General features: G+C 60.8%; 46 protein-coding genes and 1 pseudogene (1 of these 47 running past the window's edge). 30 read left to right on the plus strand and 17 right to left on the minus strand.

The window, feature by feature from the left end:
* Positions 1-275 (plus strand): annotated as a pseudogene (locus tag EOA19_RS01960) (capsular biosynthesis protein CpsI); the annotation flags it as partial.
* 400 nt (positions 276-675) lie between these two features.
* On the opposite strand, the gene EOA19_RS01965 reads toward EOA19_RS01960, so the two are convergent.
* Both EOA19_RS01965 and EOA19_RS01970 read right to left on the minus strand, forming a co-directional pair.
* The gene (locus tag EOA19_RS01965) at positions 676-2,052 is read right to left on the minus strand and encodes an HlyD family type I secretion periplasmic adaptor subunit (RefSeq protein WP_128302534.1); all 1,377 of its coding nucleotides are present in this window, start codon (positions 2,050-2,052) and stop codon (positions 676-678) included.
* Positions 2,045-3,796 carry a type I secretion system permease/ATPase gene (locus tag EOA19_RS01970; protein ID WP_164892821.1) on the minus strand — a complete coding sequence of 584 codons (1,752 nt, stop codon included), beginning with the start codon at positions 3,794-3,796 and terminating at the stop codon, positions 2,045-2,047. The genes EOA19_RS01965 and EOA19_RS01970 overlap by 8 nt, the downstream gene beginning before the upstream one ends.
* Before the next feature lie 562 nt (positions 3,797-4,358).
* Between EOA19_RS01970 and EOA19_RS01975 the strand changes: the two genes are divergently transcribed.
* The 7 genes from EOA19_RS01975 to EOA19_RS02005 all read left to right on the plus strand — a co-directional run bounded on the left by EOA19_RS01975 (position 4,359) and on the right by EOA19_RS02005 (position 15,769).
* Positions 4,359-5,978, plus strand: a complete 1,620-nt coding sequence (locus EOA19_RS01975; protein ID WP_245273057.1) for a calcium-binding protein — start codon at positions 4,359-4,361, stop codon at positions 5,976-5,978.
* A 508-nt stretch (positions 5,979-6,486) separates the two neighbouring features.
* A complete protein-coding gene (locus tag EOA19_RS01980; protein ID WP_128302536.1) occupies positions 6,487-7,695 on the plus strand; it encodes a glycosyltransferase family 4 protein in 1,209 nt (402 codons plus the stop codon).
* Positions 7,692-8,951, plus strand: coding sequence for an O-antigen ligase family protein (locus EOA19_RS01985; protein WP_023808942.1), 1,260 nt, complete (start codon positions 7,692-7,694; stop codon positions 8,949-8,951). Before EOA19_RS01980 ends, EOA19_RS01985 begins: the two co-directional genes overlap by 4 nt.
* Positions 8,951-10,948 (plus strand): asparagine synthase (glutamine-hydrolyzing), encoded by a 1,998-nt coding sequence (gene asnB, locus EOA19_RS01990; protein WP_023808943.1) that lies wholly within the window; start codon positions 8,951-8,953, stop codon positions 10,946-10,948. The genes EOA19_RS01985 and asnB (EOA19_RS01990) overlap by 1 nt, the downstream gene beginning before the upstream one ends.
* A gap of 1 nt (position 10,949) precedes the next feature.
* Positions 10,950-13,181 (plus strand): exopolysaccharide transport family protein, encoded by a 2,232-nt coding sequence (locus EOA19_RS01995; RefSeq protein ID WP_128302537.1) that lies wholly within the window; start codon positions 10,950-10,952, stop codon positions 13,179-13,181.
* A gap of 300 nt (positions 13,182-13,481) precedes the next feature.
* Positions 13,482-14,732 (plus strand): lipopolysaccharide biosynthesis protein, encoded by a 1,251-nt coding sequence (locus tag EOA19_RS02000; RefSeq protein WP_245486033.1) that lies wholly within the window; start codon positions 13,482-13,484, stop codon positions 14,730-14,732.
* Positions 14,729-15,769 carry a glycosyltransferase family 2 protein gene (locus EOA19_RS02005; protein WP_023808946.1) on the plus strand — a complete coding sequence of 347 codons (1,041 nt, stop codon included), beginning with the start codon at positions 14,729-14,731 and terminating at the stop codon, positions 15,767-15,769. The genes EOA19_RS02000 and EOA19_RS02005 overlap by 4 nt, the downstream gene beginning before the upstream one ends.
* A gap of 82 nt (positions 15,770-15,851) precedes the next feature.
* Here EOA19_RS02005 and EOA19_RS02010 read toward each other — a convergent pair whose 3' ends face one another.
* Positions 15,852-16,559, minus strand: a complete 708-nt coding sequence (locus tag EOA19_RS02010; RefSeq protein ID WP_031212340.1) for a helix-turn-helix transcriptional regulator — start codon at positions 16,557-16,559, stop codon at positions 15,852-15,854.
* A 213-nt stretch (positions 16,560-16,772) separates the two neighbouring features.
* Here EOA19_RS02010 and EOA19_RS02015 point away from each other — a divergent pair, with 213 nt between their 5' ends.
* Positions 16,773-18,515: a PAS domain-containing protein gene (locus EOA19_RS02015; RefSeq protein WP_128302538.1), complete on the plus strand. Its 1,743-nt coding sequence runs from the start codon at positions 16,773-16,775 to the stop codon at positions 18,513-18,515.
* On the opposite strand, the gene EOA19_RS02020 is transcribed toward EOA19_RS02015, so the two are convergent.
* The gene (locus tag EOA19_RS02020; RefSeq protein ID WP_127326937.1) at positions 18,508-19,182 is read right to left on the minus strand and encodes a response regulator transcription factor; all 675 of its coding nucleotides are present in this window, start codon (positions 19,180-19,182) and stop codon (positions 18,508-18,510) included. The genes EOA19_RS02015 and EOA19_RS02020 overlap by 8 nt on opposite strands.
* A gap of 510 nt (positions 19,183-19,692) precedes the next feature.
* Between EOA19_RS02020 and EOA19_RS02025 the strand changes: the two genes are divergently transcribed.
* The 7 genes from EOA19_RS02025 (at position 19,693) to EOA19_RS02055 (ending at position 26,666) form a co-directional block, all read left to right on the plus strand.
* Positions 19,693-20,415, plus strand: a complete 723-nt coding sequence (locus EOA19_RS02025) for a sugar phosphate nucleotidyltransferase (RefSeq protein ID WP_128302539.1) — start codon at positions 19,693-19,695, stop codon at positions 20,413-20,415.
* 39 nt (positions 20,416-20,454) lie between these two features.
* Positions 20,455-21,591 (plus strand): DegT/DnrJ/EryC1/StrS aminotransferase family protein, encoded by a 1,137-nt coding sequence (locus EOA19_RS02030; protein ID WP_128302540.1) that lies wholly within the window; start codon positions 20,455-20,457, stop codon positions 21,589-21,591.
* The gene (locus tag EOA19_RS02035; protein WP_023808952.1) at positions 21,588-22,262 is read left to right on the plus strand and encodes a sugar transferase; all 675 of its coding nucleotides are present in this window, start codon (positions 21,588-21,590) and stop codon (positions 22,260-22,262) included. Before EOA19_RS02030 ends, EOA19_RS02035 begins: the two co-directional genes overlap by 4 nt.
* A gap of 87 nt (positions 22,263-22,349) precedes the next feature.
* Positions 22,350-23,354 (plus strand): SDR family NAD(P)-dependent oxidoreductase, encoded by a 1,005-nt coding sequence (locus EOA19_RS02040; protein ID WP_023808953.1) that lies wholly within the window; start codon positions 22,350-22,352, stop codon positions 23,352-23,354.
* Positions 23,351-24,580 carry a hypothetical protein gene (locus EOA19_RS02045; RefSeq protein WP_031212341.1) on the plus strand — a complete coding sequence of 410 codons (1,230 nt, stop codon included), beginning with the start codon at positions 23,351-23,353 and terminating at the stop codon, positions 24,578-24,580. Before EOA19_RS02040 ends, EOA19_RS02045 begins: the two co-directional genes overlap by 4 nt.
* 16 nt (positions 24,581-24,596) lie before the next feature.
* Positions 24,597-25,859, plus strand: coding sequence for a polysaccharide biosynthesis/export family protein (locus EOA19_RS02050; RefSeq protein WP_023808954.1), 1,263 nt, complete (start codon positions 24,597-24,599; stop codon positions 25,857-25,859).
* Positions 25,860-25,973: 114 nt separating this feature from the next.
* On the plus strand, positions 25,974-26,666 hold the full coding sequence (locus EOA19_RS02055) for a class I SAM-dependent methyltransferase (protein ID WP_164892828.1): 693 nt from the start codon (positions 25,974-25,976) through the stop codon (positions 26,664-26,666).
* Between the two features lie 60 nt (positions 26,667-26,726).
* Here the strand turns inward: EOA19_RS02055 and EOA19_RS02060 are convergent, their stop codons facing one another.
* From EOA19_RS02060 to EOA19_RS02115, 10 genes are all read right to left on the minus strand, one after another.
* Positions 26,727-26,993 (minus strand): acyl carrier protein, encoded by a 267-nt coding sequence (locus EOA19_RS02060; protein WP_013533122.1) that lies wholly within the window; start codon positions 26,991-26,993, stop codon positions 26,727-26,729.
* A gap of 39 nt (positions 26,994-27,032) precedes the next feature.
* The gene (locus tag EOA19_RS02065; RefSeq protein ID WP_031212342.1) at positions 27,033-28,586 is read right to left on the minus strand and encodes an AMP-binding protein; all 1,554 of its coding nucleotides are present in this window, start codon (positions 28,584-28,586) and stop codon (positions 27,033-27,035) included.
* Complete coding sequence (gene asnB / locus EOA19_RS02070; RefSeq protein WP_023808957.1) at positions 28,583-30,604, minus strand: asparagine synthase (glutamine-hydrolyzing); 2,022 nt, start codon at positions 30,602-30,604, stop codon at positions 28,583-28,585. Before asnB (EOA19_RS02070) ends, EOA19_RS02065 begins: the two co-directional genes overlap by 4 nt.
* 3 nt (positions 30,605-30,607) lie before the next feature.
* Positions 30,608-31,591: an NAD(+) synthase gene (nadE, locus tag EOA19_RS02075; protein ID WP_032908690.1), complete on the minus strand. Its 984-nt coding sequence runs from the start codon at positions 31,589-31,591 to the stop codon at positions 30,608-30,610.
* On the minus strand, positions 31,588-34,323 hold the full coding sequence (locus EOA19_RS02080; protein ID WP_023808959.1) for an AMP-binding protein: 2,736 nt from the start codon (positions 34,321-34,323) through the stop codon (positions 31,588-31,590). Before EOA19_RS02080 ends, nadE begins: the two co-directional genes overlap by 4 nt.
* Positions 34,324-35,636: 1,313 nt before the next feature.
* Positions 35,637-36,230 carry a DJ-1/PfpI family protein gene (locus EOA19_RS02095; RefSeq protein ID WP_013533129.1) on the minus strand — a complete coding sequence of 198 codons (594 nt, stop codon included), beginning with the start codon at positions 36,228-36,230 and terminating at the stop codon, positions 35,637-35,639.
* A 72-nt stretch (positions 36,231-36,302) separates the two neighbouring features.
* Positions 36,303-37,253 (minus strand): substrate-binding domain-containing protein, encoded by a 951-nt coding sequence (locus EOA19_RS02100; RefSeq protein ID WP_127267871.1) that lies wholly within the window; start codon positions 37,251-37,253, stop codon positions 36,303-36,305.
* Between the two features lie 54 nt (positions 37,254-37,307).
* Positions 37,308-38,297, minus strand: a complete 990-nt coding sequence (locus tag EOA19_RS02105; RefSeq protein ID WP_245469691.1) for an ABC transporter permease — start codon at positions 38,295-38,297, stop codon at positions 37,308-37,310.
* On the minus strand, positions 38,294-39,886 hold the full coding sequence (locus tag EOA19_RS02110; protein WP_128302542.1) for a sugar ABC transporter ATP-binding protein: 1,593 nt from the start codon (positions 39,884-39,886) through the stop codon (positions 38,294-38,296). The genes EOA19_RS02105 and EOA19_RS02110 overlap by 4 nt, the downstream gene beginning before the upstream one ends.
* Positions 39,887-39,894: 8 nt before the next feature.
* The gene (locus tag EOA19_RS02115; RefSeq protein WP_128302543.1) at positions 39,895-40,596 is read right to left on the minus strand and encodes a GntR family transcriptional regulator; all 702 of its coding nucleotides are present in this window, start codon (positions 40,594-40,596) and stop codon (positions 39,895-39,897) included.
* Positions 40,597-40,772: 176 nt separating this feature from the next.
* On the opposite strand from EOA19_RS02115, the gene EOA19_RS02120 reads away from it, so the two are divergent.
* The 3 genes from EOA19_RS02120 to EOA19_RS02130 all read left to right on the plus strand — a co-directional run bounded on the left by EOA19_RS02120 (position 40,773) and on the right by EOA19_RS02130 (position 44,332).
* Positions 40,773-41,999: an iron-containing alcohol dehydrogenase gene (locus tag EOA19_RS02120; RefSeq protein WP_128302544.1), complete on the plus strand. Its 1,227-nt coding sequence runs from the start codon at positions 40,773-40,775 to the stop codon at positions 41,997-41,999.
* 16 nt (positions 42,000-42,015) lie between these two features.
* A complete protein-coding gene (locus EOA19_RS02125; RefSeq protein WP_128302545.1) occupies positions 42,016-43,497 on the plus strand; it encodes an NAD-dependent succinate-semialdehyde dehydrogenase in 1,482 nt (493 codons plus the stop codon).
* A gap of 112 nt (positions 43,498-43,609) precedes the next feature.
* Positions 43,610-44,332: an alpha/beta hydrolase gene (locus EOA19_RS02130; protein WP_348629814.1), complete on the plus strand. Its 723-nt coding sequence runs from the start codon at positions 43,610-43,612 to the stop codon at positions 44,330-44,332.
* 403 nt (positions 44,333-44,735) lie between these two features.
* Here EOA19_RS02130 and EOA19_RS02140 read toward each other — a convergent pair whose 3' ends face one another.
* Entirely contained in the window at positions 44,736-46,232 is a 1,497-nt protein-coding gene (locus EOA19_RS02140) for an aldehyde dehydrogenase family protein (protein ID WP_128302546.1), read from the minus strand.
* Positions 46,233-46,552: 320 nt separating this feature from the next.
* On the opposite strand from EOA19_RS02140, the gene EOA19_RS36345 reads away from it, so the two are divergent.
* Entirely contained in the window at positions 46,553-46,687 is a 135-nt protein-coding gene (locus tag EOA19_RS36345) for a hypothetical protein (protein ID WP_281040467.1), read from the plus strand.
* Here EOA19_RS36345 and EOA19_RS02150 read toward each other — a convergent pair.
* The gene (locus tag EOA19_RS02150; protein WP_127294331.1) at positions 46,684-47,589 is read right to left on the minus strand and encodes a LysR family transcriptional regulator; all 906 of its coding nucleotides are present in this window, start codon (positions 47,587-47,589) and stop codon (positions 46,684-46,686) included. The genes EOA19_RS36345 and EOA19_RS02150 overlap by 4 nt on opposite strands.
* Positions 47,590-47,724: 135 nt before the next feature.
* Between EOA19_RS02150 and EOA19_RS02155 the strand changes: the two genes are divergently transcribed.
* The 10 genes from EOA19_RS02155 to EOA19_RS02200 all read left to right on the plus strand — a co-directional run bounded on the left by EOA19_RS02155 (position 47,725) and on the right by EOA19_RS02200 (position 56,930).
* Positions 47,725-48,447, plus strand: coding sequence for a LamB/YcsF family protein (locus tag EOA19_RS02155; protein WP_127255327.1), 723 nt, complete (start codon positions 47,725-47,727; stop codon positions 48,445-48,447).
* 66 nt (positions 48,448-48,513) lie between these two features.
* Complete coding sequence (locus EOA19_RS02160) at positions 48,514-48,747, plus strand: acetyl-CoA carboxylase (protein WP_013533152.1); 234 nt, start codon at positions 48,514-48,516, stop codon at positions 48,745-48,747.
* A complete protein-coding gene (locus EOA19_RS02165; protein WP_128302547.1) occupies positions 48,747-50,111 on the plus strand; it encodes an acetyl-CoA carboxylase biotin carboxylase subunit in 1,365 nt (454 codons plus the stop codon). Before EOA19_RS02160 ends, EOA19_RS02165 begins: the two co-directional genes overlap by 1 nt.
* Positions 50,112-50,120: 9 nt before the next feature.
* Complete coding sequence (locus EOA19_RS02170) at positions 50,121-50,996, plus strand: carboxyltransferase domain-containing protein (protein ID WP_128302548.1); 876 nt, start codon at positions 50,121-50,123, stop codon at positions 50,994-50,996.
* Positions 50,986-51,957: a biotin-dependent carboxyltransferase family protein gene (locus EOA19_RS02175; protein ID WP_023808979.1), complete on the plus strand. Its 972-nt coding sequence runs from the start codon at positions 50,986-50,988 to the stop codon at positions 51,955-51,957. The genes EOA19_RS02170 and EOA19_RS02175 overlap by 11 nt, the downstream gene beginning before the upstream one ends.
* Positions 51,958-52,206: 249 nt before the next feature.
* The gene (locus tag EOA19_RS02180; protein ID WP_023808980.1) at positions 52,207-52,959 is read left to right on the plus strand and encodes an ABC transporter ATP-binding protein; all 753 of its coding nucleotides are present in this window, start codon (positions 52,207-52,209) and stop codon (positions 52,957-52,959) included.
* Entirely contained in the window at positions 52,956-53,690 is a 735-nt protein-coding gene (locus EOA19_RS02185; RefSeq protein WP_023808981.1) for an ABC transporter ATP-binding protein, read from the plus strand. The genes EOA19_RS02180 and EOA19_RS02185 overlap by 4 nt, the downstream gene beginning before the upstream one ends.
* Position 53,691: 1 nt before the next feature.
* Positions 53,692-54,597 (plus strand): branched-chain amino acid ABC transporter permease, encoded by a 906-nt coding sequence (locus EOA19_RS02190; RefSeq protein ID WP_128302549.1) that lies wholly within the window; start codon positions 53,692-53,694, stop codon positions 54,595-54,597.
* A gap of 4 nt (positions 54,598-54,601) precedes the next feature.
* Positions 54,602-55,693, plus strand: a complete 1,092-nt coding sequence (locus EOA19_RS02195) for a branched-chain amino acid ABC transporter permease (protein WP_023808983.1) — start codon at positions 54,602-54,604, stop codon at positions 55,691-55,693.
* 43 nt (positions 55,694-55,736) lie between these two features.
* Positions 55,737-56,930, plus strand: a complete 1,194-nt coding sequence (locus tag EOA19_RS02200; RefSeq protein ID WP_023808984.1) for an ABC transporter substrate-binding protein — start codon at positions 55,737-55,739, stop codon at positions 56,928-56,930.
* 157 nt (positions 56,931-57,087) lie between these two features.
* Here the strand turns inward: EOA19_RS02200 and EOA19_RS36350 are convergent, their stop codons facing one another.
* Positions 57,088-57,671: the 3' portion of a nuclear transport factor 2 family protein gene (locus EOA19_RS36350; RefSeq protein WP_023808985.1), read on the minus strand. It continues 85 nt past the right edge of the window; only the last 584 of its 669 coding nucleotides appear in the window; its start codon lies beyond the right edge, outside the window; it ends in the stop codon at positions 57,088-57,090.

Here is a 57,671-nt window from a genome sequence, read left to right on the forward strand (position 1 = left end):
GTCCCGATCCGGCCACAAGCAGCGCCCCCTGGCGCATCTTCAACATCGGCAACAACAACCCGGTGAAGCTGACCGCCTATGTCGAGGCGCTGGAAAACGCGCTGGGCCGCAAAGCCATCGTCGAACTGTTGCCGCTGCAGCCCGGCGACGTGCCCGATACCTTCGCCGACACCTCGGCGCTGGAGCAGGCGGTCGGCTACCGCCCGACGACGACAGTGACCGAAGGGGTGGGGCGGTTCGTCGAGTGGTACCAGGCGTATTTCGGGCGGGGATAGACAAAGTCTTTGCAAGATCACGGCTGGCAAACTCGCCTCAGGCCACCGTCCAGTGATGCTCGATGGCTGCGCCAGCTCCTGCCAGCACGACGCCCACGGGATTGGCCGCCCCCCCGCAATTCGCACCACAGCAACATTGATCTTTGATGGGTGATGTTGCGGTTCGCTCGCCCGCCATCCGCCATTCGCGTTCGTTTATTTCATTGGGCAAAAAACTACCGACAGCGGACAAACTGCCTCGCTATTCGAATGATGCGGTAGCGGCACATAACGCGCATGTTTCCTCCAGCCGGAGGCGCTTCATCCCCGCGCCGCCGGTTAGGCTCGACGGCCGCCCGCCCCCAAAAAGCCGTCGGGCCGCCAGAAATCCCGATATCCTACTCGCCTCCCCTCCTCGCCATCACTGCGTAAACGCCTTGGACATCTGATCCGCAAATGGTTTCAACAGATAAGACCAGACATTGCGTTCATCGGTGCGGATATGAACCTCGGCGGGCATACCTGGCCTCAGCACCTTCGCTTCGGTCAGGCAGTTCGATTTGCTTTCGACCTTGATACGCGCCGAGAAATAGGAAAGCTGACGTTGCGGATCTTTAATCAGATCCGCCGAGATGTGTTTCACTGACCCTTGGCAGACCGGAGTGGTTCCCACGTCGAACGCCGGAAAACGGATCGATACCGGCTGCCCTGGCCGGACGTCGTCGACCCGCGACGGAGGGATCAGCGCGTCCACCACAAGATCGTCGGCATCAGGTACGATGGTCATGAGCATCTCGCCAGGCGCGATAACACCGCCGACGGTATGGACAGCCGATTCCTGTATCGTTCCGGACTGCGGCGCGCGGATCGTTGTCTTGGTCAATTCATCCTGGGCCACAATCCTCCGTTCGTTGAGTTCGGTCTGTTTGGCTTCCGTCTCGCGGAGTTCGGTCGTCACGTCAGTGCGCCTTTGGTCATCCAGCTGCAGCATCTGCAACCCCGTTTCGCTGATGCGCGCCTGCGCTTCAGCTACTGCGGCAGCGAGGCGCCCCGATTCTCCCCTGGCCCGGGTGGCATCCAGCCTGATGTTGCTCACCCTCTCCTTGGAGACGAGTTTTTTGGCGTAGAGGGAATCAACGTCGGCGAAATCCTTATTCAGCAGAGCAACCGATTCATCCACCGCGCTCTGTTGCGCTTTAAGACCGTCGATCTGACGTTCAAGTTGCTGGGATTGGCTTCTCAACTGTGCCTTCTGCCCAGCCAAAGCCGAGGCGCGCGTTTCAAAGAGGGCGCGCTCGCCGTTGACGAGCGCAGCCAGCTCCGGTTGGTTCATTCGCGCCTTCAGGCCGACCGGCAGCTGCATTTCCGCCAGGCCCGTGCGCTCGGCCTCCAGCCGGGCGAGGCGGACGGTCGCGCGATCGAGATCCTCACTGATGATTTGCAGGTTCGCGCGAGTCAGCGTGTCATCCAGCCTGACCAGCACGTCGCCGGCTCGTACATGATCTCCGTCCTGCGCGAAGATCCCGCCCACTGTGCCTCCGGTTTGATGCTGGACCTTCTTGACGTTGCTTTCCACCACCACGGTGGCTGGTGCAACCACAGCGCCGGCGATCTTGGTCAATCCCAGCCATAGGCCGCCGCCAAGGACCAGCAGACCGGTAATCGCCAAGCCGAATATCAGGTTGGCCCGTATACCGTCCGGCAGATCTGGCGCGCTCACGGCAGGCCGTTTGCTGCCACGAAGGGTCCGAGCATACGATGAGAAGGTGACGAATGTTTCGAGCAGACCTTCATGCATGTCCGGCAACACCCGGTATCGGCGCCAAAGAAGATGGCCGAGGTGAAACAGGCGGTGAAGGTCGGAGCACGTTCGCCAAGACCTGCTCGCGCGAGCCAAAGGCATGAACCGTCCCATTCGACATAACCAATACCTGATCGATGTTGGCGAGAGCCGAAGGACGATGCGCAACGACAATGACGATGCCTCCGCGCTGGCGCACTGCCCGTATGGCGCCGGCCAGGGCAGCGTCCCCATCTACGTCGAGGTTCGAGTTCGGTTCGTCGAGCACGACAAGAAACGGCTCGCCATAAAGTGCTCGGGCGAGACCCACGAGTTGCCTCTGCCCTGCCGACAGGGCCGCTCCGCCCTCGCCGATGCGGGTCTGAAACCCCTGAGGGAGTTGCATTATCATTTTCTCGACGCCGGCTGCTCTTGCCGCCGCAAGGACGCCTTTTGGATCCGTCTTGCCTCGGAACCTCGAAATGTTGTCTGCTACCGTGCCGTCAAACAACTCCACATCCTGCGGCATGTAGCCGATATGGGCGCCGAGCTGTTCCGAGTTCCATTGATCGAGAGAGGCGCCGTCCAATCTCACCGAGCCATGGAGCGGCTTCCACACCCCGACCAACGAACGCACCAAAGTTGTCTTGCCGGAACCGCTTGGGCCGATTACGGCCATCCCAGCGCCTCTCGACAGATGGAAACTCACATTCACCACGGTTGGCTTTGGCAAGCCGGGCGGCGCAATGGTCAATTGCTCGACCGCAAACCGCGCCTGCGGCCGAGGCAACTCCATTGGCTCGTCCTGGCGGCCGAATGCCGCCATGACCGCTGCCAGCTCGGAATAGCTGCGCCGGGCCGACAGAAAGCCTCTCCAGTTTGCGATCGCAGCATCCACCGGGGCCAAGGCGCGGCCAAGCAAAATGGAAGATGCGATGATCACCCCAGGTGAAGCCTCGCCGCCGATCACCAGGTAAGCGCCGAGACCGAGAACACAGGACTGCAACGCCATCCGCAGGGCCTTCGACAGCGAACTGGCGCCACCAACGACGTCAGAGAGACGTTCCTGCTGGGCGAGATAGGCTCGGCTGACGTCGCTCCAGCGTCGAGCCAGTCGACCAGACAGCCCCATTGCGTGAACGACTTCGGCGTTGCGCCGGCCGGAATCGGCAAGCGCCCGCTGCGACAGCAGCTCCTCCGAGGCACGCGCGGCGGGGCCTCGGCTAAACACTTCCGCGATCGCTGTTAAGAGGACCACAGCGATCGCGCCGACCGTCGCCAGCAGGCCGAGCGAAGGATGGAGCAAATAAATGATCAGCAGATAAAAGGGGATCCACGGGGCGTCGAAGATGACCGTCGGTCCCGTTCCGGAGAGAAAGCCGCGCAGTCGGTCAAGATCGTGCAAAGGCTGCAGACGGTCCGCATCACGCCCTGCCTTGAGCGGCAGGGACAGGGAGATGGAGAACACCTTTTGCTGCAAATTCCTATAGAGACGGCTGCCGATGCGGACCAACACGCGAAGCCGCACGAAATCCAGAAGCCCATGGACCGCATACAGACCCAGCATGCCGATCGTGAACCCCACCAGGGTGGGAACGCTCTGCGACGGCAGAACGCGATCGTAAATCTGCAACATATAGACCGAACCGGTCAGAGCGAGAATGTTTATCACTGCCGAGAACAGCGCCACGCCAAGCAGCCCAGGCATGCAGGCGAGAATGGCGGAACGTAGCTCGGGAGAACCAGCCCCCGATGTTTTCATGACCAGCGGTCGTTCGCGCGACACTGCCGCGCCGTTACTTCCGTAAGTTGTGATGGCTCAAACCTTTCTTGATGCGCATAGCAGCCGCTATCCGTCGCCCCCCTTATTACGCTCTGCTTACATACGTCGACTTTGAGGAAAATGCAGCGGATTCGTGGCATGAACCGGCGAAACGCGGCCGCCGACGTCTCCCTGTCTGGGGATAACTTCACGAAAAATGACGATTTTCGCTAAAGGAACTGGTCAGAACGGAGCCGGCAAAACAGGCGTATGTCCTTGCTCCCAAACACTTTCAAAGGTGCCACAGTCGGCTGAGCAAAATACCTGCTACTGAGCAACAACTTAGATCAATCAAACATTCTATCTCGCTGTGTTTCGTATTTGATTTCATCCTAATGTAGCAATCACCTAAGCAGACGCGGGGCATAAATCGAATCAACCAAAGGATCATTGGATGACACTCCATTATGCGTCCGGTGGATCAGCCACCGAAGTCGCAACCGCCGGGTTCAACCTGGTCGATGTTCAATATCTCTCGCAGGTCAATGCTTTGCCGGACGGCATGAAAGGCCTCGTCTATCTCGGCGCGCATGACGGCGTCACCTCCTCCTTCATTGAAAAAGTTACACCATTTCTGAACAACCCGAAGGTGTTCGGATTTTTCCTGATGGACGAGCCAGATCCCACCGGCAGGTGGGGCACATATGCAACTGCCGAAAACCTGAAAGCGGAATCGGATTGGATCCATTCCCATTTTCCGGGCGCCAAGACCTTCGTCACCATGATGAATATGGGGTCTCCTACAAATCCGGATTTTTCCAACACCTATAATCCGGCCAATACAGGCATCGACTATTACGGGTTGGACCCGTACCCGGTGCGCGATGACGTGAGCACGGTCGACTACAACATGATCGACAGGGCCGTGGGCGCGGCAGTGAAGTCCGGCATCCCGATCGACAAGATCATTCCGGTCTACCAGACTTTTGGCGGTGGCAACTGGACGACCGACACGGGCGGGAAGCATCAGATGCCAACGACGGAACAGATGCAAACGATGATAGATCATTGGGCAGCACTGGTTCCGTCGCCTGCCTTCGATTATGCCTATGCCTGGGGCTCGCAGAACGGAGACACAGCTCTGGAGAATTCGCCGGCACTGCAGGCCTTCTTCCAGCAGCACAACCTCCAAAGCACCGGTGGCTCTGCCGCCCCTCCAGCAAGCGATCCGATCGATACCCCGACCACGCCGCCAAGCGACGCCGGCGCCCCTGCTCCCGCCGCGCCGGCCCCGTCGGACAGCGATCATATATTCCATGGCACGCGCGGCGCAGACGTTTTTCACGCGACCACGGGCAATGACAAATATCTCGTCAACAATGCCCATGACAAGGTGATGGAAGCGCCAAGCGGCGGGGTCGACAAGGTCGTGGCCTCGGTGAGTTACGCTCTTACGGCGGGCTCACATATCGAGCAGCTCTCCACCGCCAGTTCGGGTGGCAGGGCGTCCATCAACCTGACCGGCAACGAGTTCGGTCAAGCCATCTATGGGAATGGCGGCGCCAACAAGATCAATGGTGGCGGTGGCGCCGACAAGATGACCGGCTATGGCGGCAATGACACCTATTACGTCGACAATGCCCACGACAAGGTGGTGGAGCAGAGAGGAAGCGGCGCCGATAAGGTTCTTGCCTCGGTGAGCTTCGCTCTTTCGGCTGGCTCGCATATCGAGCAACTCGCAACCACCAAGGCATCCAGCAAGGCCGCCATCAATCTGACCGGCAACGAATTCGGACAGACCATTCAAGGCAATGCCGGTAGCAACAAGATCGACGGCGGCGGCGGAGCCGATACGTTGAGCGGGCGTGGGGGCAGAGATGCCTTCGTGTTCAGTACCGCCCTTGGTGCTGGAAACGTCGACAAGATCACTGATTTCAACAAAGCCCAGGACAAAATCCACCTCGATCATTCCATCTTTGCCGGTCTCGATCAGGGGGGCCTCTCGTCGGACGCTTTCTTTGCCGGCAAAGCCGCGCATGACAGTTCCGATCACATTATCTACAACAGTTCGACGGGAGCTCTTTCTTTCGACAGCGACGGCGTCGGAGGCGCAAACCAGATCCATTTCGCGAGCCTCTCTCCGCATCTGTCGATTACCGCATCGTCTTTTCTGGTCACCTGAACCAGCCCAGCGAAGAAACGCTTTAAGAAGTCGGCGAGGCCCTTGGGCCTCGCCGACAGATGTTCCGGATGTGTGGACCAACAGCTGACGTGCGGGTTCCGTCCTGAAGACCGGGCGACGCAGGCCGAGGGCCGGCTTGACGGCCCAGCGCAACCACAAAGATTTTTTGCCATCAGCGAACCGCGGAGCTCAGGCACCGCGCCGCCGCAATTGGACACTCGAAAACCTTGGACAACCAAGGTGATGCAGACCGGCCACCCGTACCGGCTCAGGCAAGCACCGCGCTCATCCCGCAAGACACGAGTCACATGAACGCTCCGGCAATCGCGAGGGAATCTCGCCTCGCTGGTCGCCACCCTTCCAAACATCACTGGTGTCATTCAAACGGACGAGGACAGGCACCTGGTGTCCCCCTAGCGTGCACTCGGGCGGCATGCGCTCAGAGGTGATTAAACCGGGCCATGGCAGCATCGAGAGCCAATCGGCCATGTGCGCTTGGGAGAGGCAGATGAACCCGCACCTGGTCTGCGTGGGAGGCGAGGATCACGCCTTGAGAGTTCCCTTCCTCATCGCGCTGCGAGAGAAAGGCTTTCGCGTTACGGCGGTCTCGAGCGGTTCTCCCGTACCGTTTTTACGGCATGACATTTCGCATCACAGGTTCTCCTTCGACCGCTTTGCAAGCGGAGGCGGGGAATGGCGCACTCTCGGAACGATGCGCCGCTTGATGCAGGAGCTTCAGCCTGACATCATCCAGAGCTTCGACACCAAGCCAAATCTGTTAACGCCCCTTTCGGTACGGGGAACTGTTCCGGTCATTCGCACCATCAACGGACTGGGATGGACGTTCTCATCGCTGGAGCCTCGAGCCCTGGCCTTGCGTCCGGTCTATTGCGCACTGCAATGGCTTGCGTCTTCCTGGACGGCAGCGACCGTATTCCAAAATAGCGACGACCAACTGTTCTTCGAGCGCTTTCGGCTGATCGGTCGCGGAAGTTCGCGACTGATACGCAGTTCCGGAATCGATGTCGGCGCGTTCGCAACGGTGCGCCATCTCGGGTCCTCAGCAACGAAGATGCGAAAGGACCTCGGCCTTCAGTCCGCCGAAGTGGTGATCTTCGTCGGCCGTTTGACGCGCCAGAAAGGCGTGGCGACCCTTCTCAAGGCGGTCCCTCGCATTCTGTCCGCAAGGCCCTCGGCACGGTTTGTGCTCGTCGGCCCACGAGAATCCGAAGGCTCATTCGCAATCGACAAGTCGGAACTCGATCGGCATGCACCTCATGTGCTGGCCTTGGGTCCACGACGCGATGTCGCCGACCTCCTTGGCATGGCCGATGTATTCGCCTTTCCCACTCAGTATCGCGAAGGGGTTCCGCGTGTATTGCTCGAGGCGGGGCTGGCGGGACTGCCCATCGTGGCCTCAAGGATGCCAGGCTGCAGCGACGTCGTCGAAGACGGATGGAACGGCTACCTGGTTGCGCCGCATGATGCCGATGCCCTCGCCTCGCGAACAATAGACTTGCTGTCCGACCGCGCGGCGGCCAAGGCGATGGGCGCCCGTTCTGTTGAACTTGTCCGGAAGCGATTTGCCCTGCCGCTGGTGGTCGACCAGTACTGCGACCTTTACGACAACACACTCCGCGCGGGGCACATGCGACCACTCCCTGCCGTTGGGCTTGGAGGCGGCCTCGCAAATCACCGAGGCGGGGCACATCAATGATCCGGGACGCCTTGCTCGCCCTGGGGGTTGCTATGTCCTATGCGACGCAACTAGGCGTTCCGGGATTGCCGCTCGGCTATGGCGAATTGTTCATCGCGATCTGGATCGTGCTGGCGATTGGACGAATACTCGCTGGCGGTCGTCTCCAGCTCACACCCGCTTTTGTCCAACTGGCGAGCTTCTGGCTGCTCCTGTCGCTCGCTTTGGGGATCGGCACGATCGTCGGTTACCTGACCACCGTTCTTTATCTGACCGGGTTTGTACATGACGTTATGGCCTATGTGTTGCTGGCAAGCTTTACGTGCCTGGCCGCGGCGGAGCCGGACGCCGATCGGCATCTGCGCCGCAGCGCATGGTACGTGGTCGCGTTTGCCAATGGGGCCTTTGTGATACAGCTTGGTTTGGCTTATGGTGCGATCCACCAATCCGGCGTCGATCCCTGGTATTGGGACCGGTTCCGTGGCTGGTCAGAGAACCCGAACCAACTCGCGCTCTATTGCGCGCTCTTTGGCCCGCTGGCTTTGCATCTTGCCACGACCACGCGCAACCCATGGGCTCGTTTGCTTGCATTCTCATGCCTGCTCCTGACGTTCTATGTCGGCCGACTGACGAAGAGCGACACCTATCTCTATACCAGCATCCTGAGCTGCCTCATCTTCATCGGATTGCGGCTTCGTGCATGGATAGCAACGAGCGGCCGCGCCAGCATGCCCCGCCTGGCGGCAATTATGCTGTTGGCAGGCTCCTTCCCTCTAGCGCTTGCAATGACGCCGTACGCGCTCACCGAAGAGACCAGCGTCGCCAATTTTGCGAAGAGCCTTACCAAAGACGAAGGCGGGGAAGCGACCGTCGAAACGTTCGAACTCCGGCTTTATCTGTGGCAGGAGGCTGTGGAAAAAGGATTGAAATCCGGGTCCCTGGGACTGGGCCCTGGCCCCCACCTCGAGCGGCCTCCCGTGGCCGACCGTCAATTTCTACAGCGACCTTTCGAGGCGCATAACACCGTTCTCGACCTTTACCTGCAGGGCGGATTGCTTGCCGTGATGGCGTTGGTCTGGATCGTGGGCGCCGCCATGTCCTCCGCCTGGCGAGCGGGATTCGACGCCCTGCTGGTGCTCGGGGGATCGACGATAATCTTCAGCATGCCTCACCTGATCATCCGCCACCCGATCGTGTGGTTTTCGCTGGCTTTCTGCCTCGTTGCCGGAAATCCGACCGCACTTCGGCGGCAGCTTGCTGAACCGAGGGTGGCCTAATGTGTGGGATCGCGGGAATTCTATTGGCTTCGGACGCTCTGGACATAAAGCCACTTGGAGCGATCGGGCGGATGACTGCATCGCTGCGTCACCGGGGGCCGGATGGCGAGGGGCTCTGGATCGACCGCGAAGCTGGAATCGCACTGGGCCACAGGCGGTTGGCAATTGTCGACCTGTCAGCCGCCGGGCACCAGCCGATGCATTCCGCCAGCGGTCGGTACGTGATCACCTTCAACGGTGAGATATACAATTTTCGCGATTTGCGTAGCGAACTCGAGTGTGCGGGCCAAACCTTTCAAGGTGCTAGCGACACCGAAGTGATGCTCTGCGCAATCGAGCATTGGGGGCTTGAGGCCGCCCTCAATCGCTTTGCCGGTATGTTCGTCTTCGCATTGTGGGATCTCAAGACAAGAACCCTGCATCTGGCCCGCGACAGAATGGGCAAAAAGCCCCTCTATGTCGCATCGACCCGAGATGCGCTGGTTTTCGCGTCTGAGCTGAAGGCGATCAATTGCTTTCCGGGCTTTTCTCCCGACCTTGATCTTGATGCCGCCGCGGCAATGCTTTCGACGGGATGGGTGCCGGACCATCGCTGTATCTGGCGAAGCGTGTTCAAACTGCCGCCTGGTTCTGTCCTTTCCGTCACGGCGGCGAATTTTGCCGAAGACCGCAGCGCGGACCGTCTTTCCCGATGCATTCACCGCTGGTGGTCGCTGGCTGCCGTCGCTGCCGATGGGCGACGGAATCCCGCCATCGGCACCGACGAAGATCTGGTTGACGAACTGGACAACCGGCTTCGGCTGGCTGTGCGGGAACGTATGATCGCCGACGTGCCTCTGGGCGGCTTCCTGTCGGGCGGGATCGACAGCTCAGCCGTGATCGCCTTGATGCAGGCCCAATCCTGCAAGCCGGTTCGCAGCTTCACGATCTCGTTCGGAGAGGGCGGCTTTGATGAAGCTCCATACGCAGCGGCCGTTGCCCGTCATCTGGGTACCGACCACTCCGAACTTCACCTCTCGCCAAGCGCCGCACGTGACGTCATTCCCGAGTTGCCCCAGGTCTGGGATGAACCCTTCGCCGATGAATCACAAATACCGACCTTGCTCGTTGCCAGGCTCGCTCGTCAGCACGTCACCGTAGCGCTGTCGGGCGACGGTGGTGACGAATGCTTCGCAGGATACGGCCGCCACTTTATGGCGGAGCGGCTGAAACGGCACCTGCGCCTGCCCCGACAACTGCGCCGAACCTTGGCGGCAGGGGCAGGGTTTTTCGCACGCGCCGGACGTGACGATGCCGTTGGCAAACTGCCGCTCTCTGCGAGCGCGAGGCATTTTATCCGGAGCGACCGAATGGAACGCCTCGCCCGGCTGCTCACGGCATCGAACGAAGACGAATTGTTTCAGCGGCTGGCGCGGCCACAAGCTGAAAACCTTGGATATCAGCGGCCGACCGAACCAACCCACGGCTACGGCGGTCCGCCGCTTGACGACCTGCTCTCCCGTCTTCTGTACGATGACATGGCGGGCTACTTGCCTGGCGATATCTTGGTGAAGCTGGACCGTGCCACCATGGCCAACAGCCTTGAGGGTCGGTGTCCTCTGCTTGACCACCGCGTTGTCGAATTCTCCTGGCGGCTGCCATCCAACATGAAAGTTCGTGATGGCGCCGGCAAATGGATCCTTCGCCAATTGCTACGCCGCTATCTCCCGCAGCACCTGATCGAGCGTCCGAAACAAGGCTTCGATGTCCCTATCGCTGCATGGCTGCGGGGTCCGCTGCGCAACTGGGCCACCGATCTTCTCGCCGACATGCGAACCGAAAGCAGTGACGTATTGGACACCGCGAAGATCGACGCCTGCTGGCGCGATCACATTGATGGCCATAACCGCTCGCGCGAATTGTGGTCCGCGTTGATGTTCCAGGCCTGGCGGAGCAAGGCCAATCGGCAAGCACAGCAAACCGGCCCAACTCATGAACGCGACCTGGCAGGAGTGTAAGATGGTAGGTTCCGCAATCAGCCCGATCCAGCTGCCACGGGTCAATCAACTACCAGCACCGGTTCTCGAAGGCAGAGTGCCCGTGCGGTCATTGCGTGAGTATGTCGAGCCGCCCACCGCGTCGCGCCAACTCTTCGTGATTCTGGCAAGGAGAAAATGGTCTATTGTTGCCTTCGCTGTGTTGGGCGGCTTGTTGGCGGGGTTGCTGGGAAGCCTTCGACCAGTTCTCTACGAGTCAACAACCCAGCTTATCGTCGACGCCCCCTCGCGCGGTTCACTGCCCGTCGGCGCCCCGTCTTCGCAGGACCTCGTTGATTCAAGCATAGATGACCACATCACGATGTTATCGTCGCAAGATCACCTGCGCCGCGTCATGGCGGCACTGCGCAAGACAGGTGCGGCGGAAACCGGACAGGACAATTCCGCGAGCAGGAATTCCCGGCTTGAACCGTCTGCCACCCCTCCCCCAAGGACACGCTCACTTGCCGGCGGTCTACTGGACTGGCTGTGGCCAGGGGCGGACCAGGTAGCCAACGGTCCACAAGCCGAGGATGCCTCCGAGTTGAGAGCTTTGCGGCGAGGCATGCGGGTCGGGCAGGAGCTGCGATCGAGAGTAATCTCCGTCGCTTTTGCCGATGACAGCCCCGCGCGGGCGGCGCTCGTGGCCAACACATTCGCTCAGGTTTATGTCGACTCCCTAGCGAAGAAAAGGCAGGCATCCGACCAGCAAGAGCTCGATGCGATCACCGCCAGTTTGCCCGGGCTGCAAAATGATCTGCAGGCAGCGGCAGACCGCCTTGAGAAATATCGGCTGAGCCACGGAGCCATCGACCAAGGCTCGGCGGACAATGCAGCCAGGGAACGGGCCGACCTCAGCCAGCAATTGTCGATGTCAAAGGCGGACCTCGCCGCTGTGGAATCTCGGCTTCGATACGTCCAGGGGCTTCGAGAGCATGGGGCCTCTCTCACCGCCTTGGCCGAAGCTATTGGCGCGCCTGAACTTGCCGACCTTGCGGCTCGACAGGCTCTCGCGCCGGCAGACCAGGAACTCAGAGCCACGACGCAAAGCAAGATCGAACAAGGCGTCGACAAGATTGCTGCCGATGCAAACATTTTCCGTGCACAGATCGCCGCTCTTGAAAGCCGAAAGAACATCCTGGATGCGGTCATGGCCGACACCGCCAGCCGGCTTTCCGGTTTGCGGGCTCTCGAGCCGCAGGTCAGCCTGCTGACCCAGCGATATAACGAACTCCTTGGTCGACAACAGGATTTGACGCGGCGTATCGGAGTTCCCTCAGCTGGAATTTCCATCCTGTCCGCTGCTTGGCCGCCGACTATCCCGCAGACCTTGCCAGCCATCTTCCTTGTTCCCCCTGGGATGATCCTATTCGCCATTCTGGGGGCGATGTACGTCACGATGCGCAATCATTTCGACCGGACTTTCCGTGGCGAGGCCGAGGCAGAAGCGGTGCTCAAGGTTCCCTGTGTGGGGCAGATTCCCGAAGCAGGCGGAATGCATGCCAAACAACTGCGAAACCTCGTGCTGGGGGAGCGCAGGTCCGCATATAGCCGCGCCGTGACGTCGTTGCTGATTGCGGCGGCACCAAATGCGCTAAGGGCTCGTTCGTCGTACACGGCGCTTGTCACCTCCAGCGTGCCGCAGGATGGCGGGACCGAGCTCGCGTGGAGCCTGGCGCTCGCCGGCACGCGACTGGGCGGTCGAGTACTGTTGGTCGATCTTGAACGCAAGGGCGTTCAGCTCACGCTCGAGTTCCTGCACCAGTTCAGCGAACGCAAGAACCGCCATTCCTTCGCTGACTATGTTTGCAATCGCTGCGACCTGGAAGGTGCCGTTGCCAGGCTGCATGAAATCGGGATCGACGTAATGACCGCCGCTCCGTCGGACGACCTGCTGGCGCTGCTATCATGCGAGGACGGAGGCAAAGTGATGGCGGATCTGCACGCGACCTATCGCATCGTGATCATAAACCTGCCGTCGGCGCTGGGGCGGCCGGAAGCCAAATTTCTGCCAGGATGGGCGGACGTGGTTCTTTTCGCCATCCGGTGGAGGAAAACGCCACGCACCCTCGCTCGCGGGGTGCTGGAACTCCTTCAGGGCAACGGTTCTCTTGCGATACCTGTTGGCAGTGTCCTCACGCGAGTGAATCTGAAAAAACATGCCGGATATCGGCTCGAGGACAGCGCTGACCTCTTGCGCGAGCAAATAGCATGACGGCCACAGGCTCGTCCTTGGGCTACGGACGATCCTGGGGCGGTTCATCCAGGGAGCGGCCAGGACGATTCACGGTGCAGCCTGTCAGCAGAGCGCGTCATTCAGGTGAATGATGGCAAGGTCCGGTGTGCATCGTAGGCTGCGGCAATCCCCGATATTTGCCTCTCTCGGAAGCGCGAACCGATGGCACCAAGCGACCTTCTGAGACCCAAGACGGTTCCTGCGGCAGGCACAGCCATCATCGTTGTTCGGCCGAGCCCGATCGGCTCGATCATTCGTGCAGCAAGCGGAGTGTCGGCAATGGCGATTGTCGGCCAGCTGACCCTTCTTGCCGCAATCCCGGTTTTGGCGCGGCTCTATTCGCCGGCCGATTTCGGCATCTTTACGATTTATCTGTCGATCGTGAACATACTCGCCGGGGTCGCGGCATTGCGCTTCGAGGCTTCGCTCTATGGGGTCAAGGGGAACGCGCAGGCCTATGTGACGGTCAAGCTTATTCTCTTGGCTGTGTTCGTGACGACCGTCCTGGCCTTTTCGGCCGGACAGATGCTGTCGAACCTTGCTCCCAATCGCCTCGGCTCGCTCGCCTGGCTCATTCCGATTGGAATGGGAGGCGCAGGTCTGGTCGAAGCCATGAACTGCTGGAGTCTGCGTGCCGGGCTTTTGCGCGATTTTGCTCTCGGGCGCCTGATCCTGCCGGCGAGCATGGCTGCACTGCAATTGGCTTTCGGCATCGCCGAACTCGGCGGTGAAGCGATGATCCATGCCCATATTCTAAGCCAGTTCGTCTTCATCGGGGTGATCGGCTATCGGGTGATGAGTTGGGAGGATTTGCGTGGCATCGCCTGGGCACCTTGGCGTGCGGTATTGGAAAAGGCTCGGCGGGAATACAAATTTCCTCTGTTCGATATTCCCGCAACGCTCGCGAGCATAGCAATCAACAATCTTCCAGCAGTCCTTGTCGGCGGGCTGTTCGGCACCGCATTTGCCGGATATTTGGGCGTGGCCGCGCGGCTGGTCACCGGTCCGGTGACGCTGATCGCCACACCGCTCAGCAATGTTTTTGTCGCCGAAGCAAACCGGAACAGCAATCGTGGACACCTGCTTGGTGTGGCGCGCGGGCTTCTCCTGCTGGCCGCCGCCTTTACCGCGGTGCCGATCTTGCTCCTCGGCCTCGCCGCGCCCTATGTGGTCGTTCCGCTTCTGGGCGAGCCTTGGATGCCCACTGCGGAAATCATGACCGCACTGGCGCTGATGGGCGCGGCACAGGCGTTGTCGACTCCGCTCAGCGACGTTCCCGCTCTGTTACGGCGGCAAGGAACAAGACTGGTCATCGACCTCGCACGGGCGGTTCTCGTGTTTGGCCCGCTGCTCGCCGGCGCCCAGGCGGGCTGGCAGCCAGTCACCGTCATCTATTTCATGGCCGCCGGCGGCGCGTCGGGTTTCGCTCTGAAAATGGCAGCATCACTGTATCTGTTGACCCACGACCCTCAACCAGCAGGCGCTGCAACGTGCATCCAACATGAATGTCTCGAGGAAAAAACACCATGAATTCGTCGTCGGTTGACAACCTTCAAGCGGCAGTTGCGGTCACCCAGCATGACCGGGCCGATCTCTCGTGGTCACGCCCTTTTATCTCGGTCGGGATACCAACCTTTCGTCGACCGGATACGATCCGCAGGGCGATCGACAGCGTCTTGGGCCAGGATTACTCCGATTGGGAGTTGGTCGTGAGCGACGACGAGGGGCCGGAGGGCGAGACCTGGGCTATCGTGACCGACTACGCACGGAGCGAACCTCGCATCCGCATCATCGAAAACAGTCGAGGTCGCGGTCAGGTGGAGAACACCAACAACGCTATGCTGGCTTGCTCCGGACGATGGATCAAGTTGCTACATGACGATGACTGGCTTGCGCCAGGTGCACTCAGGACATTCGCCGAAATTGCCAAACAGTACCCCTCAGTCGCCTTCATGACGTCAGCCGCAAACATAATCGAGGACAAGCGAGTGCGATTTCGCCAAGTCCCCAAGCAGCAGGAACCGATCTCGCTTTATTCCAGCCAGCAGTGCCTGATGGACCTCTATCTGGTGCGCGCGACACGCTGCCTGGGGATTATTCCATCCACATTGTTGATCAACAGCGACGTCATTCGTGCCGGCTGCTTGATGCGCACGCACAAAGAGATTCCGGCCGGAGTGGATCAACTGTTCTTCGTGGATCTAGCCAGCCATGGGGACATGGTGGCGATAAGCGATCCGCTTACCTTTTACGATGCAACGAACCATCCAAGCATTACAACGTCAAAGAGTTTCCGCGAGGTCGACGAAGTGACCCTCGCCGTCAAACAGCTTAACTGGAATCTCATCAAGGACCGCAACCATCTCCCGCCTCCCGAGACATTGCTGCGGGCATTGCGGGTTGCTCGTATTCCCATGAGGTTCCACCAGCAGTCCTGGTTGACCACGTTCCTGGACGGGATTCAGATCTTCCGGCCTTCCGTCATGAAGGTGGCGGGCTGGCACGTGCTTAACCACGTGTTTGCAATCCGCCCAAGATTGGGCCGGGTGCGCACACGACGGCGGTAGGGTGAGGCTGGCGGACAAGCACGCCGGCAACAGATTGCGCGCGCACAAGCCTGTTGCGCGCGCGCATGGTACGGCCGTTACCTCACGGCAAGACGCATATGCGCCCAAGAAGAGCTACCAGTTCCGCCTGGCGCCGTGTTTCGGTCTTGGCGAAGAGCGACGCCAGCTGTGACCTTATCGTGGTCCGGCTCAAGCGCCGCTTGCGGGCTATCTCCAAAGGGGCATCGCCCTGCGCCAAGCGCAGCGCGAGTTGCGTTTCGGCACTCGTCAGACCAAACATTCTTTGCAGCGTCTGGGGATTTGGCCCGGACCTGTTTTCACGATCCAGCAGCGCCACGATACTCGTCGCGTCAGGCGTTGCTATGCCCTTCTCGTTCAAAATCAAGGGCCTGTCGCCCATACCGCGGATCACCACCCATGAAAGCGTGCCAGGAAGAAAATTCCCCGGCACGTTTGCGATCAGCCGCCTCAGAGCAACCGACACCTTGCCGGCCGTATCAGCTGCCTCGCCCTCGCGCTCCAAGGTGTTTTGAGCGGCTGAATTCCACTCCATGACCTTCCTGTCGCTGTTCAGGATCAGATAGCCACACCCGATGCGATCAAGCATTCTCACAACAGATGCAAGGCTGCTCTGCTTTGGCTCGACAGCCACGCCGTCGAACCTTTGTGGTGCTTGGTGCCAGGCGGAACTATGGCCACCCTGCGTTCTCAAGGCCGAGACGGGCTTTCCCCCGAAACTTCCATATTGGCGACCAAGAATTCCATCATGCTGCCTACCAACCAGTGCCATTTTCTTACCTCCCGCAAAACGGCAACGCCTCCCAGTCAAAAGGAGGTGCCTTAAACATGTCAGTCAGGTCGCTTGGAGAGTTGCGGTCAGATCCGCCCCCGACATCGGACAAAATGCGCGCTACAATCCCCGGGAACAATCCTGCGGTCGGACTAGTCTGTACGCTTTTCGGTCTAATCTCGACGGACTAGTCAGAAGGTTCTAATCTGGCACATGCGTTTGCATTCGCTCAGCTTGCACCCGAACAGCTCAAGCAAGTTGCTAACCCACCTTGCCTCGATGTCGCTCCTGATCGCGACACTTGCAGTGGAGACAGCGCTGCCGGCGTCTATCGCATACGACATCGGCTTTTTTGAATTTGTTCCCACCATTATTGCCATCTCATATCTCGAAGATCGCCTGGTCGCCCTTGCGGCAACGTTTGTGATGGCGGCTGTCGGCTTAGTGGCGCGGGATATCCTGAACAATCCAATTGACATCGAGGTTTGGATTAGGGCCATTCTGCTGCTGGTTGCAGGCGGGATGATCGCCCTGACTTTCCACCGGCAGAGGCAGGACTACCGCACCCTTTTGCGGGTTGCAGAGGCCAGACTCGTGGCCTTGGAGGCAACCGAAAACAGCTATCGCTGGGCATTCGAACGTGCCGCCATTGGCTTTGCCAACATGAGCGAGAACGGAGAGTTGCAACGGTCCAACAAACGTCTTTGTGAGATGACAGGGTATGTCGAGGAGGAGCTTTCGGGTCTGCCGCTCAGGGCACTCGTCCATCCTGACGACAACCACACTTTGGCGGAAGCGTTGACTCGCCTCAAAGACACGACTTCTTTCGGCTCGGAGATCCGTCTCCTGAGAAAGGATGGCACGGTTTTGTGGACAAGATTGGCGCTGTCTTTGGCCGTGCCAGCCGATGCTCTCCCGCAAAGCATCTTTGTAATGGTGGACGATATATCTGGAGAGCGAACCGCCCGCGAGGCACTCCGGGCTCAGAAGGAATGGTTGGACCTGGCACTGTCGTCCAGCCGGTTGGGAACGTGGCGTATCGATTTCGAGAGCGGGTCCGTGAATGGCTCAGCCGCGTTCTGGGAAATGATGGGACTGGCACCCGCGCCGAGCCGTCCATTGCAGGAATTGGCCGCGGTCGTTCACCCGGCCGACTTGCCTAATCTGACGGCCCCGGGAGAGCTTGCATCAGGCGCCAACTATGATGCGGAGATCCGCATCAGGCGAGCTGGCGGGCATATCCGCTGGATTGCTCTTCGGGGCCGGGACGAATTGCGCGACGGTCGTTCACAGCGAATAGGAGTCGCCGCGGATCTCACCGATCGACGCATAACCATTCTGCTGCGGGCTGCGGCGAAGAAGCGAGAGCGGGCCATGCTTGAACAGCGCCATAGGCTCAACAATCTGTTTCCGGTGATCACGGCGCTTGTAAATATGGTCGGTGCCCCCGACAACGATATTGCCCGTTACAAGCAGACACTGATCGAAAAAATCGGCGCACTCCAGGCGACGCATCTGCTTCTTTCACGCGATGGCAGCCTGTCGGCTTCCCTCCGTGACCTCATTGCTCAGGAATTGCAGCCCTATATGGGGACGCACAACATTTCGATCAGTGGACCCGAAGTAAAAATGGCAGAGGGTTCGGCTGAGAGCTTCGCAATGATCGTTCACGAACTTACGACCAATTCCGTGAAGCATGGGGCTCTCGGCACTCCGGCAGGCCGGATCGAGGTCGTGTGGCAATTCGCAGCCCAAGAGCCCGGCGCCGACATAGTGTTCGAATGGTCGGAATCGGGAGAGCGCCGGGTCTCCACCTCGGCTCGGCGTGGCTTTGGGTCGTTGATTATTGGAGCTGACGGTGAACCTATCGTGGGCCACTCTTCCAAGCTTGAGATGCTGGATCACGGACTGAAATATTCGGTCCGGCTGCCGCCAAAAGCAATCGGCGCTAGTTGACGTCTCTGGCGGCCCATGTCTTCAGCAGAACCGCGGCTTCTGTCCGATTTCGTGCCCCAAGTTCGCGCAGGACGGCGGCGGCATGAATCTTCGTCGTCGCTTCTGCAATTTCAAGAGAGCGGGCAATCTCTTTGTTCGAGTAACCTTCGGCCATCAACCTGAGGACTTCCTTCTGTCTGGACGTAAGCCTGCCCAGATTGTTGACGCTGGTGGTCCTGTGGGGCATTTGCGTGGGAGCCACGGATGGAAGGCGTACCGACTCCTTGGGCCTTTGTGAAAGAAGTGCCGGAACGTAAATACGGCCGGCCAGGATTTCGTTCACCGCCAGGACCACCTCCTCGTCCGTTTGGGACTTTACGATATAGCCATGAAGCCCAATCGAAAGGGCAGTCAGAATCTCGGCGCGTGAATCGGTCCCCGAAACAATTGCAAACCGTGTGTCGGGATGAGCCGGTAAGACGTCGCGAAGATCATCCTGACCCGACAGTCCCGGCATGTTCAGGTCGAGGATGGCGAGATCAACGGGCGCCCGATCTTCAAGCAGGCTTATGACGGTCTCAAAACACGCCGCTTCGAATATTTCCAAGTCTGGCATGCCGGCCATCAATGCCAGTCGCAGCCCACGACGATACAGGCCGTGATCGTCGGCGATGATAATACGATACATGAACCACCCACCTTTTGGCAGCCCCGCATGTGTCCCTAGCTGCCGAAACCTCCGTCTGGATGGACCGTACGGTGACCCAACACAGATCAGCCGCCCGCTGATCCCCCGTATGTCGACGCTCGCCGCCGCCCATCCACATATTTCAACTTTCTAATATAGCTTACACTCGCACGCATTTCAGGGCCAGATATTGAAGTGTTTTTTTCGTACGAACGGTAGCGATGCCGTTCCGAGAAGGTCGTTACCGGCGCCGGACATGCGCACAGCAGTTGCCAGTCGAGCGGCTACAGCTCCCCAGCGCTGATTGATCGCCCTGCCGCGCCATGCCCTGCCGGCTGGAATATTGAAATCAAAAGGCCGGGAAAGTGCCATTCAAATGCACGACGACGCCTTCTCGGGCGCCACTTACCATCGCTGCACTCCGGAGAGGCGAAGCCAACACTGGCGTACCTTCCGGCCGGGTGGGCTGGACCCATCACACCGCGACAGTCGTATCAACAGGAGGACGAGATGAAAGCGGTCATTCAGTGCGGTGGAATGGGAACACGCCTTCGGCCTTTCACATCCATCTTGCCCAAGCCTCTCATGCCGATCGGTGCTCGACCGGTTCTTGAATTGCTTTTGAAGTGGCTGCGACGGAACGGCATTCAGGAAGTCTACGTCACGACCGGCTATCTGGGGCACTTGATCCGCACCGTATGCGGAGACGGATCACAGTGGAATCTAAGGATACGCTATACCCAGGAGTTGGAACCTCTCGGCACTATTGGCCCGCTCTCCCTGATCAGGGAGGAACTGGACGAGCCGTTCATTGTTCTCAATGGGGACGTACTTACCGATCTCAGTCTCAGCCGGTTTGTGGCGTCACACCGCACTCATACGGATCCAGTCACCATAGCCACAGCTTCCCGCATCATCAAGATGGACTTCGGCGTCATCGACGAGGTCGGCAACACTGTTAAAGTATTCCGCGAGAAACCGACGCTGACTCATCTGGTAAGTATGGGAATATATTGCATGAATCCAGACGTTTTTCGTTTTATACCTGACGGCATCGCCTTTGGATTCGACGACCTCATGCTGCAGATGATGCAAAACGGCACGAATGTGCACGTCTACAAACATGACGGGCTTTGGCTGGATATCGGACGCGTTGAAGATTTTCAAAACGCACAAACCATCGCCTGGGAAGAGCAGTCCGCATCGATCGAGGTCTCGGCAGCGGCCGCTTGAGGGCTGAACGCCCTGCCGCGCCAACATGAGGAGGTCGTAATGCTCTTGGTCAGCGCTCCTATTCTTGGCTTTCCGGAAAAGGCAGCCCTGGCCAAAGTTGTCGACAGTGGGTGGCTGACGATGGGGGACCAGGTGCGAGCCTTTGAAGAGGCCTTCGCGGCCGTGCATGATGCGGTCGATTGCGTCGCCGTCAGCTCTTGCACCGCCGCCCTGCATCTCATTCTCCATGCACTTGGGATCGGCCCCGGAGACGAAGTGCTGGTTCCCTCGCTGACCTTCGTGGCGACCGCGAATTCAGTGCTCTACGTAGGAGCAACACCGGTATTCGTCGACATAGAGTCGGCCGAAGTGCCACTGATGTCTCTAAGCGACGCGGAAGCCAAGTGCACCGGACGCACCAAGGCTGTCATTCTCGTCCATTTTGCCGGCTACCTCGCCGACCGGGAAGAATGGCAGAGATTTGCCCGTGTGCGAGGACTGCATATCGTCGAGGATGCCGCGCATGCTCCCGGCCTTAAGGAGGTGGGGACTTACGGTGCGGCCGCGGCCTTTAGCTTCTACGGCAACAAGAACATGACCACCGCGGAAGGCGGGGCCGTTATCGCCCGGGATGCACAGCTCCGTGAAGCGATCCGCCAGGCTCGCGGACATGGGATGACCAGTGGCACACATCAGCGGCTGAACAGCCGCACGCCGCAATACGACGTGACGATGCTCGGTTTCAATTATCGCATGGACGAATTGCGCGCCGCTATCGGCTTGGTCCAACTTCAGAACCTGCAGGAATGGAATGAAATCCGGCGCATATTGGTCGTCCTCTATCGGCGTCTGATCGCAGATTATTGCTCGGCTGTGACAGTCCCGTTCGGCAAACCGCGGACCTCGGCCTACCACATCATGCCTGTCCTCCTGCCGCATGACGTCGACCGGCAAACGGTAATCGACCATCTGCGAACGAAGGGTATACAGACCACAATCCACTATACGCCCGTGCACCAGATGACGCTTTATCGCCAGATGTTCACTGAAATCCATCTGCCGAAGACCGAGGACTTCGCGCAGCGGGAATTGACGATTCCACTACACCCGCAAATTACGGCAAGTGCGATCGAGTCGGTGGTTGTTGCGTTGGCCACGGCGATTGAAGGCAGCGGGCGGGCGGGAGCCGCGGCATGAACGCACTCGACGTGACGATGCATCGCCCCGCCGTAGCTGGCACCAGCCACGGAATTGCCAGACGCGCTATGGACATCATCCTCGCCGCAGTAGCGGGAATGGTACTCGCTCCACTGATGCTCCTGATTGCCGTTGCACTCTTTGTCGAGGGCGGTTGGCCCGTGCTTTTCGCACAGACGCGCCTGGGTGCCGGCGCAAAACCGTTTCGCATGTACAAGTTCCGCAAATTCAAGACGACAGCCGATCCTTTCGGCCTTGCGCTGACCATGAACGATGACAGCCGCATGACGCGGGTAGGCCGTTTTCTCGCGGCAACGAAACTTGATGAGCTGCCCCAACTGTGGAACGTTTTCACGGGGGACATGGCAATTGTCGGGCCGCGGCCGGAAAGCCTTGCCTTCGCCGATTGTTTCCGCGGCGGCAATGAAGCTGTCCTACAGTGGAAGCCTGGCCTGCTCGGCCCAACCCAGGTTCTCTTCCGTCACGAAGCCTGTTTTTACCCGCCCTCCCTTGATCCGCTCCTGTTTTATCGAGAGGTCCTGTTCCCGGCCAAGGCAACGATCGACCTCGCCTACTATCCGCGGCGCACCATTGCATCGGACCTCGTCTGGATAATGCGGGGCTTCAGGGCGGTTTTCGGCGTGTCCCTGCCTCCCGCGGCAAGTGGGTAGAGTTGGCAAGTGAGGAGAGTTTGGCATGAATGGATTGTTGTTCGTTCGCCAGTTTGACGGCTCACATGATCGAAGGAGTGCACGGTCGTGAACTATCACGGCAGGAAGGTCCTGGTCACGGGTGCGGATGGATTTATCGGATCCCACCTCACGGAAGCGCTGGTGCGCGAAGGTGCCGATGTCACGGCACTGGCCCTCTACAACTCGTTCGACAGCCATGGCTGGCTGGATGATTTGCCCGACCACGTTCGAAGCCAGTTGCAGTGCATTCGGGGGGACGTTCGTGACAGCGCCTTCATCAACCGGATCGTGCGCGGCCAGGCGGTGGTGTTTCATCTGGCTGCGCTGATTGCGATTCCCTATTCCTATGCGGCTGCCCAATCCTATGTGGAAACCAATGTGCTGGGTACCGTGAATGTCCTCGAAGCGGCACGCCACTGGGAAACCGAGCGCATTGTGCATACGTCCACAAGCGAGGTTTATGGCACCGCTCTGACCATGCCGATCCACGAATCCCACCCGTTGCAGGGACAATCCCCCTACTCCGCATCCAAGATCGGCGCGGACATGATGGCGGCGTCCTATGCCAGGTCCTTCGATGTGCCGGTGGTGATCCTGCGACCGTTCAATACATACGGGCCGCGCCAGAGCGAGCGGGCCATCGTGCCGACCATCATAAGGCAGGCTCTGGACGAGAACTGTTCGGCGATCATGGTCGGCGACACCAGCCCTATCCGCGACCTTACCTTTGTGGAAGACACTGCGGCGGCATTTGTGGCGGCAGGGGCGGCCAAGCTTGAATTTGGCCATGCCTACAATGCCGGCAGCCAGCGCGCCGCCAGTGTCTCGGACGTTTTGGAGTTGGTGCTCGAGTTGAGTGGCACCAGGAAACCGGTCCGCCGCGATGAAAGCCGGGTGCGGCCGCAGAACTCCGAGGTTCGTGCGTTGCTCGCCGATTCCTCAAACCTTGAAAGTAAAGTCGGATGGCGGGCACATACGAGCCTGCGTGATGGTCTGGAAAGGACCATCGAGTGGTGGCGCTCGCGCCTCAGCGAAGGCCGCGTCCGTCGTGAAATGAGCTATATGACATGACCTTTCCGCGGCTCATACCGGCTGTGCTGCTGATGGCCGCTCTGCTGGCGCTGCACACAGCCGGAAACCGGCCGAGCGGTGCGGCAGGCACGGAGCCGTCAATGGATCTGCCCGCTTACCTGAAACCTGTCACTGATCCGGCGACAGGGATCAGCTTTACTCGGATTACCCAGCCCGGAGCTCTTGGCAGCGGAATTGTCTGCGGCAAGATATATTGCAGTCACCGATACTCGAGCGCGCAAGCGTGGAATGCGGATCAGAGCCTCCTCGTCCTCATGAACGGCTGCAACGGCATGTGTTTCCTCGACGGGAAAACCTACCTCCCTTTGTTTCACCGCAACAAGTCGGGTGAGTGCGAATGGCGCCCTCGAAAGGCGGAGATGATGATCTGTGTCGACGGTCAAAAGATCTCGACTTGGGCTCCCCGCACCAATCGTGAGGACATAGTGTATGCCGCAACGAAATATCGGGATCTCGAATTCGGCCCGTCCAAGGGAAATCCTAGTCGTGACGGCAACCGCATTGCCGTACGCGCGACCCGCGATGATGGAGCTGCCGTCGTCTTCGCATACGACATCGACCGGCGTCTGAAATACCCGGACATCGATCTCGCCCAGGTTGCCGGAACGACCAGTTCCTGCACCATTTCTCCGCTTGGAGAAAACATCCTGTGTTTCCAAAACCTGGTCGACGGCACCGAGCAGCGAGCCATTTTCGCAGTCGACGGCACCCTGCGCCAGAGGTGGAAGGACCATCATCGGCCCGGCCATGGCGATTTGACTCTCGATGCGGATGGTAGCGAGATTTACGTCGGAACCAGCAAATCCGCTCCGGACGAATATCAGGTGATCAAGCGTCGGCTGTCCGATGGAAAGGTCACGTCGCTCACGAAGTACGGTGAGGCCGAGCATACGTCGCTGCGTGCTTTGGACAGGCCCGAATGGGCATTTATAAGTTACGGGGGCAATCCCGATGAGGTTCGGAGCCATCCAAACTGGGCGCCATACACGCGCGAAGTGATCGCGCTGCGTGTTGACGGTCGTCAGGAGGTCCGACGCATCGTGCAGACGCGAAACGCTCCATTTGACTATTGGAGCGAGACACATGCCTCACCGTCCCCTGATGGGTCGCAAGTGATCTGGTCGAGCAATTGGGGGGTGCCTGGTGGGCCGGTCTACGAATTCGTCGCCCGTCTCGATTGGCCGCAGCAGCCGAGCTTGAATTAAAGGGAGATTGCCATCAATGGCCTTCGTTAGCCGAATTTTCTTTGCAGCGCTTGCCGGCTGCCTGGCCCTGGATATCGCAGCCGCGGCTGAAGCGCCGGTGGCCTACAAGCTTTCCCCCGGCGACACGGTAGAGATAGGAATTGCCTCCATAGCGGAACGAACGCAACGCGCGATTGTCCAGATGGATGGCTCGATCGCGCTGCCCGAGTTCGGGATGATCCCAGTTGGCGGGTTGACGCCGGCTGAATTGCAGACGCGCATGGAAGCGGTGCTGCCAACCAAGATCGTCCACCAGCGTCTGCCTGATGGACGGGAGCAAATGATCGTCATCAAGCCGAGCGACGTCACGGCCGTGATCGCGGAGTACCGGCCGATCTACGTGACTGGCGATGTGCTGACGCCAGGGCAGCAGGCTTACCGGCCACTCATGACAGTCCGGCAGGCGATTGCGGTCGCCGGCGGTTTCAGCCTTCTGCGGTCGCGGGCAAGCCAAAGCGGACCTGATCCCGTTGATCTGCGACGCGACTACGAGTCGATCTGGGGGGATTATATCAGGGACTACTTTCATGGCGCCCGTATCCGCGCCGAACTTCAGAACCAGGCAGAATTTGACATGCAGCCGCCGCAAGGTTCGCCCCTGTCGAATGCATTGATATCGGCGGTCGCGCAGGCGGAAGCGGAGGGTCTCAGAATTTCGCTGAACAATTTTCAACAGGAGCAAAGCTATCTCGACAAGACCGCCAAGGATGCCGAGGCTGAGGTCGAGGTTCTGCTCAAGCGCGAGCAGACGGAAGCGGCCGCGGTGAAACAGGATGAGGACGATCTGGCGCGGGTCACCAAATCGTTCGAATCGGGCAACCTGACCAACAGCAGGCTCGCCGACGTCAGACGTGCCGTGCTGATGTCGTCGAGCCGGGCGCTCGAGACGTCGGTCGAACTCATGAGAACGCGACGCCAGCAGGAAGACTTCGTCAGGCAGCAGGAACGCAATGAAAATCAACGAAGGATCGGCCTTCTGAACGAGTTGAGGGACACCGACCTTCGCCTCGCCGAGACCACTGCAAGGCTCCACGCAGCCAGCCAGAAGCTTCAGCCATCAGGGGCGTCCGCTCTTCCACTGCCGGTCGCCGGCGAAACCTTCCAGGCGCGGATCACAATAACCGGCGGGGCCGGCGACGCGTCGAGAAGTCGACCGGTCGACCAGGACACTGAGGTCGCGCCTGGAGACACGATCGAGGTGAGGTTCAGCAGCGACCTGCAGAGTGCGGCGATCCAGTAGCTACGCGGACGTGAACCTAGCCGGGAACGATGAGGCTGATGCCTCGCCTCACAGCATGAAGACATGGGCGACCTGAGAAATCGAGCATGGGAAAATCAAGAAAGCGGGTTTGTCGTGATTGGTGAAATAGATGTCGCCAGCGCCTACAGCACCGGCCGCACCGACTTCATGGGACTGAAGTTGGTTGTCGCGCCCGGCGTGCTCGTCCCTCGCCCGGAGACGGAATTGCTCGGCTGCACCGCCCTCAATGTGCTGCGTGAACTTAATCGGCCGGTCCCGCGTGTCGTCGACATGTGCTGCGGGGCAGGCAATCTCGCCTGCGCCATTGGATACAAGGTCCCCACCGCGCGCGTCTGGGCGAGCGATCTCACTGACAGCTGTGTAGAAACCACGTGCCGGAACGTCGCCCATCTTCGCCTGGCCGGACGCATTTCGGTGCTGCAGGGCGACCTGTTCAATTCCTTCTCGGGTCTGGAGCTCGAAGGCACGATCGATCTGGTCGTTTGCAACCCGCCTTACATCTCCGAGAAGCGGCTCGAAAACGACCGCGCGCATTTGATGGAACTTGAACCACGTGAGGCGTTCGCTGCCGGGCCCTACGGCCTGAGCATTCACATGCGGGTGATCAAGGAGGCGCGGCGCTATCTGCGGCAAGGTGGTATGCTGCTTTTCGAGGTCGGGCTTGGCCAGGACCGGCAGGTCATGAGTTTGGTTGAACGTTCCAAAGGCTACGAGAGCATTCGCACGGTTGCGAACAATGCTGGTGAAGCCAGGGTGGTTTGTGCACGAGCCAGAACGCCAGCGTGAGCCGCGCCATGGGTTTGCGCGCTCGGTTGGGAAGACGCCCTTATTACCATCGCCCGGCGATCAGTTTTCCTTGCTCACCACGTAACGTGCAATTCCCTGGATGGAATCGAAATTCTCAGGCAGAAGTTCACTGTCCTCGACAGTGATGCCGAATGTCTCCTCGACGAAGCCGATAACTTCAAGCACTCCAGTCGAGTCTATGATGCCCTGGTCGAGCAACGACGTTTCAACCTCCAGGGCACGCGGGTCGGCCACGTAGAAATTTGACGCCAGAAAGGCGCGTATCTGATCGCTGTAGGTGTCAATTCTGTTGTTCGTGCTCAGCATTGAATTGGCCTCCGATCCAAATGATTTCCAGGTATCGCTTTATGACAGCGCTATTTTCTTGAGCTTGCCCGTGTCCGTCATCGGTAGACTGGACACAATTTGGATGGACTTCGGAATCATGAAGTTTTCCAACCGCTTCTGACATTCCATCCGCAGCTGCTTTTCGCCTATGATCGTTCCTTGCTCCATGACGACAAACGCTTTCACTGCTTGCCCCAGCAGGTCGTCGGGAACTCCGACAACCGCGGCTTCCCGTACTCCCGGGATTTCCATCAGCACGTTTTCGACTTCCCTAGGCGCCACCTTTTCTCCCCGCGATTTTATGATCTCATCGCTGCGGCCGACAAAATAGAGGTACCCTTCCTCGTCCATTCGGCAGTAGTCGCCGGTGTACAGAACCTGCTCGCCGGGCAAAGGGCCAGGCTTGAGCTTCCTCGCGGTAGCCTCCGGCTTACCCCAGTAGCCCTTCATGACCGTTGCTCCGCGGATGACCAACTGGCCGACGACATTGGGACCGACCTTTCGGTCATCCTCATCGACAATCCACATTTCGGTGTTCGGGATGGCGATCCCCACGCTCAACGGTTTTCGCGCAAGATCTTCCGGCGGAAGATAGGTGCAGCGTTTGCATTCGGTCAGGCCGTACATCGAATAGATCCGGGCATCGGCAAACAGTTCCTGGAGCAGGCGAATGTGCTTGAGCGGCAGTGCCGCAGCAGTGTTCGTGACATACCTTATGCTTGCAAAATCATTTGCCTTCAGCGTCTTGAGATCCGACAGCGCGGCAAAGATGGTCGGCACGCCGGGAAAGCCTGTAACTCTCTCCCTTTCGATGATCGCAAGTATCTGTGCGGGGAAGGCAAACGAGCGCTCGAGGACCAACCGCGCCCCGGTACGGAATGCCATTATCATCTGATAGAGGCCGTAATCGAAGGCCAGGGGCAAGACATTGAGGATCACGTCGTCTTCGCCAAGCTCGAGGTACGAGGCGATAGACGCGCAGGCTGCCATCATGTTCCTGTGTGTCAGCATCACGCCTTTGGGTTCGCCGGTCGAGCCCGACGTGTAGATGATGGCTGCGAGATCGATATCGATGCGGCGGCGGGCCGGCGCTTTGCCGTGGCCGGCAGCCGCCTCATCCCAGCGCACGGCATGCGGCAATCCCCGGAGCTCGGCGTCGTCCACCTGACCGGAGACGATGAGCCGCCGCAGCGACGGACAGTTACGCGCCGGCTCAGTAAAGATCGGCTGCAAATGTTTGTCGGTGATCAATGCCGCCGGCAGGCAATCGTTGAGCAAATACCCCAGCTTGTCGCTCTTGGTGAGCGGATTGACGACGCACACAACGGCGCTCGCCTTGAGAACCGCCCAGAAGCTGACCACGGTCTCGACGGTGTTGTCGGCGAAGATCATGACGCGGTCACCGGGGGCGACCCCGGACGTGACGAGATGATGGGCGACCGCGTTGGAACGTGTCTCAAGCTCATCATAGGCGAGCCGGTGCCCGCCGCACACCAGCGCCACCTTGTCGCCGAGCCGGCCGGCCGAATGGCTGAGGTAGTCGTGCAGCAGAGGGACGGCGCCATGCATCATACCAGCACCTCTTGCCTGTGCAGGTGATCGACATCTATCCTGAGGTCGACCGCACACCCGCTCGAAGGGCGGCTTGCGACAAACTGCTGATGGAGGAGCTGCGTCGACAGCACGCCGACCAACGCCATGTTGTCCGAGTTGGACAGATCCCCATCGCCGGTCTTGGCAGCGCATTTGTCCAGCAGGCGCGCGACCGAGTTCGGATCAAAGACATTCGCCGCGCGCAGGGCAGTCTCCGAGAGTGCTTCGCGGACATAGGCGGGTGCGCTATCGCCGATGAAGCAAAGTGCGTTGGGCGCCCGGTAGGGTTGCTTCTTGCGGGCCACGACTTCCGCGGGCACGATCGATTTCGCCACACGCTTCAGCACGTGTTTCTCATCCAGAATGCGCAGCTTGTAGTCGGCCGGTAGCGAATTCGCCAAGGCCACCAGCCTGTCGTCCAGGAACGGGAACCGCCCTTCGACGGAATGGGCCATCAGCATCCTGTCTCCCTGCGAGGAGAGCAGGTAGCCCGACATCAGCGTCCTGATCTCAAGATACTGGTCCTGCGCGAGAGGACCCCATCGTTGAAACTCTTCGGGCAGGCGGCAGAGCAGGTCCGCCACCACGTCGTGACGCGCCGTTTCGGCGTGCATGTCGGCCGAGAACAGCCGTTTGATGGCGCTGGTGGTGCGCCAGCGGGTATCATGCGCGAAGCCGGGCGCGCCAAATGCATGGATACCATGTCCAAAGAACTGGCGCGCCATCGCCTGCTGCTTGACCGGCGAGCGGCTCAGATAAGGGTAGAGGCGTTCCAGCAGTCGCGCGCGTCGGGCAGAGGCGGGCTGCCGCCCCCAGAAGCGGCGGACCTTGCCTTCCCGGAACAGGTCGTAGCCGGCGAACATCTCGTCGGCCCCTTCGCCGGTCAGCACGACCTTGATGCCATGTTCGCGCACCAGCCTCGAGAGAAGGAACAACGGCGCCGGCGCCGTCCTGAGAATCGGACGCTCGGCGTGACGGATCACATCTGGGAAGATGTCGGCGATGTCACTGCGCGAAACCATCACCTCGTGGTGCTCGCCGCCGCTCGCACTTGCAACCAGCCGCTGGTAACGGGTTTCATCATATTCGGCGTCAGCAAAACGCAACGAGAAAGTCTGGAACGGCGCGCCGGCGAAGCGCCTCCCGAGCATGGCGACAAGTGAGCTGTCGAGCCCGCCGGAAAGGTAGCAGCCGACCGGCACATCCGCCTTCACCATCCTAAGCGCCGTCGCGGCCTGCAAGGCGCCGCGCACTTCGTCCACCGCATCCTCCAGCGAGCCCCTGAAGGTGCCATGGGACAGGTCCTCGCTCTCGGGATAGCAAGGTTTCCAGAAAGCCTGCTCACGAACGCTGCCATTGTCGTAGATGCGGACATGGCCGGGGGTAAGTTCCTGTACTCCCTGAAATACGCCTTGCGGCGGTACGACGGTCCACAGCGTGAAAGTCTGGTCGACCCCCGCCGGATCGAAGGCCCGCGGTATCGCCGGGTCGGCTGCGAAGATGGCCTTAACTTCGCTGGCGAAATGCAGGCGGCCAGCGTGTTCGCACAAATGCAGCGGGCAGATGCCGAACCGGTCGCGCGACAGGACGAGGCGGCCTGTCAGCGAGTCCCAGATGGCGAGTGCCCACTGCCCGTTCAGCCGCTCGAACGCGCCCACGCCCCACGCGCGGTAGGCATGCACGACGACCTCCGTATCGCTGCGGGTGCGGAAACGATGTCCCAGGGCTATGAGTTGGTCACGCAACTCGACGTAGTTGAAGATCTCGCCGTTGAACACGATCCAGGTGGTATTGCCTGTGTCGGCGAGAGGCTGCTGTCCGGTCGAGAGATCGATGACCGACAGGCGGGTATGCGCCAGCCCCGCTCGCTTGTCGCGGTAAAGGCCGCTTTCGTCCGGACCTCGATGGGAGAGCGCGGCTGCCATTCTCAGAAGCGCGGCTCGTGACGGAGGCTCCGCAGCCGCTTTCAGCGCCACAATTCCGGCGATGCCGCACATGGGTCAATCCCTGTCCATCGCAGCGGACAGCTGCGGCCGTGCGTGAAGGTAGCGTGCGGCGCGGCGTTTGCTGACGATATCCTTATAGACCTTCTCGACCTGCTCGGCCGTGAGGCCGGCGGCGGCGGCGACCGCGCCGGCCGAAATTCCGTGATTCATGCCGTAGAGGCACAAATCCATTAACTGATAGGGCAAGGCGAAGTAGAACTCCTCCTGGGTTTGCGCCATGGAAAACGTGTCCGTGGTCGGCGGCCTTGTTCGGACCTCCGTGTCAATCCCGAGATATTCCGCCAGCTGGTAAACCTGGGTCTTGTAGAGATGGACGATAGGCATCACATCGGCGACGCCGTCGCCCTGCTTGACGAAGAAGCCCTGGTCGTATTCGAGCCGGTTTGGCGTGCCTGCCACTGCATAGTTGAGGCGGTCCGCATGATAATATTCGGTCATCTTGCGAACCCGCTGCTTGTAGTTGGTAGCAGCGACGATCTGCAGGTAAGCCGCCGGCGACAGACGCACGGTGTCGATCTTTCCGTCCGGATCCTCGACCGTAAGGCGCGTGATATTGAGGCCGCTGCTCTCCAGCACCGATGCCATGACCAGCTTGCATTTCCAGCCTTCGCCATATCCAGGGACGGCAGTTCGGATGGCCTCGATCTGTCGGGCGTAGGCGCCAATGCCTTCGAGCGCCGGCTCGATATCTTCAAGGATGGTGTCGATGCCAAGCTGCCCAGCGACGCTGCGGCCAAGCCTCAACGAGTCGCCTGACGAATCGCGCTCCGGCATGAACAGGCCCAGTACCTTGTACTTTCCGAACGCCCGTGCGCACACCGTTGCGACGACCGAACTGTCGATGCCTCCGGAGAGCCCGACGACCACTCCGCGACGCCGTTGTGTGCCGAGAACCTGTTCGCGCAAAGTCTCGACGATGCGATCGATCTCCAGCCGGGCATCGAGCGCCAGCACATCGCTGCTGAATTCGCCGATCAGGTCGATGACACTGCCTCCTGTTTGCGTGACTCGATTGAAGAGTAGGTCTCGGTCACAGCGTTTTCGATGAGTGGGCGATTGACGGTCAGATGAGGCTCCACGACCATGTCGATGTGGGTGCCGGCGATCGGAATGACGTCCAGATGGACGAATGCCCGATCCCACCCGAGTGCAAGGGGCATTCCGGGCCGCGCGCAACGGAACAAGGTGCCGGTGATCGGCAGTATCGGCCTAGGTTCTGTCAGCCATTGGAAGAAGGCCCGCGCCCGCAGAACCTCCTGCAGTTCCAGTTTGGTTCTGAAGCTCGTCGGATTGAACTGACCCTCGGCATAGCGGTCGAGGAAGCCGGCAAGCCGGGATTCGCAGTGCATTTTGACCGCGACCTTGGCAAGCGCGCGACACGCCACCCGACTAGCCGATATACGATTGGTTCGGATCCGGTGAAATGTCCGGGTAATGGTCTCCCAACGCTTGCTGCGCTCGCCAACCAGGCTGGTATCCAGAATGCCCGTGAACGCTACCGCTCGCCCTTGATCAAGCAGACGCGCGGCAACCTCAAAAGCGACCGCTCCTCCGAGCGAGTGGCCAAGCAGGCGAACACAGCCGGTCGGCTGCACGCGGTTGATATGATCAATTGCAGCTTCGACCATTGCGGCGACAGTGTTCTGACCTTGCAGGATCATGCCCAGGGCCGGATATCTGATGGGAGACACCCTGGCGACCTTGCTTATTGCTGATGCGAACGAAGCAAGGCTCGGACCATAGCCGACCGACCCGGGGAAAAGGAAAAGCAGCGGAGGCTCGTGTTTCCAGGCGGGCGCGTGCTCTCCGCCTCCTTGAGCGGAAATGACCGCTGCAACCATCTCATCGAAGCTCATTCCAACCGTGAAGGCTTCCAATCCGAGCTCTTGCCCGATCGCGCTTTCGATTTCCATCACGCAATGCAGCAGCTTCAGCGAATCTCCCCCCGCTTCATCCCAGCACCCCAGTGCGACCCGCGTTTTAAGGACCTTGGTCCAGGCACGCCGTACGATCTGATGAGCAGGAACTTCATTTCCCGCATGGGCGATTTGCGGTGGGGGCGTTGTTTCCCGCACCGAAAGGTCGATTGCAGCCAGCATTGCCATATCGATCTTTCCGCTGGCCAGCCGCGGTATCTCGGCGCTTGCATGGAGCCGCAGCGGGCAAAGCGCCGGCGGCAATTTTGTCCTGGCAAATTGGCGCAGCTCGTCGCAAAAACTGACTCCCGCCCTGCCGTGCGGTACGGCGAACGCAACCAGTTCATTCGCCGGGGTGACGATAACCACGGCATCCTTCACCGACGGCGCGCCACGCAGAACCCGTTCGAGTTCGGCCGGCTCAACGCGCCGCCCATTGACCTTTATCTGGCGCCCTTTGCGACCGATGATCCGCAACAGGCCATCACTCCCAATTTGCACAAGATCGCCCGTTGCAAAGATACGAAGCGTCTGGTCGGCGGGATCTATTTCAAACGGAACAACTGCCCCGTTTTCCCAATATCCGAGTGCGACATACGGGCTTCTGATCAACAGTTCTCCGATCTTGCCGGGCTGAACCGGGTAACCCTCTTCATCGACAATTGCGAAGCTGATTCCCGGAAGCAGCCAACCGACGGGAGCTGAGGAATCGAATTCCGGCCAATCGTGCGGCAAGAACCACTGCGATCCAGTCGTTTCCGTCGATGAATAGCCGATCTGCACCAGGCAAGTTGGCGGGACAGCCTTGCGCACCAGGCGGATGTCGGCCGAGGACACCTTCTCGCCTCCAATTCGGGCAACCCTGAGTGAACCAAAGGCGTCCGCGGGCTCATCCGCCAGGAGAGCGCGAAGCAATGCCGGCACCAGATACGTGATCGTCACGCCTTCCGATTGCATGCGGCCGCGAACCGAGCGCAGGCCGACGGCTTCGACCTCCACAAGCTGCAACGTAGCACCCGTAAGAAGAGCAGCAAGGATTTCCCGGCAACCGGCGATGGTTGCCGGGCCGGTCAGGGGCAGGAAAACATCCTGCGCATTGATGTGGCAGGCGTCGACATATTGCTGCACTCGGCACAGCAAGCTCCGCTGGCTGTTGACAATCCCCTTGGGGCGGCCCGTGCTGCCGGAGGTATAAAGCACCATTGCCGGTGCATCGACAGAAACGGTACGGTGTTCAGCTGGACGAAGCGTTGCCTGCAACGATTGCGCTATCTCGATCCGGGCAACGTGCTGGGGCAGATCAAGGCCATGGATGCCTTTGTCGCCAATTATGGCGGAGAGCCTCGCGTCGGCGACGATTTCGTTGATGCGCGAGTCCGGATCTCGCACGTTAAGCGGTACTGACGGTCGACCGGATGCCATGCTGGCCAGCATCGCAACTGTGTACCAGACCGAGTTGGCCTGAAGTATTCCAACCGCATTTCCGTCGGGAACGACGGCTTCAATCCGGCTGGCCAAGGCCTCGACCGCCCGAAAAAGCTCGGAATAGGTCAGTCGGTTGGTGCCGTCGCTGGCGGCTAATTTTTCGGAATAATGCCCGGCGATTTCCCTCAGGTGATCAAAGACCGGAATGTCGACGAAGCCAGTTCCCATCCGTTGATGCAGACGTAGAACGGGCCCGCCCTCGTCAAGAGCATGATCGGGAACTTTTGACCATCGACAAGAGACCACCGGTTGGTAGTCAGTCTGCACCGTTCGAATCGCCCTCGAAGATTCTAAATGCGCCAGAGACATAAGGGCCCCACGCTAGGATTGTTGCCGCTTATCGCCCCGCGGCATGATCTTTTCATCAATCATTCGGATGATGCGCCAGGCGGTCTTGATCGCTTGAATCGTTCGAAGTTGAGCATGCAAGCCTGCGCCCGCCCGGGCTGTGGGACTACCTTACCGAGGTGTCGGGCTGTGCGCTGCTGTCCGCTTCGCCGGCGCCTGAAACGAAGCAATATGCGAATACTTCTCCTCCAAGCTCATCCGTGACACGAACCCAGTTGTTTTCCCATGTCCGCAGGGTAACCTGGCGTCCTGTTGATATAGTCGCCGCCGTGAACGGGCTGGACGCATTGACATTACTCGCCGCAACTACGTCGTCCCCTTCCATTTGCTCTACCAGGTATGTTTGCATCACTGCTCCTGACTGCAGGGCATGGCCGGCTCAATTGCGTATAGCTGGAGGCATGAACTCCCAACCGCAAGGAACGGATTTCGTTCCATGCAACAGGCAGCACTACCGCCGGCAGTCAGCGTTCAGACTGCCCTGGCAGGACCATGGCCTAGCCGCTGAATGACTTGGCCAGGACTGAGCTATGCTTTGGCGGAGATGGACCCTCGCGTTGCGAAGCCGCATACTTCTGGAATAGTGCAATCTTGTCGGGATAAGTGATCCGGATTTCGCTGTGACACCCCTCGCAGCGATATTTGGATGCAACCTGAAACCAGCGCCCGGGTTTCAGCAAAGCCAATCCGCAACGCGGGCATTTGAATGTCATTTCAAGAGGGCATAGATTCTGACACAGCGGCATTTCGCAGATTCCATAAGAGATAGCTAATGTTAGGCAACGGCAGCCGGCCGGAATCGTTCCTAGACGCCGTTCTTTTCGTTAGGCCGATGACCAACCCGGACGCCAGAGACTATTGGTTATCCGCGATGCCATATTCACTGACGCAGGCCTGAACTCAGGCGCATCCCGCTTTCATAGTGACGTCGAGCCTGAGCGCCGATCGAACGGTTGTCAGAAGGTTTTATGAGAACTTGTTCACCGGGCCTCGGCACCGAGCGTGATGGCCTCGGGGCGACGACGGGCCGCACGGTCGACGACACGACCTCTAATCCGGACGCTGAAACAACGCCGCGCGCCAGCATGTCGAACAGCACTACCGCGATCAGTGAAACAAGAAGGACGAAAGCAGCGCAACCAGGCGGCGACCCTTGAGCATCTCGCCTATATCGTTGTGCTCGGGAGCCGCGATCCCGATCGAACTTATGGATATGGATGCGCTGTTGAAAGCAACCGACGCATCCCTTGGCGAAATGCGTCGGTTCCAGAAGCTTATGCGTGGCGGATTTCCGTTCCCAGCACCTTCAAACATTCGCGGATGAACGCAGCAAGCGCCGTCCAGCCTTTGGCAGAAACCATTGTCCCGTCCACATAGGCCTCGGTCGGCGACAGGTCGATATAGGTGCCACCCGCCAGTGTCACTTCAGGCTCGCAGGCGCCGAGTGCTGCGACCTTCTTGCCACGCACCACGCCGTCGACAGCGATCAGGATCTGCACACCGTGGCAGATGGTGAAGATCGGCTTCTTGGCCTCGTGGAAATGGCGCACGATCGCCTGCACGCGCTTGTCGGTGCGGATGTATTCCGGGCCGCGGCCGCCCGCGCAGTAGACGGCGTGATATTGATCGAGCTGCCTCTCAGCTTCCGAGAAAGTCTTGTTGATCAGCGCATAGTGGCCGAGCTTTTCGGTGTAGGTCTGGTCGCCCTCGAAGTCGTGCAGCGAGGTCTTGATCAGATCTCCGGCGTTCTTGTCCGGGCATACCACGTGGATGGTGTGGCCGACGGCTTCCATGGCTTGCTGATAGACAAAGATTTCGTATTCTTCGGTGAACTCACCGGTCAGCATCAGTATCTTTTTGCCTGGCATGGCTCTTCCTCTCAGTGTTTGAGCTAGGCAAGGCGCAGACCGCGCCCTGCCTTTCGGTGAAATCGGATAGGGTTAGAATGGCGAGTCAGGGAAATAGTATTCCTTGGCGTTGGCCTGGGTGATCAACGGCGCGTCGAGCTTGACGGTGCCACGGACGGGTGCCTGACCGATCAGGTTGGCGACGGTCATGTAGATCGCGGTCTTGATCATCGACGGCGGATATGGCGTCTCGACCGGCGTCATGGCGTCGCCGTCGATCACCTTCTTGACGATGTCCTTCATGCCGTTGCCACCGAGCGCCAGCTTGATATCGGTCCGGCCCGATTGCTTGACCGCTTCGAGCACGCCAAGCAGCATGTCGTCGTCATTGGCCCAGACCGCATCGATATGGGGGTACTTGGCCAAATAGTCCTGCATCAGCTTGAAGGCCTCGTCGCTGTTCCAATGCGCGTACTGGATGTCGAGGACTTTCAGGTTCGTACCCTTGATCGTGTCCTGGAAGCCCTTGATGCGCTCGTCGTCGATGACGGTCGGAATGCCGCGCAGCACAACGACGTCGCCCTTGCCGCCGAGCTTGTCGATCATGAACTTGGCTGTGTTGGTGCCAACCGCGATATTGTCGCCGGCGAGGTAAAGATCCTGGACGGAGGCGTCAGTCAGACCGCGATCGACGACGGTGATGAACGTGCCCATGTCCTTGATAGCCTTGACCGGCTGAGTCAGCTCTTCCGAGCTGTAAGGCAGGATCACCAAAGCGTCCAGCTTGCGGCTGGCCGACAGGTCCTCAAGCGCGCTGACCTGCTCCGCCGCGGACGGCGACGTCTTCACGACCACTTCGACGTTCGGGAACGCGGCATTGATTTCCTTGGCCGCCGCTTGTGCGTGATAGACGATGCCCGCCGTCCAACCGTGGTCGGCTGCCGGTATCGACACCGCGATGACCTTCGTGTCTTGCGCCATGGCCTGGCCGGCCAGCAGCAGCGCGCCAAGTGTCGCCGCCGCAATCCATTTTCTACTGAACATTGTCTTCTCCCTTGGACCTACAAGAACGTTGATCCGCGTGGTCCGGACGCGGCGCTATTTCGAATTCGAAAACCGCTGGATGAGCATGGCGATGATGATGATGACGCCCTGAACAGCGGCGACGAGGTATTCGGAGACGAAGTCCGACAGCACCATGAGGTTGGCGATGAGCTCCAGGATGACGGCGCCGGCGACTGTTCCCCACACATGGCCCTTGCCGCCGCGCAGCGCGGTGCCGCCGATTACCACTGCGGTGATGACCTGCAGTTCCCAAAGCTGTCCGGTCGTCGGCGTTGCGGCGCCCAGGCGCGGCACGTAGCAGATCGCGGCAATGGCCACGCAGACACCCTGGACGATATAGGCGACGGTCCGTGTCCTGATCACCGAGATGCCGGAATAACGGGCGACATCCTCATTGGCGCCGACCGCCGCGCATTTGCGGCCGTATTTCATCTTGTACAGGATGAAGGATGCGACCGCGGCGACGGCGATGGATATGAGGATTGGAACCGGGATGCCGGCAACCGTGCCGAAATAGACAGGCCGGTAGGCCTCGCGCAGCGATCGGTCGATCGGTATCGTGCCGCCGTCGGTCAGATAGGTTATCAGCGCCCGGAAAATCCCCATCGTGCCCAGCGTGGCGATAAACGGTTCGATCCTGCCGACCGTGACGATGAGGCCGTTGGCAAGCCCGCACAGCAGGCCGACCAGGATCGCCACCGCCATGCCGGCGGGAATAGCCCAGATACCGGCATGCGGCGCCACCGTGTTCATGAACATGATGGTGATGCCGGTGATGAAGGCGGCCATCGAGCCGACGGAAAGATCGAGCCCGCCGGACGAGATCACAAATGTCGCGCCGACCGCGATAATGGCGATGAAGGCGCTGCGAGTGATGACGTTGGCGAGATTGGTGGCGGACAGGAAATCGGGGTTGATGAGGTAACCCACGACCAGGAGGGCCGCCAGCGCAAGGAAGGGTCCGATGTCGGTCCAACTGACATTGAGATCCAGGGCGCGACGCCCGGGTGCGGATTCGGTCATGACAGCCATTCTGTGCCTCCCTTGGCTTTTGGCCCTGGCTTGGGGCCACTGGTCGCCAGTACCGCCACGTTGCTTTCGGTCATTTCGGCGCCGCTGACCTCGCCGGTGATGCGGCCTTCGCGCATCACCAGGATGCGGTCGCAGATGCCGATCAATTCCTGCATCTCCGAAGAGATGACGATGCAGGCCTTGCCCTTCGCCACAAGCTCCTGGATGAAGGCATAGATCTGCGCCTTGTTGGCGATGTCGATGCCACGCGTGGGCTCGTCGATAATGACCACCGAAGGATCGGTCAGCAGCACCTTCGCCAGCAGCAGCTTCTGCTGATTGCCCCCGGAAAGCTGGCCCGCTTTGGCGCCGAGGCTCTTCAGCCTGATGTCATATGCCTCCACGGCCTGTTCCAGGGCCTCCGCTTCGCGGCGCCGACCCATCGAGAGGCCGGGATGGAACACACCGAGCGCCGACAGCGTCAGGTTAGGCGCCAGGCGCTCCTGCAGCAGCAGTCCCTTGCCCTTGCGATCCTCGGTCAGGTAACCGACGCCGGCGTCGATCGCCGCGCGCGGCGATTGGAAATGGATCGACTTGCCCTCAAGTTCGACCTTGGCGGCCGCCGGGCGCAGGCCGATAATGCCCTCGAAGAGTTCGGTTCGGCCAGCGCCGACCATGCCGGCGAACCCGAGGATCTCGCCTCTGTGAACCGTGAACGACACGTCCTCCGCATAGCCGGGAACGGAGGCGTTCCTCACGCTCAGCATCGGTACATCCGAAGGCGCTGCGGTCCTTTCAGGATAGAGTGCGGCCAGTTCGCGACCGACCATCAGCCGCGCCATATCCATCTGGCTCAGCGTCTTGCCGGGATAGGTGCCGACCATCTTGCCGTCGCGCAGAACGGTCACCTTGTCGGCCACCCGTTGCACCTCGTCCAACCGGTGGCTGATATACAGCACGGCGGTGCCGTGAGCCTTCAGTCGCAGGACGATCTCCAGCAGGCGCTCGACCTCGCCACCGGTCAGAACGGCGGTCGGCTCGTCGAAGATAACCAATTTATAGTCGTCAAGCAGAGCACGAGCGATCTGCACCATCTGCCGGTCTGCCAGCGAGACGTCGCGCACCAGTGCCCTCGGCGAGACCACGCAACCGATCTGCGCCAGTTTCTCGGCTGCCAGCCGGCGCATGGTGCGGTCATCCACGACCAGGCCACGCGAAAGCTCTCGCCCGAGAAACAGATTGTCGGTGACCGTGAGCCCCTCTGCGAGCAGGATCTCCTGATGGACCAAGGCAATACCGGCATCCTGTGCCTGGCTGGGCTTGGCAAATTTCACCGCATGTCCGCTCATCGACAATGTGCCGCGGCTTGGCTCGACATAGCCGGACAGCAGCCGCATCAACGTCGACTTGCCGGCACCGTTCTCGCCAATGATGGCGTGGATCTCACCGGGCAGGACGTCTAGGGTGACGTCCGACAACACCGTCACCGGGCCGTATTGCTTGGACAATTGCTGGGCGCGCAGCACCGGTTCGAGCGAACCATGCGCATTGCTGGACAACGTGCTCCCGCCCTCCCCGGCGATATTCGCGGCAATGGACATCCGTTCCCTCAATCGAATGCCGGGAGCAGGCGATCGCGCGAGTGCTCTATATGGATGCGCATCGCCTTTGCGGCGGCATCGGGATCGGCAGAGCCGAACGCGGCAAGAATCGCCTCGTGTTCGTCAAGTGCCTCTTCGGTCACACGTGCATGAAACATCAGGCGGAAGATGTGGAAGTGCGTGTGCTGGTGGCTCAATGTCTCGCGGATGAGTTCGTTTTGAGAAAACTCCAAGATCTTGTCGTGGAAGATCGCATCCTGCCTGGCGAAGTTCGAATAGCGTACGCGATCATCCTTGCCTTCGCGGCGTGACATCACGCCGGCGGCTTCGAGCAACAGATTGAGCTTGGCCTCGTCCATCATTGCGGCGGCCTTTGCGGCGCCATGCGGTTCGAGCAGCAGACGCATCTCGTATAATTCGTCGAAACGGCGCCGGGTGATCTGGGGCGCGGCACGATAGCCGATCAAATGCGTCTTGAGCACGAGGCCTTCGCCTTCGAGCCGGCCAAGGGCTTCGCGGATCGGCGTGTGCGAGACGTTGAATTCCTTGACCAGGCTGTCGACTGTAATGCGTGAGCCTGGCGGGATCTTCAGCGCCATCAACTGCGCGAAGATGGCTTCATAGACATCTTCGACGAGACTGTTGGCGCGCTGGATGCGACCAGCTCCAATGGTGGCGTCGCTTGGGTCGGGTAAGTTTGCGGTCTGCATATTTTGCCTCTTGACAGTGAGGACTGCTAACACGATGGTTCCGTCGATGCAATCCTATATCCTATACGATTTTAAAGCGGATATTTTTTAGGGGCGAGAGACACGCTCTTAGACCGTCCGATCCAAGCCCAGTTCAATGCCTCCGTTTCCAGTCAGCCGCCGTCAAAGGACCGATCATGACCCTCTTCGCCGCCCTGCGGTTGCCGCGTGAAATCCTGTTCGGGAAAGGGCAGCGCCATGTGCTGCCGACGGTCGCCGCCCGGTTCGGCCGACGCGCGCTGGTCTGCACCGATGAGCGTTTCGCGGGCACAATGGTATTCGCCGACATCATCAAGTCCCTTCAGTCAGCCTCGATCGAGGTTCTGGTGCATGATCATGTTCTGCCCGACGTGCCACGCGACACGGTCGGCATCTGTGTCGAGGAAGCGAAGGGATTCAGACCGGACATGGTGATCGGCATCGGCGGCGGCAGCTGTCTCGATTTCGCCAAATGCACCACCCTGCTTCTCAGCCATGGCGGCAAGCTCCAGGACTATTACGGGGAGTTCAAGGTGCCGGGTCCGACACTGCCGCTGATCGCCGTGCCCACCACGGCCGGCACCGGCTCCGAGGTGACGCCGGTCGCGGTGATTTCCGACCCGGACCGGACGCTCAAGGTGGGCATATCGAGCCCTCACCTTATCGCCGCCGTCGCTCTGTGCGATCCCGAGTTGACAATGACCTGTCCGCCTGGCCTGACCGCGATCGCCGGCGCTGACGCGCTGACCCATGCGATCGAGGCCTTCACCGCCATGCGGCGCGGTGAAGACCCCAATCTGCCGCAACAGCATGTCTTCATCGGCAAGACTGCGCTGACCGACCATTTCGCGTTGCTCGCGATAAAGCTGCTTGGCCGGAGCCTGGAGAAGGCCTGCAGCGACGGCACGGATGCCGACGCGCGTGCCGATGTCATGATGGGCGCTCTGGCGGCGGGCTGCGCGTTCGGCACCGCCGGCACGGCGGCGGCGCATGCTGTGCAATATCCGGCAGGCGCCCTCACCCACACCGCCCATGGTTTGGGCGTAGCGACAATGATGCCTTACGTGATGACTTATAACAGCCGCGTCGCCGCTCACGAGATGGCAGAGATCGGCGCGGCACTTGGCTTGGAGACCAAGGCCAGAACCGCCGCCGAGATGGCAGCCGCCACAATCGAGGAGATCAGGCGATTGTTCGCGGCGATCGGTATTACGCCGACACTGGCGGATCTGGGCCTCCCCGCCGACAAGCTTGACTGGACCGCCGAGCAAGCGCTCGGCATCGACCGCCTGATCAAGAACAATCCGCGTGCCTTCGATCTCGGCACGATGCGACGCCTCGTCCAGGCTGCCCATGACGGCGACCTCGCAGCCTGCGTTATGTGAAAAACGGAACAAAGCGATGAATTTGAACGCTCAGCAACTCGACCAGGATGGCTATGACGTGCGCGGTTTTTCGCACGGACTTTACATCGACGGCACTTGGCGGCCGTCCTCCGACGGTCGGCTCATCGATGTAGTCGATCCCTCCTCCGGGGCGGTGATCGCGGCGGTTCCCGATGCGACGGTCGAGGACGCCACCGCCGCCGTCGAGGCGGCGGCCAAAGCAGCTAAGGGATGGCGGGAAACTGCGCCGCGCAAACGCTCGGAAATCCTTCGGCGTTGTTTCGAACTGATGGTCGAACGCTCGGAAACGCTTGCCATGCTGATCTCGCTGGAGAATGGCAAGGCGCTGCGCGACGCGCGCGGCGAAGTGGCGTACGCCGCCGAGTTCTTCCGCTGGAATGCTGAGGAAGCGGTCCGCATCACCGGTGAATTCGGCACTGCGCCATCCGGCACCAACCGGATCGTGGTCGATTATGAGCCGATCGGAATCTGCGTGCTGATCACACCGTGGAATTTTCCGGCCGCGATGGCGACCCGCAAGATCGCGCCGGCGCTGGCGGCAGGCTGCACTGTCGTCCTGAAGCCGGCCAGTGAAACACCGCTGACGGCCTATGCGCTGGCGGCACTCTACAGCGAAGCCGGCGTGCCTGCCGGCGTCGTCAACGTGCTGACCACGACCAGTCCCGGGCCGCTGACTTCGGCCATGCTCGCCGATCCACGCGTCAGGAAACTGTCCTTCACGGGGTCGACGGGTGTCGGCCGAACCTTGCTCGGCGAGGCTTCAAAGCATGTCATTTCCTGTTCGATGGAACTCGGCGGCAATGCCCCGTTTGTCGTTTTCGACGATGCCGATCTCGACGCCGCCCTCCACGGCGCGATGATCGCCAAGATGCGCAACGCCGGCGAAGCCTGCACCGCTGCCAATCGCCTCTATGTGCAATCGGGAATCTATGATGCTTTTGCCGACGGGCTCCGCAAGCGCATGGCGGCACTTAAGGTGGGAGCGGGTCCGAATGCCGACACCGAATGCGGGCCGATGATCACCAGAAAGGCTGTCGACAAGATCGACCGCCTGGTCAAGGACGCGGTGGGCCGGGGAGCCAAGGTGCTTTGCGGCGGGTCAATTTCGGAGGAAGAAGGATTCTTCTATCCGCCCACAGTGCTGTCCGATGTGCCGCCCGACGCGGAGATGGCGCACGAGGAGATTTTCGGCCCGGTAGCACCCATCACACGCTTCGACACCGAGGCCGAGGCGATCGCACATGCTAACAACACGGAATATGGCCTGGCCGCTTATATATACACACGCGATATTGGACGCGGCATGCGGGTGGCGTCCGGGATCGAGGCCGGCATGATCGGTCTCAACCGAGGACTGATGTCGGATCCGGCCGCACCATTCGGAGGCGTCAAGCAGAGTGGCCTTGGCCGCGAAGGCGGCCAGCACCACGGCATCGCCGAGTTCATGGAGGCTAAATATATTGCCGTCACCTTCTGAACCGGCAGTCATGTCAAAGGACCCTTTCCGCACGCGCGACCATGTGGCCGACTTTGACGATGTCGTGGCCGACATAGTAAGCCGCAGCGCCGAAACCCGGGCGATCCTGCCAATGTCGGCTGATATCGCCTATGGCGAGGGCAAGGCCGAAAGGTTGGACCTCTTCTTTCCGCCCGGCGCGCGCAGGGATCTTCCCGTGCACATCTTCATCCATGGCGGCTACTGGCGCATGTTCTCCAGGAGCGACTATTCTTATGTAGCGAACACAGTCACCAAAGCTGGGGCGATCGCGGTCATCGTCGACTATGCGCTGATGCCTGAAGTCAGGATGGCGGCAATCGTCGACCAGATCCGGCGTGCCAAACAATGGGTGCTGGACAATATAGCCGCCCATGGCGGTGACCCTGCCCGGCTAAGCGTAAGTGGTCATTCGGCGGGCGCGCACCTGGCCACATTCCTGTTCGAAAAGACGCCAATGCCATCGCGCATACGTGCGGCGCTGCTGCTAGGCGGCCTTTACGACCTCAAGCCCCTTCAGACGTCCTTCCTCCAGCCGCTAATCGGAATCACCGATGAGGAGGCAACTGCCTTCACCCCGATGACGCGGTGGCATGACCCGGAGACGGCAGCGACCATTCTCGTCGGAGATCAGGAAACGTCACCTTTTCACCAGCAGGCCGCCGACTTCGGAAAGCGCTTACGCGCGCAGGGGCAACTTGTCTGCGACCTCCGCCTGAATGACCGAAACCACATGAACAGCGTGCGTGATCTGGGCATCAGCGGCACACAATCTGGCGATTGCCTGATGGCGATGATCGAGGGAAACGGCCTATAGGACGGAAGCTGGGGAAAGTAGAGCCGCTTGACTGCCCGGCCAGACACTCCCGTCACTCAAGAAAGTACCGTCACGGGATCGCGGCAGCTACCGGCATCGGGCTGAGCTTTGCGGCAGGTGAAATCCGGCAGAGGACACAACCGACGATTCCTCATCGTCTTTCTCCACACTGCATGCGAGTGGTGCCGATCGACCATCGCGACGCCCACCGCTCCGTCGGCATCATCACCGCGGGGCTATGTGCACCAGTCCTTCTCCGAACAGCTGATGAACCTCATCCGCACCAATTTGCGAACTGGCAAACTGAGCATCGCGCCTTCGGACAGGCACCTTGCACGAGCGCCGAGAATGGTGCGGGACGCCGTCATTCGCAGGCCGGCCTCACCTGAATATCAGCGCACGCTCAGTCGGTCTGGATCCAGATCGACTTGGTCTCCAGATATTCATGCAGATGTTCGATGCCGCCCTCGCGGCCGTAGCCGGACATCTTCATGCCGCCGAACGGCACCGCCGGGTCGATGGCGTGGTACATGTTGACCCACACCGAGCCGGCCTTGATGCGGCGGGCGAGCTTGTGGGCGGTGCCCAGATGACTGGTGAAAATGCCGGCGGCCAGGCCGTAGGGCGTCGCATTGGCCCGCGCAACGGCTTCGTCGAGCGTGTCGAACGGCATCGCCGAAATCACCGGACCGAAGATTTCTTCACGCGCGATGGTCATCTTGTCCGACACCGCGCCGAAGACAGTCGGCGCGATGAAATTGCCGCCGTCGTAGATCTCGCCGGTCAGTCGCGAGCCGCCCGCTATCAGTTCCGCGCCTTCGTCGCGGCCGGCCTTGATATAGCCCACCACCTTGCCGGCCTGCCTGGCATTGATGAGCGGGCCGATTTCGGTTTCCGCCTCGATGCCATGGCCGATGCGAAGCCTGCCGGCAAACTCGGCTACCCGGCGCACGAATTCGTCATGGATCTCGCGCGCCACGAACAGCCGCGATCCGGCGATGCAGATCTGGCCCGAATGCACGAACACCGCCATCGCGGCGACAGGAACCGCCTTGTCGATGTCGGCATCACGGCAGACGATGATCGGCGATTTGCCGCCGAGTTCCAGGGAAACGCGCTTGAGGTTGATCACGCCCGCCCGCGCGATGGCCTGGCCGGTCAGCGTCGAGCCGGTGAAGACGATCTTGTTGACGTCGGGATGTTTAGCGAGCCACGCACCGGCCTCCGCCCCGGTGCCGGTGACGACGTTGACGACGCCGTCGGGAACGCCGGCTTCCTGCATCAGCCTGGCGATCAGCAACGGCGTCAACGAGGCATCCTCCGAGGGCTTCAGCACGATGGTGCAGCCGGTGGCGAGCGCCGGCGCGATCTTCCAGATCGAAGCGGCGGTCGGAGCGTTCCAGGGGATGATCGCGCCGACAACGCCCACCGGCTCGCGCCTTGTGAAGCTGACGATCTCGCCGGGGATCGAATTGTCTATGGATTCGCCATGCAGCGCGGTCGCCATGCCCGCATAGAAGCGCAGCATGCCGATGACGCGCCGCCGGTTGGCGAGCGTGCGCGTGATCGGCAGTCCCATGTCGAGAGTGTCCGAAACGCTGAGCTCTTCCCAATGGGTCTCGAAGAGATCGGCGATGCGCAGAAGCACGCACTGCCGCTCATAGGGCGAAAATTTTGACCATGGCCCTTCGAAAGCCGCGCGCGCAGCGGCCACCGCCGCATCGACGTCGGCCGCCGAGCCACGCGGCACGGTGGCCAGCACTTCGCCAGTCGCCGGGTTGAGCGCCTGCATCTCCTGGCCGGACCGTGCCGGAACCCACTTGCCGCCGACGAACATCGGCCGGAATTCGCCGTGGTAGAGCGCCGTGGCCTTCGCCCGCGGGTCGAAATTCAGCGTCATCCCTTCCTCCTCACAATTCCGTGGCGACTATGCCTCCCACGCCGGTCGACCTCAAACAAAGAAAGCTAAAAGGGCGTTCAGATAATCGGACTGTGCAATGTACGCGACTTCCCCGATGGTGCCGGCAATGGAGGAGCAGATATGAGACTTGCTGGCAAGGTCGCCATCGGCGGCAGACCTGGCCCGCTCGGCCTTTGGCGGTCTCGACATACTGGTCAACAATGCCGGCGTGGCCCAGCCGCCCTGGCGCTCGAGACGATGGACGAAGAGATGTCCGACCGGATCGCCAACGGCGGCGTCTCGCCTCGCCCGAATTTGACTTGGTGCAATGCTTCAAGGGCTGGGCGATTGCCGCCACCCGGGCCATGGCCGTGGAACTCGCACCGTTCGGCATCCGCGTCGTCGCCACCATTCCAAGCCTGTGCCATAGCGCCTGCCTGACGGCAGGCGGTTAGCCGCCGCCGCCCATGGTCACGGACATGAAGGCCCGGAAGGCCGCCGCTGCCGGTTCGATTGATCTGTCACGCGACCAGGCCAGGCCGACATCCATAGTGGGGATGGGCTCGACAAGCCCGCGCACTTCGATGCGCTGCCCCTCCAAGGACCAGGGGCGGTAAACCATGTCGGACAGGACAGTGACCCCCATGCCGGCAGCCACGAGCGACCGCACGGCCTCGACCGAACTGGTGGTAAGGACGGCGCGGAGCGAAAGCCCCGCGGCATCCCAGTAACGGGCGGCCGTCGTACGTGCCTCGTCAACCGTCAGCATGACATAATCTTCCGCCGCCACATCGGTGAGGCTGATTTCCTGTCGCGCGAGCAGGTGATGATCAGCCGAAAGCCAGAGCCGGCGGTTGGACCGCATCAAGACCTCCTGCGCCAACTCCTTGGTGTGCTCCAGGTTCGACACCAGCATCACGGCCATGTCGATGTCCCCGCACATCAACCCGCTTTCGAGAGCGTCTCGGGGCAGTTCCAGCACCTCGACCTCGATCTCGGGATAGGTCTTTCGAAACCGGGCGTAGTGGCGCGACATGTAGTAGCCGACGACCGTGTAGGTCATGCCCAGCCGCAGCTTGCCCGCCAGGCCTTTCCTATCGCGCAACGGGCTTCGGACGGCGGCAGCGACGGCCCCGGTGATAACCCGCGCATGTTCAAGAAACCGCGCGCCCTCCATCGTCAATCTTACGCCAGCGTGGTTACGCTCCAAAAGCCGTACGCCCAGGTCAGCCTCAAGCGTCTTTATCGCCGCAGTGACCGCCGATTGCGAGATGTTGAGTTCCACCGCAGCATGACTGACCTGTCCGCTCTCGGCGGTCGCGATAAAATAATCAAGCTGTTTCAAGGTGATGGTCATGGTGCGCTCCGGCCCAGAACCATTATCTGTTTTTTTGATATGACAATCAATAAACTACTATTTCACAAACGCCTTCGCATGCGCAAAAAATGCTGCAACGCCGCAAAGACGGCAGCTTCGAGGGGTAACAATGCGATGGCGGTGACGCTAAACTGCGACATGGGCGAAAGCTTTGGCCTCTACAAGGTTGGCGATGATATGGGCATGATGCCCATCATCGACGTTGCCAATGTCGCCTGTGGTTTCCACGCTTCTGATCCGGATCACATGCACGCCGCCGTCCGCAGCGCCAAGGCGAGTGGCGTCAAGATCGGCGCCCATCCAGGCTTGCCCGACATTCAGGGTTTCGGCCGGCGCGAGATGCGGATGACCCGCGAAGAAGTCAGGAACACCATCATTTACCAGGTGGGAGCGCTTGCCGGCTTCCTCAAGGCCGAAGGTGTGGAACTCCACCACATCAAGCCGCATGGCAGCCTTTACTTCATGGCCATGCAGCAGGAGGCAATCGCCCATGGCGTGTGTGACGCCGCAGAGGTTTTCGGCGTACCCCTCTTCGGCATGACGGGCACCCTGCATGAGAAGATTTATCAAGAGCGCGGTATCCCATTCGTCGCCGAGTTCTATGCCGATCTCGACTACGATGCCTCCGGCAAGCTGATCTTGACACGCGTTCATGACGCCAAGGACCCCGCAGAGATGGCCGAGCGGTGCGTACGCGCCATCAGGGAGGGCGAGGGCACGGCAGAGGACGGCAGTTTCTTCCCCGTACGCTGCGAAACCATCTGCGTGCATTCCGATACGCCGAACGCCATCGAAATAGCCAGAGCCGTGCGCACCGCAATCGCCCCCTGGCACTGAACTCGACCGAACCCGCCCGCGCGGGCGGTTCCAAATTAGTCTGTCCGCAGTTTTCCGGAGCTTTTTATGGCCCAGATTCTTTCGCCTCTTCCCGGCACCTTCTATCGGAGCGCTTCGCCAGACCAGCCGCCCTACAAGGCGGATGGGGACGCGGTTTCCGCCGGAGACGTAATCGGTCTCATCGAAGTGATGAAGTCGTTCCACGAAGTGAGGGCCGAGACGGCCGGTACGAACATCCGCTTCATTGCCGACAATGAAGACCCCATCATGGCCGGCGCACCTATTGCGGATCTCGACTGATGCTGAAAAAGCTTCTGGTTGCCAACCGGGGCGAGATAGCGGTCAGGATCATCCGGGCCGCGCAAGATTTGGGGATCACCACCGTGGCGGTGTATTCGGCCGCAGACGCCGAGTCGCTCCACGTCCAGCTTGCGGACGAAGCGGTCAACATCGGCCCACCAGCAGCAAAGAAGTCCTATCTCAATGTCGAAGCAATTCTGAAGGCTGCCCGCGACACCGGTTGCGACAGCGTTCATCCAGGCTATGGGTTCCTTGCCGAGAATGCCGCGTTTTCCGACGCGGTCACAGGCGCTGGATTGGTCTTCGTCGGCCCGTCAGGAGATGCGATCCGGATGATGGGAGACAAGGTCTCGGCGCGATCCGCCGCCGCCGCTGCAGGTGTCCCTGTGGTGCCTGGCTCGGCTGGCCGGGTCGAGGGCCTCAAGGCTGGCCACGAGGTGCTGACCGCAACCGGTTTTCCGGTGATGATCAAGGCGGCGGCAGGCGGCGGTGGGCGGGGCATCCGCATCGCCAACTCGCTCGCCGAGTTCGAACAAGCCTTTCCTCAAGCCAAAGCAGAAGCCCTCGCCGCCTTTGGCGACGGTGGCCTCTACATGGAAAAGGTGATCGGCAAGGCCCGCCATATCGAGGTGCAGGTGCTGGCAGACGGAAGCGATGCCATCCACTGCTACGAGCGGGAGTGCTCACTGCAGCGGCGACGCCAGAAGGTTTGGGAGGAGGCGCCGTCGCGCGCACTTTCAGACAGGCTGCGCGAGGAGCTCTGCGCTTCGGCGGTCGCTTTGGCCAAGGCGGTCAAATACTCTGGTGCCGGCACGGTAGAGTATCTTTATGACGATGAAGCAGATCGCTTTTACTTCATCGAGATGAACACCCGTATCCAGGTCGAGCACCCGGTCACCGAAGCGATCACCGGCATCGACCTCGTTGCGGAGATGCTTCGCATCGCCGGCGGCGAGAAGCTGCGGATCCGGCAAGGCGATGTCTCCGTCAAGGGGCATGCGATCGAAGTCCGGCTCAATGCCGAAGACCCGGCGAAGGAGTTCGCTCCATTCCCGGGGCAAGTGGCCGAGCTTCGCATTCCCGGCGGTCCGGGCGTACGCTTCGATTCGATGCTCTACCAAGGCTATCAGGTGCCGCCCTTTTATGACTCGCTGCTTGCCAAGCTGATCGTGCATGCAGAGACGCGCGAGGCGGCGATAGTGCGCCTGATCCGCGCGCTCAACGAGTTGAAGATCGGCGGGCTCAAGACCACCAAGCCGCTGTTTCTTGCGCTGGCCGCCGATCCGGCGGTGCGGGCGGGAGACGTGCATACCCGCTGGCTGGAAGGCTGGCTCATCGAAAACGCCGCAGCTTTGGCGGGTTAAGGAGGACCGATGTCGATACGATTCAACTTCGGCGGTGACGAACATATCTTCGGCGAGGTGTCCGAGGAAATGTCGCTCACCTCCTTCTTTACCGGCCTTTCGATGACGAACGCGGTGCGTACGGCAGGCATCCGAGGTGTCACCGAGATCTGCCCTGCCAACGCCAGCTTCCAGATTCGCTTCAACCCCGACATCGTCAAGCCGCAGGATTTGCTCAGCGAACTGAAGTCGATGGAAGAGGCGGCCTCGAAGGCGGACCCGGTGCTGAAGACCCGGATCATCGAACTGCCGGTTTATTTCCAGGATCCATGGACGCGTGAAACCTGCTTGCGCTTCCGCGAGCGCCATCAGGACCCCTCCTCCACCGATCTTGAATATTCGGCCCGCATCAACGGCTACGCCACGGTGGAAGAATTTATCGAGGCCTATTCCGGCCAGCCCTGGTTCGTATCGATGGTCGGCTTCGTCGCCGGACTGCCCTTCCTGTACCAGATGGTTGAGCGCAAGAAACAGATTCAGGCGCCGAAATACTTGCGTCCACGCACCGACACTCCCAAGCTCACCATTGGCCATGGCGGCTGCTTCGCAGCGATCTATTCAGTACGCGGCGCTGGCGGCTACCAGATGTATGGCATAACCCCGGCCCCGATCTACGACCCGACCAGGAAGGTGCGCTACCTCTCCGATGACATGTGCCTGTTCAAGCCAGGCGACATCGTCAAGTTCAAGGCCATTGGCCGCGATGACTACGACGCCACGCTGGAGGAAATTGAAGCCAATCGGTGGCAGCCGACGGTTCGCGAGTGCACCTTCAGCCTGAAGGACTTCAACAGCGATATTTACGGCACCAATGCAAAGCTGATGGAGCTTATCAATGGCCGTTAAGGTAATCTCTCCCGGCCTCTCCACTTCCGTGCAGGACCTTGGTCGACCAGGCCACTATCATGTCGGCATTCCCGAAGGCGGCGGCATGGACCGCTTTGCCACACGCATCGCAAACCTGCTTGTCGGCAACAATCCGGGTGCCGCGGTGCTCGAAGCCACCTTCATGGGCCCCGAACTCGAATTCACCCAATCCGCGGTCGTCGCCGTCACGGGTGGAGAGCTCCCACCCAAACTCAATGGCGAGGAACGGCCTACTTGGGAAAGTTTTCCGGTGAAGGCCGGTGACCGGCTTTCCTTCGGCTTCCTCAAGGGCGGCGCGCGCGCTTATCTGGCCGTCTCCGGCGGCATCGACGTACCCGTGGTTCTCGGTTCGCGCTCGACTTACATTCTGGGCGCACTCGGCGGCCATCAGGGCCGCACGCTGAAGGCGGGTGATGAGCTTCCCCTCGGCGAAGGTTCCGGCAAAGCCGGTCTTTCACTGCCTGCAAATCTGCGCCGCGCGGGCAATAGTCCGGCGGAACTCAGAATGCTTCCCGGCATGTACTGGCATCGGATCACCGAGGCTGCCGGCAATCGGTTCTTTGAGGAAACCTGGAAGGTCGCGCCCGAAGCCGACCGCATCGGCTATCGCTTCCGGGGCGGGACGCCACTGGAGTTCGTCGAGCGCGAGCAGCCTTTCGGTGCGGGCTCCGACCCCTCGAACATCGTCGATGCCTGCTATCCCTACGGATCCGTCCAGGTGCCGAGTGGCACGGAGCCGATCGTTCTTCACCGGGACGCGGTTTCGGGTGGCGGGTACATGATGCTGGGCGTGGTGATATCGGCCGACATGGACCTTATCGCCCAACTCCAGCCGCACACCCCGGCGCGCTTCGTTCCGGTGACGCTGGAAGACGCGCTTGCTGCGCGAACCGAACAGCGCGCCGCGCTGGCGCGTGCTGAAGGACATCTGGCCGGCTGACGTCAGCCGGAAAAATGCCGGCGGAGGAGCCGGTGGCGAGGAGATCGGCCGGCCAAAACCGACCGTGCGTGGCGGAAGACAAAATCCGGTGCGCGAAACGACAAGACGACGCCGGGCAACGGCGTGAATTTGGCATCCGAGCAGTCCGCTAGAGACCGCCGGAACCGACAGGGGAAGACATTTGCAACGTGACTGGCCGCAAGGCCGGATGCTTCGCGCCTTTCCGTCGGTAGAAAGAAGGAAAGGGTCATGAGTCATCTGAGCGCGGAGAACGTCTCGGTATCGTTTGCGGGGCTGAAGGCCCTGTCATCGGTAGACCTCCAAATTACGCCCGGCCGCATTAGTGGCCTCATCGGCCCGAATGGCGCTGGCAAGACCACGCTCGTCAACGTGCTGACCGGCTTCCAGGCACCGACGGAAGGCACCATCAAGCTCGACGGCGCAGCACTCACGGGTCTCAAGCCGCATCAGGTCCGGCGGCGCGGCATCGCCCGCACCTTCCAGGGTGGGCGGCTCTTCCGCGACTTGCCTGTGCTGGACAATTTGGAGGTAACCGGCGTTGGCCTGGGAATGAGCCGGCGCGCTGCCATCGCCGAAGCGGAAGCGATGCTCGACTGGATAGGCATCGGTGCGCTGAGCACCCGCATCGCCGGAACGTTGCCATATACGGACGAGCGCCGCGTCGCCATTGGCCGCGCCCTGATGGGACGGCCCGCATACATCCTGCTCGACGAGCCCGCGGCTGGCATGAGCGCACTGGAGGCGCGGGAGCTTTCGGCCCTGATAAGACACATCGCCGCCGATCTCGGCTGTGGTGTCCTGCTCATCGAGCACAATGTCGGGCTGGTGCTCGGCCTCTGCCAGCATATCGTCGTGCTCGATTCCGGAGCGATCATCGAGGAAGGCCCGCCTGCCGCGATCCGCGACAGCGAGAAGGTGCGCCACGCTTATATGGGCACTGCCGCGAACACCGACCTGCCTGTGCTGGAGGCGATGGAATGAGCCTGCTCGCCCTTTCCGATATCACTATTCGCTATAGCCGTCTCACGGCGGTCCGAAATGTCTCCTTCTCCATGGCCGAGGGAGAAATCCTGTTCATCACCGGCCCGAACGGAGCCGGGAAGTCTTCGCTGCTGCGCGCGATCGCCGGTGTTACGCCGGTGGCGGGCGGCCGGATCGACCTTGCAGGTCATGAGATCACCGGCCAGGCGCCGGAAAACATCGCCCGGCTCGGATTCTCCATGGTGCCGGAGGGGCGCGATGTCTTCGGCTCGCTGACGACCGAAGAGAACCTCCTGGTCGGAACCGGCATGCACGCCCGCGAACGCGGCTGGCGCAGCCGAGCGGCCGACGAACTCGAAGCCGTCTACGCGACCTTCCCGATGCTGAAAGAGAGGCGGCACGGGCAGGCGGGATTGCTGTCCGGCGGGCAGCAGCAAATGCTGGTCATCGGACGCGCGCTGATGACCAATCCGCGGCTTGTAGCCATTGACGAGCCTTCGCTGGGCCTCGCCCCCAACATCAACGACCAGGTCTACGAGCGGCTGATCGCGCTGCGTGCGCAGCGCCAGCTCACGCTCCTGATCGTTGAGCAGAGCTCGGCCCGAGCGATGATGGTGGGCGGGAGGATGATCCTGATGCGTGGCGGACAGATCGTGCTCGATGGCGACGCGCGGACGCTCGGCAACGGCGAGGCGATCCAGGCTGCCTATTTCGGCTACGAGGACAATTGAGATGCTTCAGATCCTGTTCGACGCACTCTCGCTTGGCTCGCTGTACGCGCTCGGAGCGCTCGGCATCGCCCTCATCTTCGGCGTCATGCGGCTGGTGAACTTCGCGCATGGCGACGTCATCGCCTTCTGCGTCTTCGCGCTGCTATGGCCGTCTACGGACGCAATGGCCATCGTCTTCGCCGGCCAATTGCCGTGGTACCTTCTGGTGCCCTTCGTCCTCCTCTGCGGGGCCGGGCTGTCGGTGCTGTGCGAAATCGTCGTCTTCAGGCGGTTCCGCCAGGCAAATCCGGCAACCATGATGATCGCCTCCTTCGCGCTCGGTTTCGTAATTCGCTACTTCCTGCTCATGCTGTTCTCCAGTCGGCCGAAATCGATTTCGCTGCTGCCCGAACTGTCCCAGCCGGTGGAGATCTTCGGTGCCCGGCTTCCCCTCCTCCAACTCATAACGATCGTGACTACGATGGTCATCCTGATCGGCCTGACATTGTTCCTGCGTCAAACTCGCTTCGGCCTGGAGATGCGGGCGGCGGCCGAGAACTTCTCGATGGCCCGCATGCTGGGTGTGCGTGCGAACCGGGTCATCATGGGTGCGTTCGCCCTCTCCGGCGCGTTGGCCGCCGCCATTGCGCTGATCTTTGGCGCCCAGACAGGCACGCTGGACATCCAGATGGGCGCCTCGATCATGTTGATGGCCTTCATCGCCACCGTCATTGGCGGCCTCGGCAGCCTCGGGGGAGCCGTGCTCGCCGGCTTCCTGCTGGGTGCCGCCTCGGTGATCATGCAGGTCATGCTGCCCATCGACGCCCGGCCATTCCGCGATGCCTTTGTCTATGGAGCGGTCATCCTCGTTCTCCTCTTCCGCCCGCAAGGGCTTATTGCCGCGCGCGGCACCAAGGAAAGGGTCTGATTTCATGGCTGTCGCCGCCTCCCTAGCCAACTCTACCGCTCCCGGTGCCGCGGCTACCGAGCGAAAGCCCGCACGCTTCGCGCTTGCCCGCCGTACCGTCCTGACTCCGGTCCTGCTTTCGCTGCTGCTGCTGGCCATCGCGCTGATCACGGTGATGACCGGATCGCGGCCCTTCAACCAGACGGTGATCGACGTGTTCGTCCGCGTCATCCTCGTCGTGGGCCTATACATCTTTATCGGAAACTCGGGCGTTCTCAGCTTCGGGCACATCGGCTTCACCTGCCTTGGCGCCTACGCGGCCGCGTGGCTCACCATCAATCCGATGATGAAACGCGGTTCGCTGCCGGGATTGCCCGAATGGCTGCTGGCGACCCGATTGCCGTACTGGCAATCGGCTGTGCTGGCGGCATTGTTCGCCGCCCTCGCCGCTCTCATCTTCGGGCGGGTGCTGATGCGGCTATCGGGCATCGCTGCGTCGATCGCGACCTTCGCGATGCTCGCCATGATCAACACAATTTATTCCAACTGGGAGAGCGTGACCGGAGCGACCTCATCGGTCGTCGGCATTCCGATCGTGCGCGTGATCTGGCCGTATCTCATCGGCGCCGTGGTCGCAATCTTCATCGCCTGGGCGCACGCGATCTCCCGGTCCGGCCTGGCCCTTCGTGCTGCCCGCGACGAGCCCACCGCCGCCGCGGCTTCCGGAGTCGACATTCCCAGGGAAAGACTGGTGGCGTTCGTCGTATCAGGCGCGGTGATGGGGCTGGGCGGTGCGCTGATGGCTCATTCCATCGGCGTGGTCACACCCGATACATTCTATCTCGGTCTCACCTTCATCACCCTTTCCATGCTCGTCGTCGGCGGCATGGGCAGCCTGTCGGGTGGAGTGCTGGGTGTCGTCCTGCTGTCCGCCCTCATCCAGGCGCTGCGTTGGCTGGAGGCAGGCGTATCGCTCGGCGAGTCCACGTTCGCCCTCCCGAAAGGGGTTCAGGAAATAGCCCTCGGCGTCATCATGATCGTGATCCTCGCGCTTCGCCCATCCGGACTCATGGGCAACCGCGAACTCACCTTACCTCGCAGCAGTCGCAACAAGTGACCGGCGGCACAAGCCCGACCGGAAAACAAAAAAGGAGACGTGCATGGCATACAAAATGAGAATTGTCGCAACCGCTCTGGCCTCGATGTCCATCGCATACCCGGCCCTGGCCGATGACAAGACTATCGTCATCGGCTTCGCCACTGCGGAGTCGGGCTTCATGGAAGCCTATGACAAGCCTGCCCAGGAGGCGGCTTTGATCCGCATCGACGAGATCAATGCGGCTGGCGGTCTGCTTGGAAAGCAGATCAAGGTCGTCAAGGCCGACACCAAGTCCGACCGGGCCGAAGGCGCCAAGGCTGGCCTCTCCGTGCTCGACCAGGGTGCGGATCTCGTGGTCGTGTCCTGCGACTACGACTTCGGATCGCCGGCTGCGCTCGCGGCCGAGGACGCAGGCCGTATCTCCTTCTTCCTGTGCGCGGAATCGGTCAAGGCCGGCATCCAGGGTGTCGGCCCGCACAGCTTCTCCGCGTCGGTGCTGGCGGCCGTGCAGGGAGCGACCATGGCCGAGTGGGCATTCAAGGAAAAGGGCGCAAAGGACTTCTACCGTCTGCTCGATACCTGGACGGCCTACAACAAGGGCATCTGCGACGGCTTCGACTGGATGATGCCGAAGCTCGAAGCCCAGGGCGCGAAGCTTGTCGGTGAAGACACCTTCAAGAACGAGGATGCCTCCATCGCCGCGCAGATCACCCGCATCAAGTCTCTGCCGAAGGAGCCGGATGCGATCATGCTTTGCACGATGATGCCGGGCGCCGTCTCGGCCATCAAGCAGCTTCGCGCCGCGGGTATCAATTCCATGATCCTGAATGGATCGGGCGTCGACGGTAGCTATTGGCTCTCGGCTGTGCCCGATCTGACGAACTTCTACGTCCCCGTTCAGGGATCGATCTATGGCGACGATCCCAATCCGGCCGTGCTGAAGTTCAATGCCACCTACAAGCAGAAGACAGGCGCCGATCCCTCGAGCCAGTATGTCTTTCCGGGTTACGTCATGGTCGACGTCTGGGCCAAGGCGGTGGAGCGTGCAGGCACGGCCGATGCCGACGCGGTCGTCGCGGAACTGGAAAAGATGAAGAATGAGCCGACACTGTTCGGGCCTCGTACCTTCACGCCGGAACTGCATCACCAGAACCAGACGCGGTACCTGATCGTCGAGACCAAGGCCGGCAAGCCGGGTGTTGTAGGCAACTGGACGATTTCCGAGCCGGTACCGATGGAAGCCTTGCTCAAGTAGGAGAAGATGGGCCGGGTAAGCCCGGCCCTTCATATGCGGAAGGCCCTGTTCCTTTGGGATGACCGGGCCTTTCGTCTTTTGAGGATATTGCCTTTGAGCAAAAACCGAGGGCGGCCCGTTTGGACCGCCCTTGTCGCCCGATGAATCCAGATTTTCGCTACCCTCGCGCTTTGCGGTAGGAATCCTTGAGCGCTATGAGCTCCCCCGAGAAAGCGAAGATATCGCAGCCGTCGACTTCGATTTGCTGCCCCGCTGCCGTGGTGCCGACGAAGCGCCATGATGAAAGCCCGGTGTCGCCCGTCACGATGTGCCGTCCCCTGATCCACGCGGCTTTCGGGAAGGCATCGAACAGCGCTGCATAGGCGACGCGCACTGCGTCACGCCCCACATGCTTGCGCCCTTCGGCATCGGGGCCGGCCGAGCCGTGGAAAGCGCAATTCTCAACCATGCAGTCCATCAGCGCGCCCACGTCGCGAGCGTTCCAGGCCGCGAGGAACCGGTCGAGCACGGCGAGCCGCCTGGCTGCGAGATCGCCAGCCTCAACGACCTCGACCTCGAGAAAGGCGAGCGGCGCATCGCCGGCATTGATGACATTGTGGGCCACACCCGTCCGCCGCGAGTAGGGCACCCCTTGAGTGAGAGCGGCTTGCGACTGCGCGCCGTCGGGGCCTTCGAGACCGAGCTTGCCGTCCGTAAGCGGCACGATGACGTAGTCATGGCCATGGATGTGCCAGCCGGTCT

Origin of the sequence: Mesorhizobium sp. M7A.F.Ca.US.010.02.1.1 (assembly GCF_004023085.1) — a bacterium.
GTDB lineage: Bacteria > Pseudomonadota > Alphaproteobacteria > Rhizobiales > Rhizobiaceae > Mesorhizobium.

Coding starts and splice junctions, on each gene's coding strand:
- EOA19_RS01965 (WP_128302534.1), bottom strand. CDS start 2,052: ATGCATGAAGGTCTGCTCGAAACATTCGTCACCTTCTCATCGTATGCT.
- EOA19_RS01970 (WP_164892821.1), bottom strand. CDS start 3,796: ATGAAAACATCGGGGGCTGGTTCTCCCGAGCTACGTTCCGCCATTCTC.
- EOA19_RS01975 (WP_245273057.1), top strand. CDS start 4,359: ATGAAAGGCCTCGTCTATCTCGGCGCGCATGACGGCGTCACCTCCTCC.
- EOA19_RS01980 (WP_128302536.1), top strand. CDS start 6,487: ATGAACCCGCACCTGGTCTGCGTGGGAGGCGAGGATCACGCCTTGAGA.
- EOA19_RS01985 (WP_023808942.1), top strand. CDS start 7,692: ATGATCCGGGACGCCTTGCTCGCCCTGGGGGTTGCTATGTCCTATGCG.
- asnB (WP_023808943.1), top strand. CDS start 8,951: ATGTGTGGGATCGCGGGAATTCTATTGGCTTCGGACGCTCTGGACATA.
- EOA19_RS01995 (WP_128302537.1), top strand. CDS start 10,950: ATGGTAGGTTCCGCAATCAGCCCGATCCAGCTGCCACGGGTCAATCAA.
- EOA19_RS02000 (WP_245486033.1), top strand. CDS start 13,482: ATGGCGATTGTCGGCCAGCTGACCCTTCTTGCCGCAATCCCGGTTTTG.
- EOA19_RS02005 (WP_023808946.1), top strand. CDS start 14,729: ATGAATTCGTCGTCGGTTGACAACCTTCAAGCGGCAGTTGCGGTCACC.
- EOA19_RS02010 (WP_031212340.1), bottom strand. CDS start 16,559: ATGGCACTGGTTGGTAGGCAGCATGATGGAATTCTTGGTCGCCAATAT.
- EOA19_RS02015 (WP_128302538.1), top strand. CDS start 16,773: ATGCGTTTGCATTCGCTCAGCTTGCACCCGAACAGCTCAAGCAAGTTG.
- EOA19_RS02020 (WP_127326937.1), bottom strand. CDS start 19,182: ATGTATCGTATTATCATCGCCGACGATCACGGCCTGTATCGTCGTGGG.
- EOA19_RS02025 (WP_128302539.1), top strand. CDS start 19,693: ATGAAAGCGGTCATTCAGTGCGGTGGAATGGGAACACGCCTTCGGCCT.
- EOA19_RS02030 (WP_128302540.1), top strand. CDS start 20,455: ATGCTCTTGGTCAGCGCTCCTATTCTTGGCTTTCCGGAAAAGGCAGCC.
- EOA19_RS02035 (WP_023808952.1), top strand. CDS start 21,588: ATGAACGCACTCGACGTGACGATGCATCGCCCCGCCGTAGCTGGCACC.
- EOA19_RS02045 (WP_031212341.1), top strand. CDS start 23,351: ATGACCTTTCCGCGGCTCATACCGGCTGTGCTGCTGATGGCCGCTCTG.
- EOA19_RS02050 (WP_023808954.1), top strand. CDS start 24,597: ATGGCCTTCGTTAGCCGAATTTTCTTTGCAGCGCTTGCCGGCTGCCTG.
- EOA19_RS02060 (WP_013533122.1), bottom strand. CDS start 26,993: ATGCTGAGCACGAACAACAGAATTGACACCTACAGCGATCAGATACGC.
- EOA19_RS02065 (WP_031212342.1), bottom strand. CDS start 28,586: ATGATGCATGGCGCCGTCCCTCTGCTGCACGACTACCTCAGCCATTCG.
- asnB (WP_023808957.1), bottom strand. CDS start 30,604: ATGTGCGGCATCGCCGGAATTGTGGCGCTGAAAGCGGCTGCGGAGCCT.
- EOA19_RS02080 (WP_023808959.1), bottom strand. CDS start 34,323: ATGTCTCTGGCGCATTTAGAATCTTCGAGGGCGATTCGAACGGTGCAG.
- EOA19_RS02095 (WP_013533129.1), bottom strand. CDS start 36,230: ATGCCAGGCAAAAAGATACTGATGCTGACCGGTGAGTTCACCGAAGAA.
- EOA19_RS02100 (WP_127267871.1), bottom strand. CDS start 37,253: ATGTTCAGTAGAAAATGGATTGCGGCGGCGACACTTGGCGCGCTGCTG.
- EOA19_RS02105 (WP_245469691.1), bottom strand. CDS start 38,297: ATGACCGAATCCGCACCCGGGCGTCGCGCCCTGGATCTCAATGTCAGT.
- EOA19_RS02110 (WP_128302542.1), bottom strand. CDS start 39,886: ATGTCCATTGCCGCGAATATCGCCGGGGAGGGCGGGAGCACGTTGTCC.
- EOA19_RS02115 (WP_128302543.1), bottom strand. CDS start 40,596: ATGCAGACCGCAAACTTACCCGACCCAAGCGACGCCACCATTGGAGCT.
- EOA19_RS02120 (WP_128302544.1), top strand. CDS start 40,773: ATGACCCTCTTCGCCGCCCTGCGGTTGCCGCGTGAAATCCTGTTCGGG.
- EOA19_RS02125 (WP_128302545.1), top strand. CDS start 42,016: ATGAATTTGAACGCTCAGCAACTCGACCAGGATGGCTATGACGTGCGC.
- EOA19_RS02130 (WP_348629814.1), top strand. CDS start 43,610: ATGTCGGCTGATATCGCCTATGGCGAGGGCAAGGCCGAAAGGTTGGAC.
- EOA19_RS02140 (WP_128302546.1), bottom strand. CDS start 46,232: ATGACGCTGAATTTCGACCCGCGGGCGAAGGCCACGGCGCTCTACCAC.
- EOA19_RS02150 (WP_127294331.1), bottom strand. CDS start 47,589: ATGACCATCACCTTGAAACAGCTTGATTATTTTATCGCGACCGCCGAG.
- EOA19_RS02155 (WP_127255327.1), top strand. CDS start 47,725: ATGGCGGTGACGCTAAACTGCGACATGGGCGAAAGCTTTGGCCTCTAC.
- EOA19_RS02160 (WP_013533152.1), top strand. CDS start 48,514: ATGGCCCAGATTCTTTCGCCTCTTCCCGGCACCTTCTATCGGAGCGCT.
- EOA19_RS02165 (WP_128302547.1), top strand. CDS start 48,747: ATGCTGAAAAAGCTTCTGGTTGCCAACCGGGGCGAGATAGCGGTCAGG.
- EOA19_RS02170 (WP_128302548.1), top strand. CDS start 50,121: ATGTCGATACGATTCAACTTCGGCGGTGACGAACATATCTTCGGCGAG.
- EOA19_RS02175 (WP_023808979.1), top strand. CDS start 50,986: ATGGCCGTTAAGGTAATCTCTCCCGGCCTCTCCACTTCCGTGCAGGAC.
- EOA19_RS02180 (WP_023808980.1), top strand. CDS start 52,207: ATGAGTCATCTGAGCGCGGAGAACGTCTCGGTATCGTTTGCGGGGCTG.
- EOA19_RS02185 (WP_023808981.1), top strand. CDS start 52,956: ATGAGCCTGCTCGCCCTTTCCGATATCACTATTCGCTATAGCCGTCTC.
- EOA19_RS02190 (WP_128302549.1), top strand. CDS start 53,692: ATGCTTCAGATCCTGTTCGACGCACTCTCGCTTGGCTCGCTGTACGCG.
- EOA19_RS02195 (WP_023808983.1), top strand. CDS start 54,602: ATGGCTGTCGCCGCCTCCCTAGCCAACTCTACCGCTCCCGGTGCCGCG.
- EOA19_RS02200 (WP_023808984.1), top strand. CDS start 55,737: ATGGCATACAAAATGAGAATTGTCGCAACCGCTCTGGCCTCGATGTCC.